General features: G+C 38.6%; 45 protein-coding genes and 4 tRNA genes. 37 read left to right on the top strand and 12 right to left on the bottom strand.

From position 1 onward, the window contains the following. Positions 1-462: 462 nt before the first annotated feature. From LRP81_RS18230 to dnaA, 8 genes are all read right to left on the bottom strand, one after another. Positions 463-1,536, bottom strand: coding sequence for an HD-GYP domain-containing protein (locus LRP81_RS18230; RefSeq protein WP_230503800.1), 1,074 nt, complete (start codon positions 1,534-1,536; stop codon positions 463-465). Positions 1,537-1,613: 77 nt separating this feature from the next. Then, positions 1,614-4,109 carry a DNA gyrase subunit A gene (gyrA, locus tag LRP81_RS18235; RefSeq protein WP_230503802.1) on the bottom strand — a complete coding sequence of 832 codons (2,496 nt, stop codon included), beginning with the start codon at positions 4,107-4,109 and terminating at the stop codon, positions 1,614-1,616. Positions 4,110-4,223: 114 nt separating this feature from the next. Next, positions 4,224-6,149 carry a DNA topoisomerase (ATP-hydrolyzing) subunit B gene (gene gyrB, locus LRP81_RS18240; protein WP_230503885.1) on the bottom strand — a complete coding sequence of 642 codons (1,926 nt, stop codon included), beginning with the start codon at positions 6,147-6,149 and terminating at the stop codon, positions 4,224-4,226. Between the two features lie 108 nt (positions 6,150-6,257). After that, positions 6,258-6,554 (bottom strand): extracellular matrix regulator RemB, encoded by a 297-nt coding sequence (remB, locus tag LRP81_RS18245; RefSeq protein WP_230503804.1) that lies wholly within the window; start codon positions 6,552-6,554, stop codon positions 6,258-6,260. Next, a complete protein-coding gene (recF, locus tag LRP81_RS18250; RefSeq protein WP_230503806.1) occupies positions 6,517-7,638 on the bottom strand; it encodes a DNA replication/repair protein RecF in 1,122 nt (373 codons plus the stop codon). The genes remB and recF overlap by 38 nt, the downstream gene beginning before the upstream one ends. A 17-nt stretch (positions 7,639-7,655) precedes the next feature. Next, on the bottom strand, positions 7,656-7,868 hold the full coding sequence (yaaA, locus tag LRP81_RS18255; protein WP_230503808.1) for a S4 domain-containing protein YaaA: 213 nt from the start codon (positions 7,866-7,868) through the stop codon (positions 7,656-7,658). A gap of 201 nt (positions 7,869-8,069) precedes the next feature. Further along, on the bottom strand, positions 8,070-9,206 hold the full coding sequence (dnaN, locus tag LRP81_RS18260; protein WP_230503810.1) for a DNA polymerase III subunit beta: 1,137 nt from the start codon (positions 9,204-9,206) through the stop codon (positions 8,070-8,072). Positions 9,207-9,394: 188 nt separating this feature from the next. Then, positions 9,395-10,741 carry a chromosomal replication initiator protein DnaA gene (gene dnaA / locus LRP81_RS18265; RefSeq protein ID WP_230503812.1) on the bottom strand — a complete coding sequence of 449 codons (1,347 nt, stop codon included), beginning with the start codon at positions 10,739-10,741 and terminating at the stop codon, positions 9,395-9,397. A gap of 1,173 nt (positions 10,742-11,914) precedes the next feature. Between dnaA and rpmH the strand changes: the two genes are divergently transcribed. The 11 genes from rpmH (at position 11,915) to LRP81_RS18320 (ending at position 22,421) form a co-directional block, all read left to right on the top strand. Further along, positions 11,915-12,049, top strand: coding sequence for a 50S ribosomal protein L34 (rpmH, locus tag LRP81_RS18270; protein ID WP_010197888.1), 135 nt, complete (start codon positions 11,915-11,917; stop codon positions 12,047-12,049). 203 nt (positions 12,050-12,252) lie between these two features. Continuing rightward, on the top strand, positions 12,253-12,597 hold the full coding sequence (gene rnpA / locus LRP81_RS18275; RefSeq protein ID WP_230503815.1) for a ribonuclease P protein component: 345 nt from the start codon (positions 12,253-12,255) through the stop codon (positions 12,595-12,597). 107 nt (positions 12,598-12,704) lie between these two features. Beyond that, the gene (gene spoIIIJ, locus LRP81_RS18280) at positions 12,705-13,487 is read left to right on the top strand and encodes a YidC family membrane integrase SpoIIIJ (RefSeq protein WP_230503817.1); all 783 of its coding nucleotides are present in this window, start codon (positions 12,705-12,707) and stop codon (positions 13,485-13,487) included. Beyond that, complete coding sequence (gene jag, locus LRP81_RS18285) at positions 13,484-14,122, top strand: RNA-binding cell elongation regulator Jag/EloR (protein WP_230503819.1); 639 nt, start codon at positions 13,484-13,486, stop codon at positions 14,120-14,122. The genes spoIIIJ and jag overlap by 4 nt, the downstream gene beginning before the upstream one ends. Positions 14,123-14,414: 292 nt before the next feature. Next, positions 14,415-15,803 (top strand): tRNA uridine-5-carboxymethylaminomethyl(34) synthesis GTPase MnmE, encoded by a 1,389-nt coding sequence (mnmE, locus tag LRP81_RS18290; protein WP_230503821.1) that lies wholly within the window; start codon positions 14,415-14,417, stop codon positions 15,801-15,803. A 17-nt stretch (positions 15,804-15,820) separates the two neighbouring features. Further along, complete coding sequence (gene mnmG / locus LRP81_RS18295; RefSeq protein ID WP_230503824.1) at positions 15,821-17,710, top strand: tRNA uridine-5-carboxymethylaminomethyl(34) synthesis enzyme MnmG; 1,890 nt, start codon at positions 15,821-15,823, stop codon at positions 17,708-17,710. Positions 17,711-17,737: 27 nt separating this feature from the next. Then, a complete protein-coding gene (gene rsmG, locus LRP81_RS18300) occupies positions 17,738-18,454 on the top strand; it encodes a 16S rRNA (guanine(527)-N(7))-methyltransferase RsmG (protein ID WP_230503826.1) in 717 nt (238 codons plus the stop codon). Positions 18,455-18,588: 134 nt separating this feature from the next. Continuing rightward, positions 18,589-19,434 (top strand): nucleoid occlusion protein, encoded by an 846-nt coding sequence (gene noc, locus LRP81_RS18305; RefSeq protein WP_230503828.1) that lies wholly within the window; start codon positions 18,589-18,591, stop codon positions 19,432-19,434. A gap of 609 nt (positions 19,435-20,043) precedes the next feature. Beyond that, on the top strand, positions 20,044-20,805 hold the full coding sequence (locus LRP81_RS18310) for a ParA family protein (RefSeq protein ID WP_230503830.1): 762 nt from the start codon (positions 20,044-20,046) through the stop codon (positions 20,803-20,805). Next, positions 20,798-21,649, top strand: coding sequence for a ParB/RepB/Spo0J family partition protein (locus LRP81_RS18315; protein WP_230503832.1), 852 nt, complete (start codon positions 20,798-20,800; stop codon positions 21,647-21,649). The genes LRP81_RS18310 and LRP81_RS18315 overlap by 8 nt, the downstream gene beginning before the upstream one ends. Positions 21,650-21,713: 64 nt before the next feature. After that, the gene (locus LRP81_RS18320) at positions 21,714-22,421 is read left to right on the top strand and encodes a DUF554 domain-containing protein (protein ID WP_230503834.1); all 708 of its coding nucleotides are present in this window, start codon (positions 21,714-21,716) and stop codon (positions 22,419-22,421) included. 106 nt (positions 22,422-22,527) lie between these two features. On the opposite strand, the gene yyaC is transcribed toward LRP81_RS18320, so the two are convergent. Beyond that, positions 22,528-23,163: a spore protease YyaC gene (gene yyaC, locus LRP81_RS18325; protein ID WP_230503836.1), complete on the bottom strand. Its 636-nt coding sequence runs from the start codon at positions 23,161-23,163 to the stop codon at positions 22,528-22,530. Positions 23,164-23,288: 125 nt separating this feature from the next. Here yyaC and LRP81_RS18330 point away from each other — a divergent pair, with 125 nt between their 5' ends. From LRP81_RS18330 to rlmH, 25 genes are all read left to right on the top strand, one after another. Next, on the top strand, positions 23,289-24,305 hold the full coding sequence (locus tag LRP81_RS18330; protein WP_230503838.1) for a YkvI family membrane protein: 1,017 nt from the start codon (positions 23,289-23,291) through the stop codon (positions 24,303-24,305). A 173-nt stretch (positions 24,306-24,478) separates the two neighbouring features. Further along, positions 24,479-24,676, top strand: coding sequence for a DUF951 domain-containing protein (locus LRP81_RS18335; RefSeq protein WP_230503840.1), 198 nt, complete (start codon positions 24,479-24,481; stop codon positions 24,674-24,676). 370 nt (positions 24,677-25,046) lie between these two features. Further along, positions 25,047-25,415 (top strand): DUF3221 domain-containing protein, encoded by a 369-nt coding sequence (locus LRP81_RS18340; protein WP_230503842.1) that lies wholly within the window; start codon positions 25,047-25,049, stop codon positions 25,413-25,415. Between the two features lie 101 nt (positions 25,416-25,516). Beyond that, positions 25,517-26,617, top strand: a complete 1,101-nt coding sequence (ychF, locus tag LRP81_RS18345) for a redox-regulated ATPase YchF (RefSeq protein ID WP_230503844.1) — start codon at positions 25,517-25,519, stop codon at positions 26,615-26,617. A 117-nt stretch (positions 26,618-26,734) separates the two neighbouring features. Then, entirely contained in the window at positions 26,735-27,022 is a 288-nt protein-coding gene (rpsF, locus tag LRP81_RS18350; RefSeq protein WP_230503846.1) for a 30S ribosomal protein S6, read from the top strand. Between the two features lie 58 nt (positions 27,023-27,080). Beyond that, positions 27,081-27,593 (top strand): single-stranded DNA-binding protein, encoded by a 513-nt coding sequence (ssb, locus tag LRP81_RS18355; protein ID WP_230503848.1) that lies wholly within the window; start codon positions 27,081-27,083, stop codon positions 27,591-27,593. Between the two features lie 52 nt (positions 27,594-27,645). Next, on the top strand, positions 27,646-27,885 hold the full coding sequence (rpsR, locus tag LRP81_RS18360) for a 30S ribosomal protein S18 (protein ID WP_230503850.1): 240 nt from the start codon (positions 27,646-27,648) through the stop codon (positions 27,883-27,885). Between the two features lie 164 nt (positions 27,886-28,049). Next, positions 28,050-28,988: a YybS family protein gene (locus LRP81_RS18365; protein ID WP_230503852.1), complete on the top strand. Its 939-nt coding sequence runs from the start codon at positions 28,050-28,052 to the stop codon at positions 28,986-28,988. 89 nt (positions 28,989-29,077) lie between these two features. After that, complete coding sequence (locus LRP81_RS18370) at positions 29,078-31,048, top strand: DHH family phosphoesterase (RefSeq protein WP_230503854.1); 1,971 nt, start codon at positions 29,078-29,080, stop codon at positions 31,046-31,048. Then, positions 31,045-31,494 (top strand): 50S ribosomal protein L9, encoded by a 450-nt coding sequence (gene rplI, locus LRP81_RS18375; protein ID WP_230503856.1) that lies wholly within the window; start codon positions 31,045-31,047, stop codon positions 31,492-31,494. Before LRP81_RS18370 ends, rplI begins: the two co-directional genes overlap by 4 nt. A gap of 188 nt (positions 31,495-31,682) precedes the next feature. Further along, the gene (gene dnaB, locus LRP81_RS18380; protein ID WP_230503858.1) at positions 31,683-33,038 is read left to right on the top strand and encodes a replicative DNA helicase; all 1,356 of its coding nucleotides are present in this window, start codon (positions 31,683-31,685) and stop codon (positions 33,036-33,038) included. A gap of 353 nt (positions 33,039-33,391) precedes the next feature. Then, positions 33,392-34,684, top strand: coding sequence for an adenylosuccinate synthase (locus LRP81_RS18385; RefSeq protein ID WP_230503860.1), 1,293 nt, complete (start codon positions 33,392-33,394; stop codon positions 34,682-34,684). A 447-nt stretch (positions 34,685-35,131) separates the two neighbouring features. Further along, positions 35,132-35,207 (top strand) — tRNA-Lys (locus tag LRP81_RS18390). A gap of 6 nt (positions 35,208-35,213) precedes the next feature. Further along, a tRNA-Glu gene (locus LRP81_RS18395) sits at positions 35,214-35,288 on the top strand. A 19-nt stretch (positions 35,289-35,307) separates the two neighbouring features. Continuing rightward, positions 35,308-35,383 (top strand) — tRNA-Asp (locus LRP81_RS18400). 19 nt (positions 35,384-35,402) lie between these two features. Beyond that, a tRNA-Phe gene (locus LRP81_RS18405) sits at positions 35,403-35,475 on the top strand. A 606-nt stretch (positions 35,476-36,081) separates the two neighbouring features. Continuing rightward, entirely contained in the window at positions 36,082-37,563 is a 1,482-nt protein-coding gene (locus LRP81_RS18410) for a M23 family metallopeptidase (protein WP_230503862.1), read from the top strand. A 298-nt stretch (positions 37,564-37,861) separates the two neighbouring features. Next, positions 37,862-38,563, top strand: coding sequence for a response regulator YycF (yycF, locus tag LRP81_RS18415; RefSeq protein WP_230503864.1), 702 nt, complete (start codon positions 37,862-37,864; stop codon positions 38,561-38,563). 5 nt (positions 38,564-38,568) lie between these two features. Continuing rightward, positions 38,569-40,404 carry a cell wall metabolism sensor histidine kinase WalK gene (gene walK, locus LRP81_RS18420; RefSeq protein WP_230503866.1) on the top strand — a complete coding sequence of 612 codons (1,836 nt, stop codon included), beginning with the start codon at positions 38,569-38,571 and terminating at the stop codon, positions 40,402-40,404. Continuing rightward, the gene (locus tag LRP81_RS18425) at positions 40,401-41,750 is read left to right on the top strand and encodes a YycH family regulatory protein (protein ID WP_230503868.1); all 1,350 of its coding nucleotides are present in this window, start codon (positions 40,401-40,403) and stop codon (positions 41,748-41,750) included. Before walK ends, LRP81_RS18425 begins: the two co-directional genes overlap by 4 nt. 4 nt (positions 41,751-41,754) lie before the next feature. Next, positions 41,755-42,555 (top strand): two-component system regulatory protein YycI, encoded by an 801-nt coding sequence (locus tag LRP81_RS18430; RefSeq protein ID WP_230503870.1) that lies wholly within the window; start codon positions 41,755-41,757, stop codon positions 42,553-42,555. A 6-nt stretch (positions 42,556-42,561) separates the two neighbouring features. Next, positions 42,562-43,356 (top strand): MBL fold metallo-hydrolase, encoded by a 795-nt coding sequence (locus LRP81_RS18435; protein WP_230503872.1) that lies wholly within the window; start codon positions 42,562-42,564, stop codon positions 43,354-43,356. Positions 43,357-43,436: 80 nt separating this feature from the next. After that, positions 43,437-44,687, top strand: a complete 1,251-nt coding sequence (locus LRP81_RS18440) for a S1C family serine protease (RefSeq protein WP_230503874.1) — start codon at positions 43,437-43,439, stop codon at positions 44,685-44,687. 102 nt (positions 44,688-44,789) lie between these two features. Further along, the gene (locus LRP81_RS18445) at positions 44,790-44,945 is read left to right on the top strand and encodes a CxxH/CxxC protein (RefSeq protein WP_230503876.1); all 156 of its coding nucleotides are present in this window, start codon (positions 44,790-44,792) and stop codon (positions 44,943-44,945) included. A gap of 83 nt (positions 44,946-45,028) precedes the next feature. Beyond that, positions 45,029-45,508, top strand: a complete 480-nt coding sequence (rlmH, locus tag LRP81_RS18450) for a 23S rRNA (pseudouridine(1915)-N(3))-methyltransferase RlmH (RefSeq protein ID WP_230503878.1) — start codon at positions 45,029-45,031, stop codon at positions 45,506-45,508. A gap of 50 nt (positions 45,509-45,558) precedes the next feature. Here rlmH and LRP81_RS18455 read toward each other — a convergent pair whose 3' ends face one another. From LRP81_RS18455 to LRP81_RS18465, 3 genes are all read right to left on the bottom strand, one after another. Then, positions 45,559-46,137 (bottom strand): hypothetical protein, encoded by a 579-nt coding sequence (locus LRP81_RS18455; RefSeq protein WP_230503880.1) that lies wholly within the window; start codon positions 46,135-46,137, stop codon positions 45,559-45,561. 509 nt (positions 46,138-46,646) lie between these two features. Then, positions 46,647-46,949 (bottom strand): nucleotide pyrophosphohydrolase, encoded by a 303-nt coding sequence (locus LRP81_RS18460; RefSeq protein WP_230503882.1) that lies wholly within the window; start codon positions 46,947-46,949, stop codon positions 46,647-46,649. Beyond that, positions 46,946-48,592 carry a DUF2075 domain-containing protein gene (locus tag LRP81_RS18465; protein WP_230503883.1) on the bottom strand — a complete coding sequence of 549 codons (1,647 nt, stop codon included), beginning with the start codon at positions 48,590-48,592 and terminating at the stop codon, positions 46,946-46,948. Before LRP81_RS18465 ends, LRP81_RS18460 begins: the two co-directional genes overlap by 4 nt. Positions 48,593-48,962: 370 nt before the next feature. Here LRP81_RS18465 and LRP81_RS18470 point away from each other — a divergent pair, with 370 nt between their 5' ends. Beyond that, positions 48,963-50,426 (top strand): hypothetical protein, encoded by a 1,464-nt coding sequence (locus LRP81_RS18470; RefSeq protein ID WP_230503884.1) that lies wholly within the window; start codon positions 48,963-48,965, stop codon positions 50,424-50,426. Positions 50,427-50,576 lie beyond the last annotated feature (150 nt).

Here is a 50,576-nt window from a genome sequence, read left to right on the forward strand (position 1 = left end):
AACTCTCCAATAAAGAGTTTGAGCTGTTGCTCAAAAATCTTGCTAGCTTGTTACTTAATTTCGTTCATGTTAACTATTAAAAGTTAACGTGGACGCTGTTGTTTTGTTTAGTTTTCAAAGAACACTTTTTTAGTTTGTCGTTTTTAAAGCGACTTCACTAATATATCATTTATCAGCTTTCTCGTCAACTCTTTTTTTCTGTGTTTTTTAAAACTGAAAAGTGAAGTGACAACTTGTTGCGGCTGACTTGATTGATTATAGCATGTGGGTAATCCGGATGCAATTACTTTTTTAATATATTTTTAGAAAAGCTCCTTGCCCCCACTTCCCGGCGCAATACAGATTTTTGATAATGTTTGCAAAAGCAACAAAGTTTATGAAAAAAAGCCAAAAAGAAAAGAAGACGAATCCTTTGTTTATCCGCCTTCTTTCACATCTTTCTATAAGTATAAAACGAAATAATCAACGTATTACTTCTTCTATAAAAATATCAAGCTCATGGCTTAAGCTAATAAACTTACCAGTCTCTTCTTCTCTTACCATTGGTCGTGACGGGAAGGTTGAATCCGTGAAAACAACTTCTGCCGCTTTATCGTTTGATAGCAAAATTTTATCCCCGACACTAAAGTTACAGACATTTTCAATTAACGCTTTGACAATCGCTAAATCATATTTTCCGAATGTTTCCTGCTTCAGCTGTTCTACCACTTTAAATGGAGACTGTTTACTACGATATTTTCTAGGAGAGGTCATAGCGTGAAATACATCCGCTACTGAAAGTATTTTCGTATATGAATGAATTTTTTCTTCCGATAGACCGAAAGGATACCCGCTTTTATCATAGCGTTCGTGATGCTGCAACACTGCAAGTTTTATTTCATCTTGAATGACAGGCTGCTTACTGACCATTTGATAACTGAAAATTGGATGTTCCTTAATTTGAGCAAATTCTTCTTTTTTTAGCACTGCTACATTTTTAAGGATTTTCGGATCAATTTTGGACATCCCGCAGTCCATAAGAAACCCAGCAATACCGACTTGTATAATATCTTTTTTACTATTTCCAAGAACATTTCCTATTGCTGCAGCAATTAAGGCTACTGCCACTGAATGATGATAGATATAATCTTCTTCATTACTATAATGATAGACTGTGAAAACTTCATTTTGATACTGTAAAGATTTTTCAATTAACGGAATAATGGTTTTTCTTACGGAAGCATAATCTATTGGCGTACCTGATTCCCAACCTTCAAACATCTTTTTGTAAGCTTGCGTTGCTTTAAAATACATTTGTAAGAAAGATTCTTCTTTCGGTGGCTTGTTTTCTAACATGGATAAAAGATGTGGGTTAAAAGGTTGCCCATTTGATAGAAATGCTTCTATTTCTACTTTTTCGATAAGGAAGGATTCCAGAATTTCGATGTGATGGTTGGTTAGGACTGTTCTTTTGGTCATGATAGGTTTTGTGCTAATAGCCTTTACTTCCTGTGCCAGAATACATCCTTCTACCAACTGATCTGTTCTTACTAACATGAACGTACCTCTCTCCCTATAAACAAAGAGGAACACAATGTAAGTGCTCCCCTTTTTAGAGTTAATTCTAATACTAGTTATTCTTCGACCTGGTCGGTAGAAATTCCTTCTTCATTTCCTATGTCTTCTGACCCATCTTCTGACTCTTCTTCTTTATCAACACGTGCGACCGTTGTGACAAATTCGCTTTCATCCAGACGTATCAGCTTTACTCCTTGTGTGTTACGTCCCATTTGGGATATACCGTCCACAGACATACGAATAAGGACTCCACTAGCTGTAATCAGCATCAGATCTTCTTCCGTTGAGACGGTTTTAACCGCAACTAATTCCCCGTTACGTTCGGTTATATTGCAGGTCTTTATACCTTTTCCGCCACGACTTTGGATACGATATTCTTCTGCTGGTGTACGTTTACCATAACCGTTTTTCGTAACAACGAGAACATCTAGACCTTCATCAAGTAGTTCCATTCCGATTACTTCATCGTTTTCAGAGATGCTTATTCCCTTTACTCCTGTTGCCGTTCTACCCATGGAACGAACATCCGTTTCGTGGAAGCGAATAAGCATTCCATTTTTAGTACCAATAATCATTTCTTTCGTTCCATCTGTCATTTTAACAGATATCAGTTCATCATTATCACGTAATCCGAGGGCGATCAAGCCACCTTTTCGGATGTTTGCAAATTGAGATAATGGAGAGCGCTTGGAAATACCGTGTTTAGTAGTGAAGAATAGGTACCAATCATCTACAAAGTCTTCCACTGGAATAATGGCATTTACCCATTCTCCTTTTTCCACTTCTAGAAGGTTAATAATCGGAATACCTTTTGCGGTACGGCTAAACTCTGGAATTTCATAGCCTTTTATGCGGTATACTTTTCCTTTATTAGTGAAGAATAAAATGGTATCGTGTGTAGATGTCGTTAATAAATGTTCAACAAAGTCATTTTCATTGGTACCCATTCCTTGTACACCACGGCCTCCTCTTCTTTGGCTGCGGTAGGTAGATATTGGCAGTCGTTTCACATAGCCGTTATGTGTAAGGGTAATAACGATATTTTGACGGGGAATTAGATCCTCATCCTCAATATTCTCAAGTCCTCCAACGACAATCTCCGTACGACGTGTGTCATTGAAACGCTCTTTTACCTCTGTAAGTTCTTCGCGAATAATTTCCAACACTTTTTCTTCATCTGCAAGAATTGCTTTAAGTTCTGCAATCAGTGTCATAAGGTTTTGGTATTCTTCTTCAATTTTTTCACGTTCTAAACCAGTTAGACGTTGCAAACGCATATCTAAAATTGCTTGTGCTTGTTTTTCAGTTAATGAGAACTCCGTCATTAATCCTTCTCTTGCGATATCAGCAGTTTGTGAGTTACGGATTAATGTAATAACTGCATCTAGGTGGTCAAGTGCAATTCTCAAGCCTTCTAAAATATGTGCTCTTGCTTCTGCTTTTCTAAGCTCAAAAGCAGTTCTTCGCTTGATGACTACTTTTTGATGCTCTAGATAGTAGTACAGGCACTGTTTTAGGTTCAAGACTTTCGGTTCCCCATTTACAAGGGCAAGCATGTTGATACCGAAGCTTGTTTGTAAGGACGTCTGCTTATATAAATTATTTAACAATACATTCGCATTGGCATCCCTTTTAACTTCTATCACAATACGCATTCCGTTACGATCAGATTCATCACGTAAGTCGGAGATGCCATCTAATTTTTTGTCACGGACAAGATCAGCAATTTTTTCAATCAACTTCGCTTTGTTAACCTGGTAAGGAAGTTCATGAACAAGGATTACTTCTCTGCCGTTTGGCTTTGTTTCTATTTCTACTTTCGCACGAATAGTTATTGAGCCACGACCAGTTTCATATGCTCTTCTAATTCCACTTCTTCCTAAGATTTGACCGGCAGTAGGAAAATCTGGACCAGGAATGATTTCCATTAATTCCTGGATCGTAATATCTGGATCTTGACTCACCGCAAGGACTCCATCAATAATTTCACCTAATTGATGAGGCGGAATATTAGTCGCCATCCCTACTGCAATCCCGGAAGCTCCGTTTACTAGTAAGTTTGGAAAACGAGCAGGAAGGACAATAGGCTCTCTTTCGGAACCATCATAGTTATCTTGGTAGTCAATGGTATCTTTATTGATATCACGTAAGATTTCCATTGAAATTTTCGACATTCTTGCCTCTGTGTAACGCATCGCTGCTGCAGCGTCCCCATCGACAGATCCAAAGTTTCCGTGACCATCAATTAACATATAACGGAAGTTGAAATTCTGTGCCATACGTACCATCGTATCGTAAACGGCAGAATCACCATGTGGATGGTATTTTCCTATTACTTCCCCAACGATACGTGCAGATTTTTTATAGGCTTTATCTGCTGTCATACCAAGATCATTCATCGCATATAAAATACGGCGGTGAACTGGTTTTAACCCATCACGCACATCTGGAAGTGCACGGGAAACGATAACACTCATAGCGTAGTCTAGGAATGAGGTTTTCATTTCCTGACTAATATTGATTTCTTTGACTTGAGAGGAATTCTCAGACATATTACGAACCTCCTTGCGAATGATCAATTCAATGATTGATTTCGCTTTCGCTCTACTCTATGTAAATAGCAGGATAGTAGTGGACTATCCCGCATTGTTCCGTATTCAAAAATATTAAATATCTAAATTTTTCACATAACGGGCATTGTCTTGGATAAAGTTTCTTCTTGGCTCTACTTTATCTCCCATAAGGATTTCGAATGTTTCATCTGCTTCAATAGCGTCTTGAAGGCTTACTTGTAATAACGTTCTCGATACAGGATCCATCGTCGTTTCCCAAAGCTGTTCAGGATTCATCTCTCCTAATCCTTTGTAACGTTGGATACCGGCTTTTGGCTGATCAGACATCGTCGCAAGTACTTCTTCTAATTGACGGTCATTGTATGCATATTCAATTTTCTTGCCCTGCTGAATTTTGTAAAGTGGTGGCTGGGCAATATAGATATAGCCATGTTCAATTATTTGACGCATGTAGCGATAGAAGAACGTTAATAATAATGTTCTGATATGCGCACCATCTACATCGGCATCTGTCATAATGACGATTTTGTGATAACGTGCTCTCGAAATATCAAAGTCTTCACCAATTCCTGTGCCAAGAGCTGTGATGATAGCACGAACCTCATTATTAGAAAGGATCTTGTCCAATCGTGCTTTTTCTACGTTAATAATTTTTCCACGTAAAGGCAAGATTGCTTGGAAGTGGCGATCTCTTCCTTGTTTCGCAGATCCACCAGCAGAGTCACCCTCTACGATATACAATTCGCTTATGGATGGATCTTTTGACGAACAGTCTGCCAATTTACCTGGAAGACTAGATATTTCAAGTGCACTTTTTCTTCTAGTCAATTCTCTAGCTTTCTTTGCCGCCATGCGAGCACGGGAAGCCATCAAACCTTTTTCGACGATTTTTCTTGCAGCCGATGGATTCTCTAGTAAAAACCCTTCAAACTTTTCAGTGAAAACAGAGTCCGTAACTGTTCTAGCTTCACTATTACCAAGCTTTGTTTTCGTTTGTCCTTCAAATTGAGGATCTGGGTGTTTAATAGATACGATCGCTGTCAAACCTTCACGAACATCTTCACCTGTTAGATTACTATCAGCATCTTTAAAAATATTGTTCTTCCGTGCATAATCATTGATAACTCTCGTTAAGGCAGTTTTAAATCCAGACTCGTGGGTACCACCTTCATATGTGTTAATGTTATTGGCGAAAGAATAAAGGTTGCTAGTATAGCTGTCATTATATTGCAACGCTACTTCGATGGAGATATTATCTTTTTCCCCTTCTACAAACACTACTTCTTCATGAATAACTTCTTTCGTACGGTTCAAATGCTCCACATAGGAAGCAATTCCGCCCTCATAGTAATATTCATTTTTCTTCGGCGTTTCTTCGCGCTTGTCCTCAATAGTGATGCGGATTCCTTTGTTAAGGAAAGCTAATTCTCTTAAACGGTGCGCCAATATATCATATTCATACACTTGCGTTTCTGTAAAAATTTCGATGTCAGGTGTGAAATGAGTAATCGTACCTGTGATATCCGTCTCCCCGATTACTTTTAAATCGGCATTGGGTACACCTTTATTGAATTTTTGATAATGAATTTTACCTTCACGATGAACAAAAACTTCAAGCTCCGAAGAAAGGGCATTAACAACAGAAGCTCCTACTCCATGCAGCCCTCCTGATACTTTATAGCCTCCGCCGCCGAACTTTCCGCCTGCGTGCAAGACAGTCATAATAACTTCAACTGCTGGACGGCCCATTTTTTCATGTGTTCCAACAGGAATACCACGTCCATTATCTTTTACCGTAATGCTATTGTCTTTTTCAATGGTGACATTAATTTCTGAACAATATCCAGCTAAAGCTTCGTCTATACTGTTATCAACTATTTCCCAGACAAGATGGTGCAGACCCTTTCCACTCGTTGATCCGATATACATACCAGGTCGTTTACGAACCGCTTCGAGTCCTTCAAGTACCTGTATATTACTCTCATCATAATTATTTTCTTGCAATTCTTTTTGGTCCATCGTCATTTCAATCACCTTCACTTTTTATTTCAACTCAACAGACTGTATCTTAAAAAAAGCTTTTCTCGGCTTAATAGATCGAGTAGTCACTTTCAAAAAAAGCCTTTACTAATTTACTAATTCCGTCAATGAAGCATCCATTCTTTTCTTCAAGGTCGTTGAGGCTAGTGGGGAAAAGTAAATGGCCTCATCTGTAATCACCACTGACTTCACATCATGCTTACTAATATTTTTAATAGATTTTTTGGCAGCTGATGGAAGTGTATTTTCCCATTCAGATTGGAGCAATCGCCGGTCAAATATAGCAACTACCTTGGAAGCACGAACCATCACTTCTTCCCCTATATGCAAGTACATACTTTTCACCTCAACTTTTTCTCTTGATGGAACCCGCAACGACTTCATATGTTGCCGCCTGCTTTAATGTTTCATGGTCAATTCCATCCACATTAGTCGTTGTAACAAATGTTTGAACCTTTCCTTGGATCGTATTTAACAAATGAGATTGCCGATAATCATCTAGTTCAGACAACACATCATCCAAAAGCAGGATCGGATATTCTCCCACTTCTGAGTGTATTAAATCAATTTCTGCTAATTTTAGCGAAAGAGCAGTCGTCCTTTGTTGTCCTTGTGATCCAAATGTCTGAACGTCTTTTCCGTTCACTTGAAAGAGCAAATCATCACGATGGGGTCCAAAAAGTGTCACGCCTCTTTCTATTTCTCTATCTTTTATTTTATCAAACTTTTCGTTATATGCTTCTATCATTTTCGACAAGTTTGATGTTTCTGATACATAATCAATAGATGGTTTGTATATTATGGACAATTCTTCCAAACCCCGGCTGATACTATGATGTATCGGTTGTGCCCAGCCTTGTAGCAGCCCGACAAATTCCTGTCTCTTTTCGGTAACACTTGCCGCTAGCTCAATTAATTGTTCTGTTAAGACAAAAAGCATAGTCTCATCTTTCTGTTTTTTTGTCTGCAGCAATTTTAAATAATGATTACGCTGTTGTAATACTTTTTGATACCTCGAAAGATCGTGCATGTATCTAGGAGACACCTGACCTAGTTCCATATCAATAAACCGCCTGCGAACCTGCGGACTACCTTTTACAAGGGTTAGATCTTCTGGTGCGAACATTACAATATTCATGTTCCCGATATACTGACTTAATTTAGACTGCTCTATATGATTAATTTTTGCCTTTTTCCCTTTTTTACTGATGACCAGTTGCATAGGTAGTGGTCCATTCCGTTTATGTATCCTACCTTCTATTTTACCATACTCTTCATCCCAGCTGATAAGTTCTTTATCATTGGACGTTCGGTGTGATTTTGCCATTGCCAAAACATAGATAGACTCCATCACATTTGTTTTACCTTGTGCATTTTCTCCTAAAATAACATTCACACCGTTTTCAAAAACGGTGTGCAGGCTCTCATAATTCCGATAATTTTTAAGCGTTAGCTCTTCAATAAACAATCTGTTTCACCAACTTTTCAGGAAACAACAAGAAAGCTTCCATGACCGTCTATTTCTACAACATCATCCACTTTAAGTTTTCTTCCTCTTCTGTCTTCCAATTCTCCGTTCACTTTCACTTCATATTCAGATAAAAACCATTTGGCCATTCCACCTGATTGGATGACATCTGCCAGCTTTAAAAATTGCCCAAGCGTAATTATCTCTGTAGAAATTTGTACTTCCGTCATTTTTTTGCGCTCACTTTCGTTTTATAAAATTGCTCTGTTACGCAGAACAAAAGTTCAACCCGTTCATTAACAAAGCATTACGTTTTTACGAATTCCTTTATGTCTACTTCTTATTGTACTAGAACTTTTCCATATAGAAAAGAAAGCTACTAGTATTATCCGCTAGCAGCTTTCTCAGTAGTCATATTTTTATGCAAATTATTAATAGGTTCTAACTGGAAGGATTAATTGCATCATCGAATCATCATGCAACGTTTTAATGACGAATGGTCTCATGGCGCCAGTGAAGTTAATTTGGATTTCATTTCCTTCGAGGGCTTTTAACGCATCCATCATATATTTTGCACTAAAAGATATCTTCAATTCTTCTCCAGCTATGGAATTACTTTGTACTTGTTCAACTACTTTCCCAACTTCAGGAGAATTGGAGGATACCTCTAATGTATCTGCTTCAAGTGTAGCAAGCTTTACGACATTGTTTCTTCCCTCTCTTGCTAGTAAGGAAGCACGATCAATTGCTTGAAGGAAGTCTTTTGTTGTGACTGTGATGTCCGTTTTACTTTCAGATGGAATCAATCTTGATGTATCCGGATAGTTCCCTTCCAACAATCTGGAGAAGAACAGGATATTTTTCGCTTTAAATAATACTTGATTTTCCGTAACAACGATATCAAGCGGCTCACTTGTGTCATCCAATATTTTATTTAATTCATTTAAACTCTTCCCTGGTATAACAACATTACAGGAGATTTCATTTTCAGCTTCTACCTTTGCTTTACGCATAGCAAGGCGATGGCTATCTGTTGCAGTACAGGAAAGCTCATGATTTTCCACCTTCCAGTTTACACCTGTCAAGATAGGGCGTGTTTCTGAGGTGGACACTGCAAACACTGTTTGTCTAATGATGTTTTTTAGAAGGTCTGTTGGCATACGAAATACATTTTGTTCTTCAATTTGTTGCAAATGCGGATATTCTGAAGCATCCTGACCATTTAAGTTGAATTCAGATTTACCAGAACGGATCGTTGTTACATGTTGGTTTTGTACCTCGATTTCAACCGTATCCATTGGTAATTTCTTTATGATTTCACTAAAAAATCTAGCTTGTAAAACGATACTTCCAGCACGTTGGACTTCCACATTCTCCGTTCCTTCTTCTTCGCATGGAATAAACGACTCGATGGAAATATCAGAATCACTACCGGTTAATGTAACTCCTTCTTCGGTTGCAACGATTTTAATCCCTGTCAAAATAGGGATCGTTGTTCTGGAAGAAACAGCTTTTAAGACGTCTTGGACACTTTGGACAAGCTTATCGCGTTGGATAATAAATTTCATTTTCATCCTCCTTAAAGGGCAGGTCTATTTATATTATTTTTATAATAAAAAATCGTAGAAGTAATAGTAGGGCCTGTGAATTTGTGGATAAGTCACTTTATTTATTACTGGTGAAGATATCCACATGTTGATAACCTGTGTTTATCCTTTGCACAGTTATGCACAGTTTCCACTTCCAGATGCTAGTATTAATTTTTTAATGTTTCAGCAATAGATTTAATTTGCTTTTGTAAGGATGTGTCATTCTTAATAAGATTTGAGATCTTTTCATGGGCATGAATAACGGTTGTATGGTCACGTCCACCAAACTCTTCCCCAATCTTAGGTAGGGAAAAGTCTGTGAGTTCTCTCGATAAGTACATGGCAATCTGTCGAGGGAACGCCACCGATTTGGTTCGCTTTTTTGCTTTAAAATCTTCTAACTTTATATTATATTCTTCGCCAACAGTTCGCTGAATGTCATGTATGGTAACGATTCTTGGTTTGGAGCTTGGAATGATATCTTTTAAAGCTTCTGCAGCCAGGTCGGCATTGATATCTTTATTGATGAGAGAGGAATAAGCGACAACACGAATTAACGCCCCTTCCAACTCACGGATGTTCGAGTCAATTTGATTGGCAATATAAAGCATCACTTCATTAGGAATATCTAGCCCTTCCGCCTTAGCCTTTTTGCGTAAAATGGCTATTCTTGTCTCTAAATCTGGCGGCGTGATATCAGTAATTAGTCCCCACTCAAACCTTGATCTTAAGCGGTCCTCAAGCGTTGGGATCTCCTTTGGAGGACGATCGCTGGAAATAACGATCTGCTTACTTTCTTCATGCAATGTATTAAATGTGTGGAAAAATTCCTCCTGGGTTTGTTCTTTTCCAGCAAGAAACTGAATATCATCAATAAGCAAGACGTCTACACTTCGATATTTATTGCGAAAATCGACTGCTTTATTGTCCCTGATAGAATTAATAAATTCATTTGTAAACTTTTCAGATGACAAATAAACCACCTTTGCAGCAGGATTATGCTCAATTACATAATGCCCGATAGCATGCATTAAGTGGGTTTTGCCAAGACCAACGCCCCCATATATGAACAAGGGATTGTATGCTTTTGCAGGTGCTTCTGCCACAGCCAAAGAAGCTGCATGAGCAAACCTGTTACCAGATCCAATGACAAAAGTGTCGAATGTATACTTTGGGTTCAACATATTTTGTGGTATATCAATCGGATCATCATCTTTTTTTGCTTTTGCTGGAGGAGACTTGATCTCTATCTCTTCTTCCGGTTGATTTTGGGGAATAATAAATTTTATAGAAAGTTCTTCTCCAGTTATGTCTGAGATGGTTTCTCTAATCAGATTGGAATATCTGTTTTCTAACCAGTCCCGTGCAAAATCATTCGGAGCGGTAATAACGAGATTATCACCTTGCAAAGAATGTGCTTTTGTACTCTTTAACCACGTTTCAAAGCTAGGTTTGCTTATTTTTTTCTCTATATGACTTAAAGCTTTCGTCCATAAATCTGAGATATTTTTCACCTTGAATCCCCCCTTCTTAAGGAACTTGCTCTGCTATTTGTTGCTGACACTTGCTTTACTTGCGGGACTCCATTAATCGATTCCGTCCACTATAGTATGAGCCGTGTTTTTTGAGCCTCATAACATAATAAGTACGCATGCGTCTTGTACTTTTGAATTAAAAAAAGTGCTTATCTGTACAAGTTTTGTATTACAAACACTCTGCTAGAAAAACACCTGTTGTATGTTTATTCATCCATATACTGTGTAAAACATATAATATAGTAGAAAAGTAGTTTTCGACAAAAAACCACACCTGTGGACAAATACTTACACACACCTTTGGATAACTATCCACACGTTATCCACAATCTGTGGAAAACTATTTTCTGATAAATAATTATAAAGAGTGAAAACACAAATATAATATCAAAAATTCCCTTATGTTGCAATTGCTTTTTCGTATTATCCACAATCACAACAAGTTGTGGAGAAAAGTTGTCCACAACACTATATACTGTGTAAACCTTGTCGATAAGTGCTGTGGATGACGAAATTACTCGAAAAAAGTTATTCACAGCCCCAAAAAAAGTTTCATGCATAACGGAATTTTTTTCTAAAAAACATGATTGCTAAAATATCTACATACCTTTGGATCCTGCGGAAGCTTTGGGACAGATGGAGAAGTGTTTGTTGGGAACTAATGTTGGATATACAAGCCAAAAAATTTAAGTTGGTGAGAAATATGGACAAGTTTTCGCCAACTTAAATTTTTTGGTGTACTGTGTGGGACATTGATATGAAAATGAGGCTTTTATTTAAGAAATTCAGTGAAAAATGAGTATTATCAGCGATATTGATTTTTTTCAAGCGAAAATGAATTTAATACGAAACTATTTGCTGAATTACCCATTAAAGAAGCCAGTGGTACTGATCTCGACTCCTAGCAGTTTTTACTATCTAAAAAGAAAAGGTTGATTTGTGATGTTGTGGCACTTATACTTACAAATGGGAAGTTGACATTCCGATGGTATATTCTCTATAATTATTAAGACTGTCTGTAAAGAATATTTTTATTATAGGAAAGCAGGACTTTCCACAAGTGTTGAAAAACAGCTTATAAATGTCTTACGATCATATAGTGATGTTTTTCCACGAAACATTGAAGTTATTCCTCAGGGAGGTGTCACAGTAATGAAAAGAACGTTTCAACCAAATAATCGCAAACGTAGTAAAGTACACGGTTTCCGTGAGCGTATGAGTTCTGCAAACGGACGTAAAGTTCTTGCACGTCGTCGCCGTAAAGGAAGAAAAGTATTATCAGCATAAGGCCACTGAATGTCAGTGGTCTTTTTTACTAATTTAAGAAAGTGTCTTTTTGGAAGGTAGGACAAGTTCTAACTCCAGCCCTGAGCGTTATGCGCTTTTTTACGTTAGCCTAACTTTTTTGTTATTTTTTTTGATAAATTAAGAAAGAATGGTGTAAAAAGAACGCAAAACGTTAGAGGGTGTAAGACAAAAGGAGGCACATGGTGAGGAAACAACAAAGAATTAAAAAGAATAAAGATTTTCAACATGTGTTTCAAAAAGGAAAATCAATGGCGAATCGCCAATTTGTCATTTATGCGGTCAAACAAGAAGGGCAATCAGAATTTAGGGTTGGTCTATCTGTAAGCAAAAAAATTGGAAACGCTGTTACAAGAAATCGGATAAAACGACTTATCAGGGAAGCTATCCATGAGTTAAAAGATAGATTGCCTGTTGGTATAGATTTAGTTGTAATTGCTCGAAAGCCGACAGCAGAAATGTCGCTGGAAGAAGTAAAAAGCAGCCTGCAACATGTCATAAAAAAGCTTCCGGGACTTTCTAAACCTTAATAGCTAAAATAATGTGTTGGAAGTGTGACAGATATTCTATTTGCTAGATAAAAGTGATAGGATGTAATAGGAATTATTTTTTTTGTGTAAAAAGGAGGAAAAAGAGGTTGAAGAATCGAATATGGCTACTGATAGCCCTAATTGGACTTGTAGTCTTTCTAACAGGCTGTACTGAAATAAATCAGCCGATCACCAAAGATAGCCAAGGCTTCTGGAATGAATATGTAGTCTATCCGCTATCCTGGTTAATTACTTATTTTGCTACTTTGCTTAACAATGACTACGGATTATCTATCATTATTGTAACGTTACTAATAAGATTTGCTATTTTACCACTGATGATTAAACAAACGAAGAATGCTAAAGCGATGCAAGCACTGCAACCTGAGATGAAAGCACTTCGTGAAAAATATAGTTCTAAAGATCAAAAGACGCAACAAAAACTTCAACAAGAAACTATGGCTATGTTCCAAAAGCATGGAGTTAACCCGCTTGCAGGGTGTTTTCCATTAATCGTTCAAATGCCAATTTTGATTGGATTTTTCCATGCAATCACACGTACTACTGAAATTGCAAACCACACGTTCTTATGGTTTGACTTAGGAAATCCGGACCCTTATTATATCTTGCCTGTTGTTGCTGGTATTACAACATTTATCCAGCAAAAAATCATGATGGCTGGTATGGATAATAACCCGCAAATGGTCATGATGCTTTGGATTATGCCTATCATGATCGTTGTGTTCGCTATTAATTTCCCGGCAGCTCTTTCATTGTACTGGGTAGTAGGTAATATCTTTATGATTGTACAAACTTACTTTATTAAAGGACCAGAGTTGCGTAAAGCAAAAGAAGCAGCTGCTGGAACTGCAGGAGGAACGAAAAAGTGAAGGAAATAACTGCAACTGGTCCAACTGTCGAGGAAGCTGTCCAATCTGCTTTAGCTCAACTTAATACAACTGAAGACCGTGCAGAAATTACAATCGTTGAGGAAGGCAAGAAAGGTCTCTTTGGATTGTTTGGCACCAAACCTAGTGTTGTCACTGTCAAATTGAAGCAAGACCCTGTTGAAGAGTCAACGAATTTCCTGAAAAAAGTTCTAACTGAAATGAACATTATTGCTGAACTTGATGTGAAGGTGGAAGGAAGAAACATCTCCATTAATATCAGTGGTGAAAAAACGGCTTTAATAATTGGAAAAAGAGGACAAACTCTTAATTCCTTGCAATATTTGACACAAATTGTAGCCAATCGTTTCTCAAGCCAATACCTTTCAGTAGTGATCGATGCAGAAGGCTACCGCCAAAAGCGGAGAGAAACTCTGGAGCAGCTGGCAGAACGACTGGCGGAAAAAGCATTAAGAACGAAACAGGATGTCCATTTAGAACCGATGCCTTCTTTTGAACGCAAAGTGATGCACTCCATCATTTCGGCATTTCCTGAGGTGGAAACATATTCTGTTGGCAAAGAGCCAAACCGTTCACTTGTAATTACGATAAAAAAGAATAAAGTAAGTAACAATTAAACGATTATAAAAAGCTGTTTCAGAGCTATCCTCTGAAGCAGCTTTTTTGTTAGTAAAAGAAGCTCATTTTAAGTGATTGAACAACAGCGTTTATTGTTATTCACATGTGGATAAGTTAGAATAATAAGTAGCGAGTGGATGGTTCGGGAAATTTTTGTGGATAAGTGTCGAGCGGCTGTACTTTAAAAGAAAGAGAAATTATGCTAACCTTAATAAGTTAAAAGACAACAAAAAATCGGGCAAGTAGCCTTTCATAGAGAAACATAAACAAGGAAGAAAAGAGGTGAATGACATGTATGAGTTTGATACAATTGCAGCTATCTCCACACCTATGGGGGAAGGGGCTATTGCAATAGTCAGATTAAGCGGGAATGATGCTTTTCGAATCATTGATGAAATATTTCAGAACCCATCCTCCAAACAGATGAGCGATGTTGCATCTCATACCATTCACTACGGGCATATCGTAGATCCTAAAACGGATAAAATAATAGAAGAAGTAATGGTCTCTGTCATGAGGGGCCCTAAAACATTTACTAGAGAAGATGTAGTCGAGATTAACTGTCATGGTGGCCTTGTATCTGTCAATAAACTCTTGCAGCTTGTTCTGAGCAGAGGGGCCAGATTAGCAGAGCCAGGAGAATTTACGAAACGGGCCTTTTTAAATGGGCGGATAGATCTTTCCCAGGCCGAAGCGGTGATGGATTTAATTCGTGCCAAGACGGATCGTGCCATGAATGTCGCGTTAGGGCAAATGGAAGGTCGCTTATCCAAACTGATTCAAAAGCTTAGACAGGAAATACTAGAAACACTTGCCCATGTCGAAGTGAATATCGATTACCCAGAATACGATGATGTAGAGGAAATGACGCATCAGCTTTTGCTGGAAAAATCAATTTATGTAAAAGAAGAACTGATGAAGCTGTTACAAACCTCCCAACAGGGTAAAATATTAAGAGAAGGCCTTTCCACTGTTATAATTGGCAGACCAAATGTCGGAAAGTCATCCTTATTAAACAGTCTTGTCCATGAAAATAAAGCGATTGTGACAGATATTCCAGGTACTACCCGTGATGTTATTGAAGAATATGTGAATGTAAGAGGAGTACCACTTCGTCTTGTAGATACTGCCGGTATTCGTGAAACAGAAGATATAGTAGAGCGCATCGGTGTCGAAAAATCCCGTGAAGTGTTGAAAAAAGCGGATTTAATTTTACTTGTGTTAAATCATAACGATGAACTTACCTATGAGGATAAGCAGTTGTTTGAAGCAGTAAAAGGCATGGATGTTATCGTCATCGTTAATAAGACAGATTTACCAGGATTAATTGATATGGAAGAAGTAAAGAGAGTAGCTTTAAATCACACGATCATTTCCACTTCTTTAAAAGAGGAAGAAGGAATCGACGAATTGGAAGAAGCCATTTCCTCTATGTTTTTCCAAGGGAACTTAGAAGCAGGTGACTTAACCTATGTATCTAACTCCCGTCATATTGCACTAATTACCCAGGCCCAACAGACTCTTGAAGATGCAGTGGAAGGAATGGAAAGCGGTGTACCGATTGATATCGTCCAAATTGATTTAACGAGAACGTGGGAAATTCTTGGTGAAATTATTGGAGATTCCGTACATGAAAGCTTAATCGATCAACTGTTTTCCCAATTTTGTTTAGGTAAATAGAATAGGAGGGAACAAACATGGAATATCATGCAGGTTCCTATGATGTAATAGTAATTGGTGCTGGTCATGCAGGTGTGGAATCTGGACTGGCAGCAGCTCGACAAGGAGCAAAGACGTTAATGGTAACCATCAATTTAGATATGGTTGCCTTTATGCCATGTAATCCATCTGTTGGCGGTCCAGCAAAAGGGATTGTTGTCCGCGAAATAGACGCACTCGGTGGAGAAATGGGACGTAATATTGATAAAACGCACATCCAAATGCGTATGTTAAATACTGGTAAAGGACCGGCTGTTCGAGCTTTACGTGCGCAAGCAGACAAATTCTTATATCAGCATGAAATGAAAAAAACAATCGAAGAAGAAGAAAATATTACCCTATTGCAAGGAATGGTAGAAAAACTTATCGTTGAAGACGGCGTATGTAAAGGAGTTATTACCCAGACTGGTGCTATTTACGAAGCTAAGACCGTCGTCATTACAACGGGTACATTCCTACGTGGGGAAATTATTTTAGGAGAGCTTCAATACTCTAGTGGTCCGAATAACCAACAGCCATCCATTACTCTCTCGGAACATTTGGAAGAATTAGGATTTGACTTGGTTCGCTTCAAAACGGGAACTCCACCTCGAGTTAGTAGTGCATCCATTGACTATAGTAAAACCGAAATACAACCTGGAGATGACGTGCCACGTGCCTTCTCTTATGAAACGACAGAGTATATTACCGACCAGCTTCCTTGCTGGTTAACCTATACGAGCGCAGAGACCCATCAACTTATTGATGATAATCTCCATCGTTCACCAATGTATTCGGGTATGATCAAAGGAACGGGACCAAGATATTGCCCATCCATTGAAGATAAAGTAGTCAGATTCAATGACAAGCCAAGACATCAAATTTTCTTAGAGCCAGAAGGAAGAAATACCCAAGAAGTATACGTACAAGGGCTTTCCACTAGCTTACCAGAAGAGGTTCAGCGCAAAATTCTCTCCACTATTCCAGGACTGGAAAATGTTCGCATGATGCGCGCAGGCTATGCGATAGAGTATGATGCCATTATTCCAACTCAATTATGGCCAACACTTGAAACAAAAAAGGTGCACAACCTTTATACTGCCGGGCAAATAAACGGTACCTCTGGATACGAAGAAGCGGCTGGCCAAGGGATCATGGCAGGTATTAATGCCGGGAGACGTGCCCTCGGGAAGGAAGAAGTAATCCTTAGTCGCTCTGATGCGTACATTGGAGTGTTAATTGATGATTTGGTCACAAAAGGAACAAATGAACCTTATCGTCTTTTAACATCACGTGCAGAATACCGCTTATTGCTTCGTCATGACAACGCGGACCTCCGTCTAACGAAGATCGGTAATGAAATTGGACTAATTTCACCTGAGCGCTTTGAAAGATTTGAGCAGAAGAGACAATTAATTGAAGAGGAGAAAGAACGCCTTCAATCGATTATCATAAAACCAAGTGAATACGTTCAATCCATTATTAAAGAAGCGGGCGGAAGCGAGTTAAAAGATGGCATTAGAGCTTCTGACTTATTAAAACGAACAGAAATGACCTATGATCATATTCGTCTAGTAGCACCTGCCGAGAAAGAAATTCCGTCAGATGTTGCAGAACAAGTGGAAATTCAAACGAAATACGAAGGATATATTCAAAAATCCTTACAACAAGTGGATCGTTTGAAGAAAATGGAAAATAAAAAAATTCCTGAAAACATTGATTATGATGATATACACGGCCTTGCTAATGAAGCGAGACAGAAACTGAAAGAAGTGAGACCTTTATCTGTTGCCCAGGCGTCGAGGATTTCAGGTGTAAACCCTGCGGATGTATCCATTCTCCTTGTCTATTTGGAACAAGGTAGAATAGCAAGAGTATCCAACGAATAAACACAAAGATAGGAAGGATACAAACAGATGAATAAACAACAATTTATATCTATGTTAGAGGAGAAGGGGATTACCCTCTCTCCTCAACAACTTTCTCAATTTGATACATATTACAGGTTGCTGGTAGAATGGAATGAAAAAATGAACCTTACTGCCATTACAGATGAAGAAGAGGTTTATCTCAAACATTTCTACGATTCCATTACCGCATCCTTTTATGTCGATTTTACTAAAGAACAAAGATTATGTGATGTCGGAGCAGGGGCTGGTTTTCCAAGCATCCCTTTAAAAATATGTTTTCCAAATCTTCATGTGACAATTGTAGATTCGTTGAATAAACGAATTACATTCCTTGAACATTTAGCCAATGAATTAGGTCTTCAACATGTTCGCTTTGTTCATGATAGAGCAGAAACATTTGGAAAAAAGCCAGAATACCGTGAAAAATTTGATCTTGTCACCGCAAGAGCCGTTGCCCGTTTATCCGTATTAAGTGAGCTTTGTCTACCGCTTGTGAAAGAAGGTGGGCAATTTATCCCGATGAAAGCTGCAGCAGCAAGTGAAGAGCTTGAAAAAGGGAAAAAAGCACTGCAGATATTAGGCGGAAAGTTGGAAAAGGTACATTCTTTTTCCTTACCGATCGAAGAAAGTGAAAGAAATATTTTGATTATCCAAAAAACAAAGCAAACACCGAAGAAATATCCTCGTAAACCAGGTACACCAAACAAACAACCTTTAGAATAGTTATGTACGAGCTTATAAGCTCCAATAAGAAAGATGTTTCACATGAAACATTTTTAATGGCAAAACAGGACTTATTAACTTGAAGAACGAATTAGTTAATAGGGATTCTATCCATAAGGTGGTGGAACGTAAAGATGAAATCTCCTTTCTCTCGTTTTTTTAATATTGGGGAAAAAGAAGAGCAAGAAATAGTAGAAAAGACGGATCATGAAAAAATTATGCAGGTAGCTGTTAAGGATATTGTTCCTAATAGATACCAGCCTAGAACTGTTTTTGTTGATGAAAAAATAGAAGAGTTATCCCTTACCATTCGAACGCATGGTATTATTCAACCGATTGTCGTTCGTGAATATGAAGATGGCATATATGAAATCATTGCCGGTGAACGTCGCTGGCGAGCAGTACAAAAACTTGGCTGGGAGACAATCCCTGCAATCGTAAAAGAATTTAATGATGCCGAGACAGCTTCTGTTGCCCTAATTGAAAACCTTCAACGCGAGGAATTATCCGCAATTGAAGAAGCTATTGCTTATTCAAAGTTATTGGAATTGCATAACCTGACCCAGGAGGCCCTAGCACAAAGACTAGGAAAAGGGCAATCTACGGTAGCTAATAAACTACGTCTTTTAAAACTTCCTTCTGAAATCCAAGATGCATTATTACAGAAGAAAATAACAGAACGCCATGCAAGAGCACTTATCCCTTTAAAACAACAAGAAAAACAAGTGGCCGTTCTAACTGAAATTCTTGAGAAGCAACTAAATGTGAAGCAAACAGAGGATCGGGTTGTGAGAATGCTAGAAAGCGCTACCCCGAAACCAAAGGCAAAACGTAAAGCTTTCAGTAAAGATATGCGTATTGCCATGAATACAATCCGCCAGTCACTGAGCATGGTAAATGATAGCGGTATTAAATTGGATTCAGAAGAAGAAGAAACCGAAGAATATTATCAATTTACTATCCGCATTCCAAAGAAATAAGCAGTTTTTCGAGCCTGGCAGTCGGTTGCCGGGCTTTATTTTATGAGTTAGCGTAAGCAATATGAGATCCTTTTTTGAAAAAGGCGGGTGTGGAAGCTTGATTTGATTTCAGTTTGCATTAGTTTGGGCTAATTGCAGGAGGCATAATTGCGGAATTTTGTCGTTTCGTCGATAAGTAGTGTGTCTTAGTCGATAAAATCATAGGTACCGTCGATATGAGGTCCATTTTCGTCGATATTCATCCAATCACCGTCGAAATTTTGCCTTTTTGGTTGATAAGAGTGAGTGAAACCCTAAAAGTCCCACCCTTATCCTCAAAAATTAGCCTAATGCGGCACATTTTTGATCCGTTTTTCCTCTTTTTAAACAAAAACATTGGCTTGCGGTACCCCGTAAAATAATCAAATTGTTCCTTCTAGCCTACAACAGCCCTTACCCCGTACCCGGCACCTCTCTTATTATTTCCCGAGAAACATTCTTCGACAATTTCCTTCTTATATTATGTCTGCATCTTTTTTATTATCAAAAACAAGTTAACATTCTGTAAATTCATGATAGAATAAGTTTGAAACGAAAAAAGTAAGTTTTTTTCTGAAAGCAGGTGACAGCATGGGCAGAATTATTGCTATTGCTAACCAAAAAGGTGGAGTTGGAAAAACGACTACATCTGTTAATCTCGGTGCTTGTTTAGCTTATATTGGTAAAAAAGTGCTGTTAGTAGATGTCGATCCACAAGGAAATGCCACCAGTGGTGTAGGTATTGAAAAAGCGGAAGTTAATCAGTGTATTTATGATATTTTAGTAGAAGATGTGGAAGCCAAAAAGGCCATCCTCCCTACCAAGGTTGAAAACCTTTCCATCATACCAGCGACGATTCAACTTGCAGGTGCGGAAATTGAATTGGTACCCACTATTTCCAGGGAAGTACGATTAAAAAGAGCATTAGACGATGTCAAACATTTATTTGATTATATAATCATTGATTGTCCACCATCATTAGGACTTCTAACCATCAATGCATTAACTGCCTCCGATGCGGTAGTGATTCCTGTACAGTGTGAATATTATGCGTTAGAAGGACTAAGTCAGCTATTAAATACAGTAAGACTAGTACAAAAGCATTTAAATAAAGATTTAATGATTGATGGCGTTCTCTTGACGATGCTGGACGCTAGAACGAATCTTGGGATACAGGTGATTGAGGAAGTGAAGAAATATTTCCAAGATAAAGTGTATCGAACCATCATTCCTCGCAATGTTCGACTAAGCGAAGCGCCAAGTCATGGCGAACCTATCATCATTTATGATCCAAAGTCAAGAGGAGCGGAAGTTTACTTAGACCTAGCAAAGGAAGTGGTTGTACATGGGTAAAGGATTAGGTAAAGGCATTAATGCTTTATTTCCATCTATTGAAGCTTCCAAGGAAGAAGCCGTCCAAGAAATAAATATTAAGGATATTCGCCCCAACCCTTACCAACCTAGGAAATACTTTGAGGCGGAAGCCATCGAAGAATTAAGGGATTCTATCCTTCAGCATGGTATTCTTCAACCGATTATCGTACGTAAAAGCATTAAAGGGTTTGAAATTGTAGTAGGAGAAAGGCGTTTTCGAGCAGCTAAAGAAGCTAAATTAACGAAAGTGCCAGTAGTTGTCCGGTCTTTAACAGAACAACAAATGATGGAGCTTGCTCTTCTTGAGAACTTGCAGAGAGAAGACCTCACTCCCATTGAAGAAGCTGCTGCCTATCAATCATTAATGACCAAACTTGATTTAACACAGGAGCAGCTGGCAAATAGATTAGGAAAGAGCAGGCCGCATATTGCCAATCATATTCGTTTATTATCGCTTCCAAAATTTGTACAGGAATTGATGAATGACGGTAAGCTTTCTATGGGACATGGACGAGCTCTTTTAGGTCTAAAGGCAAAAGCGAAACTAAAACCCGTCATAGAAAAGGTTTTACAAGATCACTTGAATGTTCGTCAATTAGAGCAATTAATTCAACAGTTGAACGAAAATGTTCCACAAGAAAACAAAAAAGCTCCTATTGAAAAAGACATTTTCTTAAAAGATCAAGAATCATTTCTGAGAGAACGATTTGGCACATCCGTCTTTATCAAGCGCTCCAAAAACAAGGGGAAAATAGAAATAGAGTTCTTTTCAGATGATGATTTAAACAGACTCCTAGAGTTGTTAGCAGAATCGAAAAATTAAAGTAAACATTTGAAAAGCAGACCACCTAAGTGGTTTGTTTTTTTGATAGAAATGGGGCTTGAAATTGGTTTTATGGGGAACCATTATAAATGGAATATGTATCATTATCGGAACATTGATTGGGAAAGTCTTTACAAGAATACCTGATAATACAAAGGAAACGGTGATGAAAATCATTGGCCTTGCCGTTTTCCTTCTCGGAATACAAATGGGCTTTAAGAGCAATGAATTTTTAATTGTTATAATTAGTTTAGTGGTTGGTGCAGTGATAGGTGAGTGGATTAATTTAGATAGAATATTAAATAATATAGGATTTTGGCTGGAAAAAAAACTAGGTTCTAACCATGGATCTGTTTCAAAAGGGTTTGTCACAGCGACGTTAATCTTTGTGATTGGAGCAATGGCAGTGGTCGGTTCATTAGATAGCGGACTTAGAGGCGATCATCAAGTTCTTTTTACCAAATCCATTATTGATGGCTTTACAAGTATTGTGCTGACGACGACTTTAGGAATCGGTGTTATGTTTTCCGCTATCCCTGTCATGCTGTATCAAGGGAGTATTGCCCTATTTGCAACTCAAATTGACCTTTTCGTTCCAGCAGATTTATTAGAGTTATTAATTGCTGAAATCACCGCAACAGGCGGGGTAATGATTATGGCAATTGGTATAAATATGACGGGGATTTCCACTATTAGAGTAGCGAATCTGTTGCCGGGCATACTGGTTGCCGCGTGCCTCGTAGTAATACAATATTTTTTACTTTTTGACTGACCTTCCAGGTTGGTCTTTTTTTGGCATTTTTTAAAAAATATTAAAATAAATGAAGAAAAAGAACACAAGTAGGTGTTGTTAATTTCGTGAAAGTAAAAAAGCATTTTTAATCCTGTGCCTGTATGAATGGTGGTTCTTGATTGTTAGAGGAGGAGGAAAGAATATTTTTCCGCTCCATCAATTTGTCCAATTCTTCAATGGAATACGCAATGACTTTTGCAATTTTCATCACAAGGCTCAACCTTGTATTTTGCAGCACGAAAAATTCCATAAACCCACTTACATTAACAATACCCGTAATATGAATGTCACCAACTGGAGGTAAATCCTTCTTCACTCCAGCTCCAGGCATGACAGGTCCTTCTCCAATAGTAATTTGCCCGACACTTTTCAATCTGCCTAGACATGCATCAATGGCAATAATAAATGGATTTAGATGTTTTTGATTGATAAAGGCAAGCTTTTCTTCGAGGTTTACAGCATGAATAGGTTCATCCAATGTGCCATATACATGAACATGATGTAGTGTTTTATCTTGTAATTTCGTCCCAACGAGTGGACCTAATGAATCTCCGGTAGAACGGTCTGTCCCGATGCAAACAATGACAACTGGTCGAAAAATGAGACTAGTAGGAAGATGGGCATGCAAAGCAAGGGTGAGTTCTTTTTCAGCATTTGCCTCATCGTGAGCAATACGGAGATTACTCCCTCTATTTTCAAAAAAATTAGATTTAAGATTCATAGGTTACACCCCTTCTTAATAGTAGTAACAGTATACGACTATTTATGGGAAACTATACGTTCTGTTTTTGATTTTGAATGTTTTCATCATGACAGATGATTTTTGGAACTTAGGAGGATGCAGGTATGTGGAAAAGCGGGTTTCGCTGGATGTTTTTAATTTTAGGTACGGTCATTGGCGCCGGCTATGCTTCCGGACGTGAGCTTTGGCAATTTTTTGGTGCAGAAAGCGGACTTGCTATCTTGCTTTTTACGCTTTTTTTTATCATTTCCTGCTATGTAATCCTCCAAATTAGTCAATCTGAGAAGGCAGAACACTTTTCTCCTGTACTTTCTAAGCTTGTGGGGAAAAAGGCTTCGAGTTTTTATAACATCATGATGATCATTTATTTATTTACGACAACCATTGTGATGCTTGCTGGCGGCGGGGCTGCGCTACAAGTCTTCTCCATCCCTTATTGGGCAGGGATTATCATCATTTGTACACTGCTAATCTTTTTATTTATGTTTGATATTAAAGGGATGATCTCTGTTAACGCAGTGATTATACCTATCATTGTGCTTGCATTGGGGTTTGTGATGGTTCAAACAGTCCTAGAGCAGCCTGAAGCTATAACTACCTCCATGATGAAACAAAGCAATTGGCCAGCAGGATTTACTTTTACAGCCCTAAACATACTTCCTCTTGTTGCGGTCTTATCAGCGATAGGAAAAGAGGTGAAAGGAAAAGGAGAAATAGTTGTTGCAAGTGTTGGGAGCGGAATGATATTAGGGGTTATTTCTCTCTTTTACAACCAAACCTTACTCTTGGTGCAAAGTAAATTAGCTCTTTTTGAAATTCCATTATTCGCTATAATTCAAAGTTATCCATTTTATATGTTATTCGGTATGACCTTCTTACTATGGCTTGCTATCTATACGACCGCTGCTTCAGGTTTACTGGGATTAGTGACAAGGTTTCGTACTACCTTCCCCATCCCACTATGGACGCTTTCCCTGCTTTTTATTCTGTTGATGGTCCCTTTTACCACAGTTGGCTTTTCCGTCCTTGTAGCCATTCTTTACCCGCTATTCGGATTAATCAATCTCTATTTGCTTGTCTGTATCCTCCTTTATCCAATTAAAAGCCGTCGAATAGAGTAGGTTTATTGCCACATACTTAAACAAAATTGATTTTCTAATGCAATAAAGTAAGCCAGAACAGCCCTTAATTTAAAATTTCCAAATGGAATTATGGTACAAGTACCTATATAATCGTGGTAGGTAGATAAATCGGAGTATAAGGTGGATTCATCGCAAAAGGAGTTGAAAAATAGATGGTAGATAAAGAATTTATGTTAAATGATGTGGTGGAAATGAAAAAAGCACATCCATGCGGCACGAACCGTTGGAAAGTAATTCGGATGGGAATGGATATCCGCATTAAGTGTGAAGGATGCGACCATACGGTATTAATGCCAAGAAAAGAGTTCACTCGTAAAATAAAAAAGATATTGGTAAGGAATGAGGAGTAAAAGCTGTCATCGTGGTGATAGCTTTTTTTATTACACAAATGAGGAGTTGCAAAGTTTTAATATAGAAAATGGAGGACTGAAAATGAGGGGAAAGAAGATTTCAGTCCAGGAAAGGACAAATGCAGGTCTGAAAATGAGGGAAAGGACAATTTCAGTCCCACAGGATGATAGCGAAGGTCTGGGCATCATTTATACATAAGTAATCCGCCAATCAATCAAGGTTTATCACAACAATGTTTGGTGAATCCAACAAGAAAAATTTGTTATTTGTATAATTAAAATAAATACATTCATAATTTTTCCCCCTCATACACACTACCAAATCCTCAAAAATCCGTATTCACCATCACAATACCAGGAGGTGCACCACATGGTTAGGAAATGGTTGATTTTTACGATTTTAGCTATTGCTCTCATTGCATGTAATCAAAAGGATGCATTAAAGAATGCTGGAGGACTCACTAATATGGAAGGAATTATTGTGAAGAAATCCTCATATCAAGGCAACTTACTATTAATTGTCCCGAATATTGTGGAATCAGATATAACAGGATTAGATGAACATGAGCTTTTGTTGCTTGCATCTGAAAAGAAAGGTATCTATTTTTATGTTTCTCAAGAGATTTTTAATAAGTATCAATTGTATGAGAGAGTTTCTGTAGAATATGACCCGAACGGTGATGTGGAAGAATCAGATCCACCTAATAGATCTTATATAAGTATTAAATCTATAGAATAGCCCATTAAATGGTTAGCATTAACGGCTTGTCTTTTCCTGGTATTCTATCTATAATTGTGAAAGGTTTAAATATGTGTTTACGGAAGTTAGGAGTGGATGAAATGGCTTTAACAGCAGGTATCGTTGGTCTTCCAAATGTAGGGAAATCAACGCTTTTTAATGCGATTACACAGGCAGGGGCAGAATCTGCCAACTACCCGTTTTGTACGATAGATCCAAATGTAGGTATTGTAGATGTACCGGATGAGCGTTTGCAAAAGTTAACGGAACTTGTGAATCCGAAGAAGACGGTCCCAACACATTTCGAATTTACGGATATTGCTGGGATTGTAAAAGGAGCTAGTAAAGGGGAAGGGCTAGGAAATAAGTTCTTATCCCATATTCGCCAAGTGGATGCGATTTGTCATGTAGTACGTTGTTTTGCTGATGACAATATTACACACGTTTCTGGCGGAGTTAATCCGATCAATGATATTGAAACGATTAACCTGGAGCTTATTTTAGCTGACTTGGAATCAGTGGACAAGCGTTTAGAGCGAGTAGCTAAGCTTGCGAAACAAAAAGACAAAGAAGCAATGTATGAGCATGAAGTACTTGTAATGGTAAAAGAAGCTCTTGAGAATGAACAGCCTGCACGTACGGTTGAAGTTACGGACGAGCAAGTCAAATACCTTAAAGGGATGCACCTTCTAACAAGTAAGCCAGTCCTTTATGTGGCAAACGTTGGAGAAGACGATGTGGCAGATCCTAGCGATAACGAGTATGTCCAACAGGTTCGTGAATTTGCGGCAAAGGATAATGCGGAAGTTATTACGGTTTGTGCAAAAATTGAATCTGAGATTGTCGAATTAGATGCAGATGAAAAAGCGATGTTCTTGGAGGAGCTTGGTATTCAGGAATCCGGTTTAGACCAGCTTATTCGCGCAGCATATAACTTGCTTGGTCTTGCTACGTATTTCACTGCTGGGGTTCAAGAAGTGCGTGCATGGACATTTAGAACAGGAATGAAAGCACCTCAATGTGCCGGAGTTATTCATACTGATTTTGAGCGTGGGTTTATCCGTGCGGAGACGGTATCTTATGAAGACCTTCTAGCTGGCGGAACGATGACAGCAGCTAAAGAAGCTGGGAAAGTTCGACTGGAAGGAAAAGAATACATTGTAAAAGACGGAGATGTCATTCACTTCCGTTTTAATGTGTAAGGATGTTTGCCAAACGCCCTTAATTCTGATATAATCTAAATTTGTGAGTAATGATTATTTATAATTGATTGCTCCTTGCCCACAAAGGGCCGTTTAGACCAAAAGGAGGTGACTGTGATGAACAAGTACGAAGTTATGTATATCATCCGTCCAAACATTGAGGAAGACGCTAAAAAAGCTCTTGTAGAACGTTTCAACACGATCTTAACTGACAACGGTGCAGATCTTTCTGAAGCAAAAGAGTGGGGCAAACGCCGCTTAGCTTATGAAATCAATGATTTCCGCGACGGTTATTATATGCTTTTGAATGTTGCTGCTGATGCTGCTGCAGTTCAAGAGTTCGATCGTTTAGCTAAAATCAGCGAAGACATTATCCGTCATATCGTTGTTAAAAAAGAAAACTAATAATAAAAAATAAAAGTTGTCCTCTTTATGGACGTCGTCACAGGGAGGAGTGGTTCTGATGTTAAATCGCGTAGTATTGGTCGGCCGTTTGACGAAAGACCCTGAGTTACGCTATACCCCAAGTGGAGTGGCGGTTGCTACATTTACTTTAGCAGTTAACCGTACGTTCCAAAATCAGCAAGGCGAACGCGAAGCTGACTTCATTAACTGTGTGGTTTGGAGAAAGCCTGCTGAAAACGTTGCAAACTTCCTTAATAAAGGAAGCTTAGCTGGTGTGGATGGCAAGCTACAAACACGCAATTATGAAGGCCAAGATGGTAGACGTGTATACGTTACCGAAGTAGTGGCAGAAAGTGTCCAATTCTTAGAGCCTAAAGGTTCAGGTGGTGGCAATAATTCACGCCCTAACAATCAAAATCAAGGCTATGGTTCATCATCTTCGTTTGGGTACGATCAGAACCAACAGCGCAGCAATAATAACAACAACAACCAAGGTTATCGTGTTGATGACGATCCATTTAAGAATGATGGCCAACCTATCGATATTTCAGACGACGATTTGCCGTTCTAACATAGAAGGAATCGTTTTGATAAAAAAATTGTGAAAAAGAGGTGAATTCAAAATGGCAGGTGGACGCAGAGGTGGTCGTAACAAACGCCGTAAGGTTTGTTACTTCACAGCTAACGGTATCACTCACATCGACTACAAAGATGTGGATGTACTAAAAAAATTCGTTTCTGAGCGTGGTAAAATTTTACCTCGTCGTGTAACAGGAACAAGCGCTAAATACCAACGTAAATTAACGATCGCAATCAAACGCGCTCGTCAAATGGCATTACTTCCATACGTATCTGGTGAGTAATGATAATAAAAAAAGGAAGGCAGTGAGAGATGATCTTGCTGCCTTCCTTTTTGCTAAAGCTAGGTTAGCGTAAAGACTGACTTTATTCCTTTTGATTTGATTGTTATGGATCCTAAGGGATAAACTATACATATTGTAAACACATGTTAGTGGAGGTACGGACAGTGAAGGAAACAAAACATATAACAGAAGGCGCGATAATGCTTGGTATTTTCGCCTTACTACTGCTAATGACACTTTTTGTCCCCTTTATCGGAATACTTAGCTTTTTGGCAATGGCTGTTCCTTTTGTTATTTATACCGTCAGGAACGGATGGAAACCAGGTATATGGCTCATCGTATTGGCAGCTATTTTAAGTGTCCTCCTTGGTACCCCAATAGCACTCATGCTTAGTATTCCTGCAAGTACTGTAGGGGTAATAATCGGGTATTGTATTGCAAAAAAGCTGAATCGCTATGCGATATTAGGAGCGGCAACAGGAGTTTATCTGTTAAATTATATCCTCGCATATGTGCTAGTTATTGTAGTGTTTAATATAAATTTTGTGGATTTGCTAGATGAAATGATGCGAGAATCCATGGAAATGTCAGTATCCATTGCCACTGCTTTAGGGCAACAAAATGCTGATGAGGCAATGGAGGCATTTGATAGTGCCTTATCTTTTACTAATTATCTGCTACCATTCTTACTTGTGATGACTGCTTTTGTGCATGCTTTTTTCACTCAATTATTTGCTATCTTTATCGTGAAACGGCTAAGGATAGAAGTAAGTCCCTTTCCGCCATTTCGGGAGATAATGCTACCGAGAAGCTTGCTCTGGTACTTCGTCGCCGTCGTACTTCTATCTTTATCGCAGCCAGCTGAAGGAAGTACGTTGTATATAGTAGTTCTAAACTTAACCTTTGTTTTGAGTTTCTTATTGGCGTTGCAAGGATTTTCATTTGTCTTTTTCTTCTGTTATGAAAAGAAGATTCCAAAAGCACTGCCAATTATGATCTTAATCTTTTCCTTTCTAATCCCGCAATTGCTCTATATAATAAGAATGATAGGAATAGTAGATATTGGCTTTTCTTTAAGAGAAATAATAAAGCGTAAAAAGTAAAAGAAACCTTTCTATTAAGGCTCTTTTCTAAAATTGTTAAATTTTTTTGAATGGAAAAATGCAAATTACTAATTAGGAGCTGAATAATCATGCCTAATTATTTCGAAAAATTAAATCTGCGTTACCCTATCTATTTGCTCTTTGTCATAGCAATCATCCAGCTTGGGGTAATCGTGTATTTCCGATGGCAAATAGGAATTATTAGCTTTCTGCTCCTAGGTTTGGTCGTTTATCTTTACATCAAGGTGGAACAAAAAGCGAAAAAAGAGATGGAAACGTATATATCGACTCTTTCCTACCGGTTGAAAAAGGTGGGCGAAGAAGCATTAATGGAGATGCCAATAGGGATCATGCTGTACAACGATGATTACCAAATCGAGTGGACGAACCCATTTTTAGCTTCTTGCTTTCATGAGGAAACATTAGTAGGCAGATCGTTATACGATGTAGGGGAAAACCTTATTCCTCTATTGAAGCAAGATTTCGAAACAGGTACCATCCCTCTCCATGACCGTAAATATAAAGTAGTCATTAAAAAAGCAGAACGTCTTATTTATTTTTCTGATATTACCGAGCAAACTCAAATCGAGAAATTGTACGAAGATGAGCGCACGGTATTAGGGATTATTTTTCTGGACAATTATGATGAAGTTACGCAAGGAATGGACGATCAAACGAAAAGTGCCATTAACAGTGAAGTAACCTCTATCATTAATAAATGGGCAATGGAAAATGGCGTATTCTTAAAAAGAACATCTACTGAACGATTTATTGTCGTCTTAAATGAACATATATTGGTGCAATTGGAGAAAAGTAAATTCTCCATTCTTGATGTAGTGAGAGAACGGTTATCTAAGCAAAATATCCCTTTGACTTTAAGTGTGGGTATTGGTACAGGTGTTCCGTCCTTACCAGAGCTTGGTCAGCTGTCTCAATCAAGTCTAGACCTAGCCTTAGGTCGTGGTGGTGACCAAGTAGCGATCAAGCAAACAAATGGAAAAGTACGATTCTATGGCGGAAAAACAAATCCGATGGAGAAACGTACACGTGTAAGGGCTCGTGTTATTTCACATGCCTTGAAAGAATTGATTAATGAAAGTGATAAAGTAATCATCATGGGGCATCGTTACCCTGATATGGACGCTTTAGGGGCTGCAATTGGAATTGCAAAGGTAGCAGACTTGAATCAGAAGGACTCTTTTATCGTCTTGAATCAGCAAGAAATCGACGAAGGTATCTACCGATTACTAGATGAGTTAAAAGGACATGAAGAGCTTTGGGAAAAAATCATCTCTCCTGAGGATGCCTTGGAATTATCAACAGCGGATACGCTTTTAGTCGTTGTGGATACGCATAAACCATCCCTGGTAATTGAAGAAAAGCTGTTACATAAAATAGACAATGTGGTAGTCATTGACCATCACCGCCGCGGGGAGGACTTTATTGAGGACCCATTGCTCGTCTATATGGAGCCATATGCTTCCTCGACTGCAGAACTTGTAACAGAGCTATTGCAATATCAGCCTAAACGAATCAAAATCACGATGCTTGAAGCAACTGCCCTACTTGCTGGTATAATAGTGGATACGAAAAGCTTCACAGTTCGTACCGGTTCACGTACATTTGATGCGGCATCGTATTTGCGATCCCAAGGGGCAGACACTATTTTAGTGCAAAAGCTTTTAAAAGAGAATTTAGATCGTTTTGTGAAACGAGCTAAGTTAATTGAGAGTGCCTACTTATATCAAGATGGTATCGTCATTGCCAAAGGTGCGCTGGAAGAGACATTTGACCAGGTAATGATTGCCCAAGCAGCAGATACCTTGCTTGCGATGAGCGACATCAATACATCCTTTGTCATTGCACACCGCAGTGACGATCAGGTAAGCATAAGTGCGAGATCCTTAGGGGATGTCAATGTGCAATTGGTCATGGAAAGTCTCGGTGGTGGTGGACATCTAACCAATGCTGCTACCCAAATGTCTTCTACCATTGATGAGGCGGAAGAACAGTTAAAACAAGCACTCATTGAATACTTAGAAGGAGGTACCAAAGAATGAGGGTAATATTTTTAAAAGATGTTAAAGGTAAAGGAAAAAAAGGCGAAGTGAAAAATGTAGCGGACGGCTATGCCCATAATTTTCTAATCAAACAAGGGTTGGCGATGGAAGCAACAAGTGGTAACCTAAAATCATTGGATGCCCAAAAAAATAAAGAAGCAAAAGAAGCAGAACAAGAGCTAGAAAATGCTAAAAAGCTAAAAGAAACGCTTGAAAAGCTCACACTTGAGTTCCAAACAAAAGCAGGGGAAGGTGGCCGTTTATTCGGATCCATCACCACAAAACAAATTGCCGAAGAGCTTCAAAAGAAGCATAAAATAAAGCTAGATAAGCGCAAGATGGAATTGAACGATGCTATCCGAGCGCTAGGCTACACAAACGTACCAGTAAAACTGCACTCAGACGTTACAGCAACTCTTAAAGTGCATGTAGTTGAACAGAAATAATAATATTTACTAGGAGTACTCGGCTGTTGCCGGGTTTTCTTCATGTAAGAAAAGTGTCGAGCTCAAGCAACTTAGCCCATCAAGGTCATAAGCCAATGCCTCTAGAAGTCCTTCTGGAGGCCTCGTCTTATGCCTGTCGGGTCTGTTAAAGGAGCTTGCGCTTTTCTGTTGGGGGAGGAGGAGCAATGATGAACGATCTTTTTACAGATAGAATACCACCACAAAATATAGAAGCAGAGCAAGCGGTTATCGGGGCAATTTTTCTAGAGCCCTCCGCCCTTACACAAGCAGCTGAGCTAGTCATGCCAGATGACTTCTATCGTGCTGCCCATCAAAAGATATATGACTGTATGCTGAATCTGTCTGATCGCGGAGAACCGGTTGATTTAGTAACCGTCACTTCTGAATTAGCAAACTTAAAACTGTTAGAAGAAGTAGGGGGCGTTTCCTATTTAAGTGATATCGCCGGCTCGGTCCCTACAGCAGCAAACATTGAATATTACGCAAGAATTGTTGAAGAAAAATCCATTCTTCGTCGTTTAATACGAACGGCAACAAACATTGCCCAAGAAGGCTACTCAAGAGAAGACGAAGTGGCAGGGCTATTAAACGAAGCGGAGAAACAAATCCTGGAAGTGTCCCAACGTAAAAACTCTGGTGTTTTCCAAAACATTAAAGACGTGTTAGTGAAGACATACGATAATATTGAAACCCTTCATAATCGTAAAGGAGAAATTACCGGGATTGAAACAGGGTTTAAAGATCTTGACCGCATGACTGCGGGATTCCAACGTAATGATCTCATCATCATTGCAGCCCGTCCCTCGGTAGGTAAAACAGCATTCGCCCTGAACATTGCTCAAAACGTCGCGACAAAGGCACGTGAGAACGTCGCGATCTTCAGTCTCGAGATGGGAGCAGAGCAGCTTGTCATGAGGATGCTGTGTGCAGAAGGTAATATAAACGCACAAAATCTCCGTACTGGTCAGCTGACGGCAGAGGATTGGAGCAAGCTCACGATGGCTATGGGAAGCCTATCGAACGCAGGAATCTATATTGACGATACGCCGGGTATCCGTGTCAGCGAAATTCGCTCCAAATGCCGCCGACTTAAACAAGAAAGTGGCCTCGGTATGATTCTCATTGACTACCTCCAACTAATTCAAGGAAGCGGCCGTGGTGGAGGAGAAAACAGACAACAGGAAGTATCGGAAATTTCCCGTTCCCTAAAAGCTCTAGCAAGGGAGCTTGAAGTTCCTGTTATCGCCCTCTCCCAGCTATCCCGTGGGGTAGAACAACGTCAAGACAAACGTCCTATGATGTCAGATATTCGTGAATCAGGAAGTATCGAGCAGGATGCCGATATCGTAGGCTTCCTTTACCGCGATGATTATTATGACAAGGAATCAGAAAACAAAAATATCATCGAAATCATCTTAGCCAAACAACGTAACGGCCCAGTAGGAACCGTATCTCTAGCTTTTGTAAAAGAGTACAATAAATTCGTCAACCTGGAGCGGCGTTTCGATGACGAATCTGCATAGAAAAGCATCTACACTTTGTAGGTGTTTTTTTGTTGGGTAATTTTTTTGAAAATGGATAGGATTTAGAGTAGGGGGTTTTGGATGAAATAATGTGTACGTTTCATTTGATTTCATTTCTTAGAAAACTACCGCTAAAATACCAAATTCCCTACTATCTTCTCATCAAAATAAAGCTTTTATTTAAGAAACTGTAGGATATTCGGATTATTTACGAACGAATATAAGTAATCATAAAATTAATGTTCGTGTTTTTATTGACTTTCTGATAGTCAGCTGATAAACTTACTTTGGTTAAAAATTGTGGAACATCGCAATTAATTTTAAGTCTACATACTAGTGGAGGTGTACGAACTATGGCATCAGTAGTCGTAGTAGGAACACAATGGGGAGACGAAGGAAAAGGGAAAATTACCGATTTTCTTTCTGAGAATGCAGAGTTTATTGCCCGTTATCAAGGTGGAAACAACGCAGGACACACCATTAAATTTAATGGCGAAACATATAAATTACATCTGATCCCCTCCGGAATCTTTTACAGTGATAAAATTTGTGTTATCGGAAATGGCATGGTCGTTGATCCGAAAGCGCTTGTTACAGAATTAAAATACTTACACGACCGTGGAGTAAGCACAGATAACCTACGCATTTCCAATCGTGCTCACGTTATCTTGCCTTATCATTTAAAGCTTGATCAAGTGGAAGAAGAACGTAAAGGTGACAACAAAATCGGTACGACTAAAAAAGGAATTGGCCCTGCTTACATGGACAAAGCTGCCCGCGTTGGAATCCGTATTGCTGACCTTCTTGATCGTGATACATTCGAAGAAAAGCTTGCACACAACCTAGCGGAGAAAAACCGTCTACTAGAAAGAATGTACGAAACAGAAGGATTCAAGCTTGAAGATATTCTTGATGAGTATTACGAGTACGGCCAACAATTCGCTAAATATGTAACAGATACTTCTGTTGTATTGAACGATGCACTAGACGACGGCCGCCGTGTCCTTTTTGAAGGTGCACAAGGCGTTATGCTTGATATTGACCAAGGTACGTATCCATTCGTTACATCGTCCAACCCAGTTGCTGGTGGCGTAACAATCGGTTCTGGTGTCGGTCCTTCCAAGATTGAACATGTAGTGGGAGTTGCGAAAGCTTATACAACTCGTGTAGGAGATGGCCCATTCCCAACAGAATTACAGAACGAAATTGGTGACCAAATCCGTGAGGTTGGTAGAGAGTACGGTACCACTACAGGACGTCCACGCCGTGTCGGCTGGTTTGACAGCGTCGTTGTTCGTCATGCTCGCCGAGTAAGCGGAATGACAGATCTATCTTTAAACTCTATCGACGTATTGACAGGCATAGAAACATTAAAAATCTGTGTTGCCTACAAATATAAAGGCGAAGTCATGGAAGCATTCCCTGCAAGCCTAAAAGTACTAGCTGAATGTGAACCAGTTTACGAAGAAATGCCAGGCTGGTCAGAAGATATCACAGGTGTTAGAAGCCTTAGTGAGCTTCCAGAAAATGCGCGTCATTACATTGAGCGCGTTTCCCAACTGACAGGTATTCCATTATCTATTTTCTCCGTTGGTCCAGACCGCTCTCAAACGAATGTAGTGCGAAGCGTGTACGCGAAGTTATAAACATTTTGACCCCTTCTCCTTGTTGGGAGGAGGGGGTGATTTTTTGTAATGAAAGAACGGATTGAGGTGCGAAGTTTGTCGGTTTAAGCTCAAAAGTGGTTCAAATAGGGAGCTTTTTTTGAACGAAATGCGGTAATTTTTTGGTATTCGGACAAGGCGGGGCATTATTTGGACATATTGGGGGATTTTTCGGACAAAATGAAAGGTTTTTTGGGACAAACACAAAACCAAACTACCATTTAAAAAATTCTAAAAAAGTAGTTGCATCCCATTAGAACAGTATGATATTATTAAAAACGTCGTCAAAAGAGATTCCTAGATACCTATTTCATAAAGTGCGACATGGTATGTGCCATTGCTCAGTCGGTAGAGCACGACCGAATAAGCATCTTCGAATAATTTTAAACAGCAAAGAAGTTATTAATATCCTTAAGTACCTATTAAAATGTGCCATTAGCTCAGTCGGTAGAGCATCTGACTTTTAATCAGAGGGTCGAAGGTTCGAGTCCTTCATGGCACACCATTTTAAGGCCCATTGGTCAAGCGGTTAAGACACCGCCCTTTCACGGCGGTAACACGGGTTCGAATCCCGTATGGGTCACCATCTATTTTTTACATTATAAGGTCCCGTGGTGTAGCGGTTAACATGCCTGCCTGTCACGCAGGAGATCGCGGGTTCGATCCCCGTCGGGACCGCCATTTTTACATAAGAGTATTAGGCTCGGTAGCTCAGTCGGTAGAGCAATGGACTGAAAATCCATGTGTCGGCGGTTCGATTCCGTCCCGAGCCATCATATGAAAAGCAGGAAGAAAAACGACTAGTTTTCCTTCCTGCTTTTTTATTTTTTCGAGATGAAAATAAAGAAAAGTTACGTGCTTAAGCATCTAATTTTTGAGTCAGCTCATAAAGGAAATACAGGAATAAAAAAGCGAGCCACCCAAAGAGCATATGTAGTAATCCAAACGAGAGGAAAAAATTTTCCCCCTCAATTAATAGCCTCAGTTACCTAATTTTTCTAGATAAAAGGACATCCTCCTACCCAACATCACCAACTTATGCCATTAGCCCCCCAACTAACCATCTAGCATGTCACCCACCTGTAATAAAACAGGATAAAAAACCCACGAATGCCAATGGAGAAAAAAGAAAATAGTGCAAAAAACCCTATGAAAACTGACTAAAAAAAGGAAAAAAACCTATTAATCGCCTAATTGTGACAAAATTAATACAGTTACGTTACATCTTTTGTTCTAGTATTCTATTTAAATACAGACTTATGGTATGGTAATGTAGTCGGAATTATTAATAGGTAACATTAGTCCTAGTTTAGGATGCTGATAGACCTAAATAAAAACTGTTTATGATGAACGGGAAAGAAATCAGGGGGAAATAAACCATGATGAACCGATTAAGGCGTGTTATTAATACATACACCAAAAAGCAATCTTTTAAACATAAATCGACAGATAGTCGCTTATCTGTTTTGGCTAAGAGAGCATTTGTAACGACAGTTGCTGCTTCTGTTATTTCACTTGGTGCCATTGCTGTACAAGCAAGTGAAAACTCTTTGTTAGGTACTATTTATCATGTGTACCTTAATGGGGAACGAGTAGGGGCAGTGGAAGACCAGGATGCTCTAAATAGTGCTGTTGATGCTAAAGTAGAAGACACACAAAAACAATATAAAGACCTAGAATTAACAATAGAAAATCAAATGACAGTGGTAGCTGAAAAAGTTTTCAGACCATCTGCAGATGATAAAGAAACGATTAAGGCTGTTGTTGACCAGCTAGTAGTAAAAGCTAATGCATCTGCGTTAGAGATTAATGGTAAAGAAATTGTATTGCTTAAAGATGAAAAAGAAGCAGAGAAGGTTTTAGAAACGCTTAAGCTTGACTATGTGTCTAAAGAAGACCTTGTCTCACTTGCAGAGCAAGAGGAAAAGCTTCCTGAGCTTAACAAAAATGAATCTCGTATATTAGACGTTAAGATAGAGGAGAAAGTTTCATTTTCTGATAAAAAAGTTGATCCAAGTAATGTAGCTTCCCTTAAAGAGGCAGTGGAACTGATCCAAAAAGGGACAAAAGAAGCGAAGAATTATGAAGTACAAGCTGGAGATTCTTTAGGGACTATTGCTGAAAAACATGACTTGTCTTCTGAAGAGCTGTTAAAGATGAACCCAGACATTGCAATGGATACTTTATTGGAAATTGGAAAAACATTGAGTGTTTCCGCAAAAATCCCGTATCTAAAAGTCATTGTAAAAGAAGAAGCATCCAAAAATGAAGAAGTTGCTTATGAGCAAGAAGTAATAGAAGATGCGGAACTACCTAAAGGGGAAACAAAAATTAAGCAACAAGGTGAGAACGGAGAAAAGAATATCCGTACCATCACAACAAAGGAAAATGGCGTAACAGTAAAAACAGAAATTACGCATGAAGAAACGATTAAAGAGCCTGTAAAGCATATAGTAGTAAAAGGGACAAAGGTTATTGCTTCCCGTGGAAGTGGTTCTCTTGGTTGGCCAGCTGTTGGTGGATATATTTCCAGTAAAATGGGACACAGATGGGGCAAGATGCATAAAGGGATCGATATTGCCAGACCGAGTGACCGTACCATTAAAGCTGCAGATAATGGCGTTGTTGAGTCTGCTGGATGGGATGGCGGCTATGGAAATAAAGTAGTCATCAATCATCAAAATGGGATGAAAACAGTCTATGCACATCTTGATTCCATGAGCGTCTCTGCTGGACAAACTGTAGAACGTGGTTCTAGCCTTGGAGTAATGGGAACGACTGGACAGTCCACAGGTGTTCACCTTCATTTTGAAGTGTATCAAGACGGAGAATTAAAAGATCCATTACAATATTTAAATTAATGAACTCAAAACCTCTAGCAACCATAACGTTAGCTAGGGGTTTTTATATAAGTTTTTAGTATCTGAGATAGCGTTTTTTGGAGACCGTACAGGCTCCACAAGCGCCCACTGGATAAGCGAAGCCTAGTGCGGAAATAAAAATATTTTCATGAAAAAAGGGCCTTAAAAAACATTAATTTCACATACTATCCCCGTTATAGGTGCGCTACCTTGCTGTACATGGTAAAGTAAGGAGTATAATGCGTTCTTATAAACTGAATGATATGAATAGATAGAAGTTGAGAAGGAGCGAGTCCAAATGGAGAAGAAAATTTTAGTAGTAGACGATGAAAAGCCAATTGCAGATATATTGAAATTTAACTTACAAAAAGAAGGATATGAAGTTTATTGTGCCTATGATGGTGAAGAAGCGGTAAACAAAGTGGAAGAAGTGCGTCCTGACTTAATTTTACTGGACATTATGCTTCCTCAACGAGATGGCATGGAAGTTTGCCGCGAAGTCCGTAAAAAGTACGAAATGCCAATTATTATGCTGACAGCAAAGGATTCCGAAATTGATAAAGTGTTGGGGCTTGAATTAGGAGCAGACGACTATGTGACGAAGCCATTTAGTACACGTGAACTGATTGCCCGTGTAAAAGCAAATCTACGCCGTCATCAGCAGAAGGCTGCAGATGTGGAAGAGCCGTCAGAAATCACGATTGGTTCCCTTGTCATCCATCCAGATGCTTATATGGTGACGAAAAGAGGCGATATGATCGAGCTGACTCATCGTGAGTTTGAGTTACTCCATTATCTTGCGAAGCATATTGGACAAGTTATGACGCGTGAGCACCTTCTTCAAACAGTATGGGGTTACGATTACTACGGAGATGTGAGAACGGTTGATGTTACGGTAAGACGTCTTCGTGAGAAAATTGAAGACAATCCTAGCCACCCAACCTGGATCGTGACTAGAAGAGGAGTTGGCTATTACCTGCGACAAACGGAGCAGGAATAATTTTCATGAAAAAAGTTGGATTCTTTCAGTCGATTCATTTGAAATTCGTGGTGATTTATGTACTGCTTATTCTTGTCGCCATGCAAATTATCGGCGTTTATTTTGTTAGTAAGCTGGAGAATCAATTGGTAGAGAACTTTAAAAATTCTTTAAATGAAAGAATTAATTTGCTTGCCTATAGCATTGAGCAAGAGATAAAGAAGCAACGGGACGATACGACTCCGACGATGGAGGAGGATATTCGCACCGTTCTTCAAGATGTAAAAATGGGAGACATCTCTGAAATTCGCATAACGGATAATAAAAGCAAGGTACTCGGAACCTCCAATCCCTATAATCAGACAAGTGTTGGGAAGCGGACGACCGATCTTTTGATAAAGCGGGCGTTGGCAATGGAGAAGCTAGAAGAGAATTTAGCCATTGATGAAAGATCAAGGCATCGCGTGATGCTAATAGCAACTCCAGTGAAAACTAATAATCAGGAAGTAATTGGAGCTATTTATATTGAAGCGTCGATGGAAAATCTGTATGAACAGATGCGCCAAATTAACGGTATTTTTGCAACAGGGACCATTATTGCCCTAGCTGTGACCGCAGGACTTGGTGTACTGTTAGCCCAGACCATTACAAGACCAATGTCTGACATGAGAAAACAAGCACTGGAGATGGCAAGAGGGAACTTCTCGCGCAAAGTTAATATTTACGGAAACGATGAAATTGGACAGCTAGCTGTTTCCTTTAATAATTTGACGAAAAAATTGCAGGAAGCGCAAGCAACGACAGAAGGGGAGCGACGCAAGCTAAGCTCGGTTCTCTCCCATATGACAGATGGCGTTATTGCTACAGACCGAAAAGGAAGGATCATCCTTATCAATGAACCTGCACTTGGGATGCTGAATGTTTCACGTGAAACAGTGTTAAGTAAATCAATTGTAGAAGTGTTAGAGATAGAGGATACACATACATTTGATAACTTAATTTCTGAGCAAGAATCTTTAATTCTTGATTTTAGTACGGATAAAAAACCGTATATACTTCGTGCAAGCAACTCTATTATTCAAAAAGAGACAGGCTTTATCAATGGTTTAATCACGGTGTTACATGATATTACAGAGCAAGAAAAAATAGATCAAGAGCGAAGAGAGTTTGTAGCAAATGTTTCGCATGAACTGAGAACCCCGCTTACAACGATGCGAAGCTATTTGGATGCGTTGGCAGAAGGTGCATGGAAGGATACTGATATTGCACCAAGGTTTTTGGATGTTACACAAACAGAAACAGAGCGTATGATTCGTCTCGTAAATGACCTCCTGCAGCTGTCAAAAATGGATTCGAGAGATTACCAGTTCAACAAGTACCCAGTGGATTTTGTCTTTTTCTTTAACAGAATTATAGACCGTTTTGAAATGTCTAAATCGCAAAAAGTATCATTTGTACGCAATTTGCCTAACGAAAAGATTCTTGTGTCACTCGACACGGATAAAATTACGCAGGTGCTTGATAATATTATTTCCAATGCGATGAAGTATTCACCTGAAGGGGGAACCATTACCTTTACAGTGAATATTGAGGAGACAGCGCAGCAGATTTTAGTAAGTATCAGTGACCAGGGGATGGGAATACCGAAAGCGGACATTCATAAAGTGTTTGAGCGTTTTTACCGGGTAGATAAAGCAAGAACAAGAATGCTTGGAGGAACTGGCTTAGGACTCGCCATTGCCAAAGAAATGATTCAAGCACATGACGGAGATATTTGGGCGTCCAGTGAAGAAGGAAGAGGAACGACCATTTACTTTACGCTCCCTATTTCCCAAGAAGAACTAGAGGATGACTGGTCATGAAATATGAAAATGTAAAATCTTTAATACTGACAATTTTAGTGCTGATGAGCCTCTGGCTTACATGGAATCTATGGACGTACCAGCCTGAACGAGAATTCGTTAACAATGAAGGCGTGATTAGCGACGTTGAAATTAGCCAAAAGCTAGAGAGAAACCAATTAGTGAAGCCAAATCTAATCCTTTATCATTACGAGGAAGAACACCACGGGGCAATGGATTCATCACATATCACCCGTTTTTTAGATGAGTTTAAAAATTGGAGTCTCTATGATATTGAATTAATGAATAGCGCTAGTCATCGTGATTTCACATCGTTTTTACACGGAAACCGGAAGATGGAAGTGGTGTTTCCTGCTGAAATACCATTGAATACCTTTCGTTTTATGACGAATTTTTCTGAGAGTGATCCTCCGAGTGTCCCAATTAGCAGAATTGTCATTGACTTTAACAATCAAATCGAGGGAATTGATCCGTCCATTTATTTAGTCAACTATGCAGAAGAGGAAGTATATCGGGCAAAGGTTAGCAGTTTGTCTCTTTATGAGTTAGAAAGATCCTTCTATCAGACGGGCAGAACGTTTCCTTCCTATTTAGCTGTTCCAGCAGAGGAAGATCGTTATTTATTTCTTCCTGCATTAGCGAATGAAGAAGAGCAAAGGCACCGAAAGTATCACTATTTTACCGATCAGTTAAATCCTGAATTGTTTAAAGATGCGCTATTTAGTAACCCGAATATCGTCGCAAAAGATCAAACAATCGACGGGGAAATTTACAGAGATGACTCGAGCTTAATGAGGGTGCATGCCCAAGATTCTAAGCTTCAGTATGTGAATCCTGGGAATAGTTCGGGGTCTGGAAATAGTATGGACTTTAATGTGATTGAAAGAGGCATTGATTTTGTTAATGACCATGCAGGCTGGACAGGACCTGTGGAAAATTATAGACTTGATCGATGGAACAGGCTCTCACTAGGTCATACCGTTCACTTTCGGATGTACTTAGGAGACTTGCCGATCTTTAATTTTGATCCAGATGGTACGGCGGAAATTAAGCAAATTTGGAATAACAACGAGATTTATGAATACGAGCGGCCAACCTTTGAATTTGGTGTGCTAGTTACTCAGGAATCCAAGCAGCTTCCATCAGGAAATAGAGTCATGCAGGAGCTTAACAGGCTCAAGGTAGATTTAAGTAATGTGTCCAATATTAGAATAGGATATGAATTAAGGAAGGATCCTTCACAGGAAAAAATCTTCATACTTGACCCAGTATGGCTGTACCAAGAGGGAAATTTCTGGACCAAAATTAACATAACAGACAATGATGATTTAGAAGGAGGAGTGTAACGAAATGGATTGGAGAAAGACAAAAACCATATTCATTATTACCTTCCTCGTTCTAAACGTCTATCTAGGACAAAAGATACTCGAAAAAAGAGAACGAAACCAACTGGACTTTTTAGCAGAAGCAACGATGGAAGAGCAGTTTGAAGCAGATGAGATAACCTATGCAGAGTTACCGAAAGCACCTTCTAAAGATAGCTATATAAGCGGTAGAAGCTATGTGTTTACAGATGATGATGTAAAAGAGTTGGATGGAAAAGACCAAATAGTGGAGCGAGTGGACGAAACGAAGCTAAAGGGAATTTGGAAAGAACCCATTCCTTTTACAGATACGACTGTTACAAGAATAAATACCTTTTTCCAAGAACAAATTCTTTTTGCAGATCAGTACACCTTTTGGGGACAAGACGCTCTAACCAACTCTCTGATCTTCTATCAACAATTTAACGGAAAGCATATTTATAGGAACTCTAGCGGGATGGTGACCATTTATTTAAATGAACTGATGGAAATGGTCAGTTATGAACAAACCTTCATCACAGATTTGGAAGAAATGGACGTGGAGCAAGATATCATCTCGGCATTTACAGCGATTAGCAACCTTTATGAAAGTGGTGATTTAAGAACTGGCCATCATGTGGGGCATATGGAACTGGGCTACTACACATTAGTCGATTCCGATTATTCTAGCTCACATGTTCATGTGTTGATTCCAACGTGGCATATTGTCTTAAACCAGGAACAAGACATCTTTGTGAATGCGTTTGAAGGTTCCATATTAAAAAGAGAATCTAGAAAATTGGAGTGAAGAAACATGAGTTTGCATTTTAGCGTGCTTGCAAGCGGCAGCACCGGAAATGCCATATATGTCGCAACAGACCAGCATTCCTTACTTATCGATGCTGGCTTGAGCGGCAAAAAGATGCAGGAGCTTTTTGATAAAATAGGGAAAAAAATGGAGGACTTATCCGGTATCCTTGTTACCCATGAGCATAGTGACCATATTAAAGGGCTTGGCGTATTAGCACGCAAATATAAGCTCCCCATCTATGCAAATGAAAAAACATGGCAAGCAATGGACGGACTCGTCGGTCTAATCCCAACCGAGCAAAAGTTCACCTTTGAAATAGAACAAATCAAAACGTTCGGAAACCTAGATGTTCAGTCCTTTGGTGTTTCCCATGATGCTGCTGAGCCGATGTTCTACTCCTTTCATAATGGGGAAAAGAAAGTAGTAGTCATCACAGACACTGGTTACGTGAGCGATCGGATGAAAGGAATTATTTCCAACGCTGATGCCTATGTATTTGAGAGCAACCATGACGTGCAAATGCTGCAAATGGGGCACTATCCTTGGAGTATCAAACGTCGTATCCTAAGCGATGTTGGACATGTTTCCAATGAAGACGCAGCCCTTGCGATGGCAGATGTAATGGGTGACAAAACGAAACGTATTTATTTGGCGCATTTAAGTCAAGATAATAACATGAAAGATTTAGCGAGAATGTCTGTCGAACAAACCCTGACCACAAAAGATATAGTAGTGGGAGAACAAGTGGATTTGTACGATACAGACCCAAAGGAACCAACTGCGCTTGCTTTCGTGTAACAGTCTTAGGCTTTAAGCGCCTTTCTTTTTGCCTTTTTTCTGTTACATAAGCAAGAGCTGTGACAGAAAGGAAGGACAACATGGGATACTACGACAACCAAGATCCATCTAAATTCTCCAAGCAAAAAGGAAATAGAGGAAAGTATTTTTTACCAGGAGTAGCAGGGCTAATTCTAGCAGCATTATTACTTTTCGTAGCATTTCCAGCCCTCACTGGAAGAGAAATGCCTGATGAAAGGCAATCACAAGCACTAGAAGATCAGCGACAAGCCCTCCCAGAGCCAGGTGATGCGGGTAGTGCCGAAATCCGCAATGTTTCCGTAAATGTCATCTCAGGCGTAACAGAAGCAGTCGACAAAGTAGCAGAGGCCGTCGTTGGTGTCATCAACTTGCAAAATGCCTCCTTTTGGAACGATACAGAAGTAGAAGGAGACCAAGCAGGTGAAGCAGGAACAGGATCTGGCGTCATCTACAAAAAAGAAAATGGCAAAGCCTATGTGGTCACCAATTATCATGTCGTGGAAGGGGCTTCCCAAGTAGAAATGAGCCTCATTGATGGGACAAGAGTACCAGCTGAAATACTAGGAGAAGATCCTTTAACCGATTTAGCCGTCCTCTCGATGCCAGATGAGATGGTAACAAAGGTTGCGGACTTCGGCAACTCAGACAGCGTTCGAACAGGAGAGCCAGTCATCGCAATTGGTAACCCACTCGGACTACAATTTTCCGGCTCTGTCACACAAGGAATCATCTCTGGAACAGATCGCAGCATTCCCGTCGATGTGAACCGGGACGGAACTCCAGACTGGCACGCTGACGTCATGCAAACAGATGCCGCCATCAACCCTGGTAACAGCGGTGGAGCACTGATCAACATTCAAGGAAAAGTAATCGGCATCAACTCCATGAAAATTGCCCAAAGCGCAGTGGAAGGAATTGGCTTAGCGATCCCGATTAATTCCGCCATTCCGATCATCAACGATCTTGAGCAATTCGGGCAAGTAAAGCGTCCATATTTCGGTGTAAGCATCGGCTCCTTAGCAGATGTATCTAGCTATCACTGGCAACAAACGCTAAAGCTGCCTAAAGATGTGCATTACGGTGTGTATGTGACAGGAGTAGCGCCAAATTCACCAGCAGCACAAGCAGGCTTGCAGCAATACGATGTAATTGTCGAGCTAGATGGGGAACCAGTTCGAGACGTGATTGAACTGCGCAAGCATCTTTATAATGAAAGGCACGTAGGAGAAGAAATGACGATAACTTTTTATCGTGGGAAAGATGAGCGTACAGTAACGGCAAAATTAACGGAAGATTCGACTGGAGAATAAGAAGGAGGGGGAAACCTCTCTTTTTTTATGCTATTTTCTAAAACTGTTGATACATGGTATTCTAGGTATGGAATTACTGAATGAAAGGAATTGTGGATAAATATGAAATGCTGTTTAGAGCATGTAGAATTAGCAATGGAAATGTACATAGATGAGCACGAAATAGCACCAAATATGGAGAAACTATCAGAAGAAGAGAAGTTATCAACAACCTGTGAATTATGTTCTGAACCAGCAGTATATATGGTGGGGAACTAATATTCGCCCACTAAATGTGGATAGAAATTGTTGATATGTGGATAACTTCTGTGGATAAACTGTTTGCAAAGCGGGGATGAGCTGTGAATATCTCAGTAATCACAATTGGAAAACTAAAAGAGAAATACCTAAAGCAAGGAATCAACGAATACCTAAAACGCCTAAGCGCCTACGCCAAAATCGACATCATCGAACTCCCAGACGAAAAAGCACCCGAACAATTGAGTGATGCAGAAATGGAACAGGTAAAAAACAAAGAAGGCGAGCGGATAATTGGGAAGATTTCTGATGATACGCATGTGATCGCTTTGGCTATTGAAGGAAAGCAGCGATCTTCGGAAGAGCTGGCGAAGGAAATGGACAGGCTTGCGACATATGGGAAGAGTAAAATAGCGTTTGTGATTGGAGGATCTTTGGGGTTGAGTGAGGATGTGATGAAGAGAGCGAATGATACGCTATCTTTTTCGAGGATGACTTTTCCGCATCAGTTGATGAAGTTGATATTGTTGGAGCAGGTTTATCGGGGGTTTCGGATTAATAGGGGGGAACCGTATCATAAGTAAGTAATAAATTTAACAGAGACTTAACTTCAAAATGTATTGAAGTTAAGACTTTATTTTTTCACCATTTTTTTAAATGGGTTTAAATGGTTTCTGTAAGAAAGACTAAAACTATCGATAATTAAAGATATATCTTCTAACTTCATGGATGAATAGAATTTCATCAAATAATTTACATTGAAATATTTAACCTTCTTCAATGAAAATTTACAAGTCCTTAATATCTTCCATTTCATTTTTTTACTTAATTTCTTCATAGGTAACCTTAATTTTAATCTAATAAATAACCTCTCATATTCTGAGTATAGAGCGAATATGTATGAGAGAGGAAGAAATAACAATGTCATTGTAATAGGAATGCTAAAAATAACAGACAGTTCTAGAATATTTAGATCTGGGTAGCTTTGTACCGCGTTTCTACTAGCATAAAACACAATTAATAATCCAACAGTAGTCAATAAAAAGGTGAAGAGTTTTTCTGCTGACTTATGAGACTTATTTGTTTTACTAATAGAGTAAAATATTAATAAAAGTGTAGCTACTGGAACTAAAAATAATTCTGCAACTATGCCAAAGGTAAATGTTCCTACAAGAAACTCTATAAATATTGCAAATTTAAAATTATTCTTCACTAAAGCACTAAAATAGAACGTATCTCTTTCAGTTATAGCATTAAAACATATAGGTATTCCAATAAGCAGAACCCAAAGTAGGATGTCTTTTAAAAATAGCCATTCCCAAAATTCTAAGTTGGACAACACTCTAATGCAAAATGTGACATACAGAGTAGTAATAAACAGAAATATAAATATATACTTATTAGTAGCTGCCTTGATTATGTCAAAGATTGACTCTCTTAATTGAATATTCTTTATTGCCTTAATAAATAGAAGTGAAAATATTATTAAGGTCCAAATACCAGTTGAGATTTCTCTACTTGAAAAAAGGCCAATTATCTCAATATTTTTTCACCCCAGTTTTTTGGTTTTATCCCCCTACATAGACTATCGTTACATAAGATTTCTCCTTAACTATTGAACTGACCACCACCAGACTAATCTAAGGTTTAAAGATATTTTTAAATTGGATTGCAAAGATCAAAAGCAAGGAATTGCAATTATATCCATGCACACAGTAGCTGTCATCGGATAGGATACTTTCTTCCATTCTTAACGACCTTTTCTTCTACAATCTCTTTAACATCCAACCCAAGGTCAGAACACAACATCAATGAGTAGATTAAAACATCCGCAATCTCTTCACGGATGTTTTCTTTATTAGTTTTTAGTGCTTCCTCGCTATTGATCCATTGAAAGCCTTCAAGTAATTCAGCTGCTTCGATAGAAATAGAGATAGCAAGGTCTTTAGGATTGTGATATTGTCTCCAGTTACGCTCGTCTCGGAATTTGTTTATTTTATTGATTAAATGTTGAATGTCATTCAAGCCTTTCTGCTCCTCTCTAAATCTAATAGGTGTTTTCTTAATACAGGGTCTGTAGCATAAATATATAAACCATGAATTCCTCTCTTCATTAAGACGTTGATGGAATTAAGGATGATTTCTTCCTTAATTTCTTGGTTCTTCTCTGGAGATAAGTCAGAGCGTGAAGTGAATGCCCTTGTATCTTTATATTTAGATGAGTCTATAACAAGCTTGTCTTCATTTTCATTATAGCTAACGGAAGGACCAAGAACTACACCGACATAGTTAAGATCAAAGCCTTGAACAGTATAGATGGAGCCTACTTCTCTAATGGATTCTGGATACTCAGCCCATGCTACATTATTCATTGTGTTATTCCAAGGCATGTTTATTCCTTCTTCATCGACAATATACGATTTCTTGTCTTTTTTATGTAGGTAGTCAAAGGTTGATACAATGCGCGATAATCCAACTTCATTATTTCTGCTTTCTATAGCTGTTTTAAACGATTCAGCATCTTTGAAAATCTTAAGCTCAAAAGAAGAGTCTGTTTCTACCGGAAGTGGAAGAACATCTTTGGTGACAAAACGATTAATCCAATTTATTGTTTCAGAACTAGCATTCATCCTCATTTGGTCTGTTAAATTTACAGTTTTGGCTGAATAGTGTTTTGTAATTTCCTTGAGCAAAATGTCGTTCCAATAGCTTTTAATCTTCAAAACCTGCTTTGGATCAAAGATGACGATGGTAATCTTGCTACGCTTAATAATTTCATCCAACTGATTTTTATAGTTAAAATTATTATAGCTATCTTCCTTCGTCAATAGTAGATGCGCCTCGTCAATTAGAACAATGTCTGCTAAAGCTCCCGACTTAGTTTTCTCATTAATAAAGGGTGTTGGCTTCATGAGATTCTTTTTCTTAATATTCGGCAAGCTGTTGGCAATATTTTTATATGTCTTCAGCATCTCGCCATTATTCACAAGCAAGTAATTATCGGTTCCTTGTAGAAGAGAGCTACTATCCTTAGATAGGTCCTGAAGAGTATTAAACAAAGAGCTTAATAGAACACTTTTACCCGTCCCTGCATCTCCTTCAATTGTAATCACATGGTTGCCTTCTAACTTGAGGTGTTCCTTACAGAAACCAAGGATTTCATTCTTAATATCCATCTGCAGAGTTGACAATTCCTTATAAGGTGACAGTTTATAAATATCTTTGTTCCTAAGGTTTTCAAGGGTGTTACTCACAATTTTCTCCTCACGAAGCTTCTCCCAAATTACTTGAAAAAGCTCTTCATTATAGAATGTTTTCTCATAATAATTGTGCATTTCCCTTGAGCTGGTCTGACTAACATTTTGTAGTTGATAGTAGTTATCGGCAATGAAATAGTTAATCAAATTTGACTCAATATTATACGTTGCTGACTGATTAAACTTCTTATGTCCAATTAATATAGTCCTGTTCAAATCTTTGCGCCTATTATCTTCTAAATGATTCTTTAACCTTCTTGTAGCTTGAACGGTTTGTCCGATATAAGCGGATGGCCTTTTTTTCTCATTATAAAGAATATAGACAATAGGATAATTATTTAGTTGGACCGTCTTAAGGTTATAGTTTGAATCTCGTCTGAAATCTCTCTTTTCAAATACTAATTCACTCATACTTGTGGCCTCATTGTTTCTTTTTAAGATAATAGTATCATAAATTACGTCTATAAATTAACAATTTATGGATTGAAAAGGGTTTTCTAGTATATTATGAAAGTAGAACATCTTGTAAGCTTAAAAGGTGTACTTTAGTGAACAGCCTTAAGAGTACGCAAAACGTGCATTCTACCTGTTCGTAATTGTTTAAAATAACTTTACGAATGTCCGTTTAGTATCAACTAATTTTTCGAACAAGTATCTCTGTCATTAAATAATTAAGTTAAGTAATGTCATAATTTGAAGGAATATTTCGAGTATTGTTGAAATATCTAATCTATTTGGATAGAATTAACAGTATGCAAGAGCAAAGAATAGGGGGATGTCAATGAGTGTAAATGTTTACTTTTCCGATTTTTTCAATATAGATGCAAAAGTGGTTGAAGATTATGGAGCCTTTGATGTTTCCTTGATAAATGATTTCCCATTATTTATTGACCCGTTCCTTCTATTTAATAGCAGTAAGAAAGAGTACCAAGAACTACATGATGGAATGATTAAGTATTTGATGTTCTTAAGAGATAAAGCGCAAGCAAAAAAGATTTCCGATGGTCTATTAAGGGCATGGTTTATGTTTCCAGAAATCAAGCAAAATTGGCTTGGCTTTTCTAAGAGCGGAAATGGAGGCAGTGGTCTAGGGCCAGAATTCGCAAAAGCTTTGCATTCAAATCTTAACAATGTACTTTCAAACTTTGGTGAAGAAAAAGTAACAGAAAGCAGCCACCTTGAAAAGCTCTGTATAATTAAAGAGAAGGTTGGAAAGGACAGTATAAGTGATTTTACTACAAGATTAATTCATGAATATTTACTAAAGTATACTCAAACGTTTGCTTTAGAGAATTTAGACAAGAAGTACGTTAAAAAGGTTGCGGTTAATAATGTGAGATTTAATTATAAAACGGAGACTTGGGAGAATGACACATTTCAATTACCTTATATAAATGGAGATTATGTGCTGCTATCGCCAGTTGATATCTTAACAAAAGACGAAACGTGGATAAACAAAGCAGATATGGTAAAGGATTTTTCTCTTATCCCAGCGAGTATTGATAATGAACAGTTGAGGTTTCAAATTAATAATTATTTCATGTCCATACTTCCCAAAAATCCATCTCAAAAAGACAAAAGCCTTGCAGTTGGAAAGGTTATATCTGAATACCCAGAATTTGTTGATTACTACATTAAATACAAAGAAGAACGAGGAGACCAGGCAGAAGCAACAAGTATGGAGAAAGTGAAAGAATCAGCAAAGTTTTATGTTGAAAATTTTAAATCCCTGATTGCCATACTGGAGAAAGAAACGAAATTCTATCAAACTAAAGATGATACCTATGAAGAATCCTTGAAAAGAGTCAAATATATGAAGCATGTTATTGAGGACAATGATGGATATCGTATATTCTACTCCAAAGGACATCCAATAAAAAGGGAAGAAGACCTCCAAATATTATATAGGTTAACCTGGTTCGCAAGTGAGTCAGACGTTAATAGGGAAGTAAATAATGGACGAGGACCAGTGGATTATAAAGTATCCAAGGGCAATAGAGACAAAACGTTAATAGAATTTAAGTTAGCCAGCAATTCACAATTAAAGAGAAATTTAAAGAAGCAAGTAGAAGTATATGAGAAGGCAAATGACACAAAAAAATCAATTAAAGTCATCCTTTATTTTTCTAAACAAGAACTAGCTAAGGTAGAAAAAATTTTAGGAGAATTAAAGCTGACAGAAGCACAGAATATAATACTTGTTGATGCTAGGAATGACAACAAACCGTCAGCTTCTATCGCTTAGAGAGTACCAAAGACCACATTTAGTGGTCTTTTCAGACTGTTGACAAACCCAAATTATTTTTAGATTTGTATTTAACTGTTGATCTTCGTTGCAGACGCTTCGCTTTCCGCGGGCGGTCCGGGAACCTCCTCGGGCTGCGCCCTGTGGGGT

The organism is Sutcliffiella rhizosphaerae, assembly GCF_917563925.1.
Classification (GTDB): Bacteria; Bacillota; Bacilli; order Bacillales; family Bacillaceae_I; genus Sutcliffiella_A; species Sutcliffiella_A rhizosphaerae.

Coding starts and splice junctions, on each gene's coding strand:
- mnmG (WP_230503824.1), top strand. CDS start 15,821: ATGGAATATCATGCAGGTTCCTATGATGTAATAGTAATTGGTGCTGGT.
- LRP81_RS18440 (WP_230503874.1), top strand. CDS start 43,437: ATGGGATACTACGACAACCAAGATCCATCTAAATTCTCCAAGCAAAAA.
- gyrA (WP_230503802.1), bottom strand. CDS start 4,109: ATGTCTGAGAATTCCTCTCAAGTCAAAGAAATCAATATTAGTCAGGAA.
- dnaB (WP_230503858.1), top strand. CDS start 31,683: ATGAACGATCTTTTTACAGATAGAATACCACCACAAAATATAGAAGCA.
- yycF (WP_230503864.1), top strand. CDS start 37,862: ATGGAGAAGAAAATTTTAGTAGTAGACGATGAAAAGCCAATTGCAGAT.
- LRP81_RS18310 (WP_230503830.1), top strand. CDS start 20,044: ATGGGCAGAATTATTGCTATTGCTAACCAAAAAGGTGGAGTTGGAAAA.
- LRP81_RS18425 (WP_230503868.1), top strand. CDS start 40,401: ATGAAATATGAAAATGTAAAATCTTTAATACTGACAATTTTAGTGCTG.
- gyrB (WP_230503885.1), bottom strand. CDS start 6,149: ATGGACCAAAAAGAATTGCAAGAAAATAATTATGATGAGAGTAATATA.
- LRP81_RS18430 (WP_230503870.1), top strand. CDS start 41,755: ATGGATTGGAGAAAGACAAAAACCATATTCATTATTACCTTCCTCGTT.
- LRP81_RS18470 (WP_230503884.1), top strand. CDS start 48,963: ATGAGTGTAAATGTTTACTTTTCCGATTTTTTCAATATAGATGCAAAA.
- mnmE (WP_230503821.1), top strand. CDS start 14,415: ATGTATGAGTTTGATACAATTGCAGCTATCTCCACACCTATGGGGGAA.
- yaaA (WP_230503808.1), bottom strand. CDS start 7,868: ATGACGGAAGTACAAATTTCTACAGAGATAATTACGCTTGGGCAATTT.
- LRP81_RS18465 (WP_230503883.1), bottom strand. CDS start 48,592: ATGAGTGAATTAGTATTTGAAAAGAGAGATTTCAGACGAGATTCAAAC.
- rpsR (WP_230503850.1), top strand. CDS start 27,646: ATGGCAGGTGGACGCAGAGGTGGTCGTAACAAACGCCGTAAGGTTTGT.
- rsmG (WP_230503826.1), top strand. CDS start 17,738: ATGAATAAACAACAATTTATATCTATGTTAGAGGAGAAGGGGATTACC.
- LRP81_RS18335 (WP_230503840.1), top strand. CDS start 24,479: ATGGTAGATAAAGAATTTATGTTAAATGATGTGGTGGAAATGAAAAAA.
- dnaN (WP_230503810.1), bottom strand. CDS start 9,206: ATGAAATTTATTATCCAACGCGATAAGCTTGTCCAAAGTGTCCAAGAC.
- LRP81_RS18370 (WP_230503854.1), top strand. CDS start 29,078: ATGCCTAATTATTTCGAAAAATTAAATCTGCGTTACCCTATCTATTTG.
- LRP81_RS18230 (WP_230503800.1), bottom strand. CDS start 1,536: ATGTTAGTAAGAACAGATCAGTTGGTAGAAGGATGTATTCTGGCACAG.
- rpmH (WP_010197888.1), top strand. CDS start 11,915: ATGAAAAGAACGTTTCAACCAAATAATCGCAAACGTAGTAAAGTACAC.
- LRP81_RS18340 (WP_230503842.1), top strand. CDS start 25,047: ATGGTTAGGAAATGGTTGATTTTTACGATTTTAGCTATTGCTCTCATT.
- yyaC (WP_230503836.1), bottom strand. CDS start 23,163: ATGAATCTTAAATCTAATTTTTTTGAAAATAGAGGGAGTAATCTCCGT.
- ssb (WP_230503848.1), top strand. CDS start 27,081: ATGTTAAATCGCGTAGTATTGGTCGGCCGTTTGACGAAAGACCCTGAG.
- LRP81_RS18435 (WP_230503872.1), top strand. CDS start 42,562: ATGAGTTTGCATTTTAGCGTGCTTGCAAGCGGCAGCACCGGAAATGCC.
- LRP81_RS18445 (WP_230503876.1), top strand. CDS start 44,790: ATGAAATGCTGTTTAGAGCATGTAGAATTAGCAATGGAAATGTACATA.
- LRP81_RS18385 (WP_230503860.1), top strand. CDS start 33,392: ATGGCATCAGTAGTCGTAGTAGGAACACAATGGGGAGACGAAGGAAAA.
- noc (WP_230503828.1), top strand. CDS start 18,589: ATGAAATCTCCTTTCTCTCGTTTTTTTAATATTGGGGAAAAAGAAGAG.
- walK (WP_230503866.1), top strand. CDS start 38,569: ATGAAAAAAGTTGGATTCTTTCAGTCGATTCATTTGAAATTCGTGGTG.
- LRP81_RS18410 (WP_230503862.1), top strand. CDS start 36,082: ATGATGAACCGATTAAGGCGTGTTATTAATACATACACCAAAAAGCAA.
- rpsF (WP_230503846.1), top strand. CDS start 26,735: ATGAACAAGTACGAAGTTATGTATATCATCCGTCCAAACATTGAGGAA.
- LRP81_RS18330 (WP_230503838.1), top strand. CDS start 23,289: ATGTGGAAAAGCGGGTTTCGCTGGATGTTTTTAATTTTAGGTACGGTC.
- LRP81_RS18315 (WP_230503832.1), top strand. CDS start 20,798: ATGGGTAAAGGATTAGGTAAAGGCATTAATGCTTTATTTCCATCTATT.
- remB (WP_230503804.1), bottom strand. CDS start 6,554: ATGAAGTCGTTGCGGGTTCCATCAAGAGAAAAAGTTGAGGTGAAAAGT.
- ychF (WP_230503844.1), top strand. CDS start 25,517: ATGGCTTTAACAGCAGGTATCGTTGGTCTTCCAAATGTAGGGAAATCA.
- rplI (WP_230503856.1), top strand. CDS start 31,045: ATGAGGGTAATATTTTTAAAAGATGTTAAAGGTAAAGGAAAAAAAGGC.